Annotated in this window: 43 protein-coding genes, 2 pseudogenes and 2 riboswitches (2 of these 47 only partly in view); of the genes and pseudogenes, 32 read left to right on the top strand and 13 right to left on the bottom strand. The window is 49.9% G+C overall.

The genetic code is table 11. From position 1 onward, the window contains the following. Window positions 1-262: the 3' end of a carboxylesterase/lipase family protein gene (locus ACAN56_RS03820; protein WP_379140570.1), read on the top strand. It extends 1250 nt beyond the left edge of the window; 262 of the gene's 1512 nt are visible here — the last part of the coding sequence; the start codon falls outside the window, past its left edge; the stop codon is at window positions 260-262. Between the two features lie 132 nt (window positions 263-394). Here ACAN56_RS03820 and ACAN56_RS03815 read toward each other — a convergent pair whose 3' ends face one another. Continuing rightward, a complete protein-coding gene (locus ACAN56_RS03815) occupies window positions 395-1567 on the bottom strand; it encodes a PstS family phosphate ABC transporter substrate-binding protein (protein ID WP_379140568.1) in 1173 nt (390 codons plus the stop codon). A 206-nt stretch (window positions 1568-1773) separates the two neighbouring features. Next, a riboswitch (FMN riboswitch) is annotated at window positions 1774-1923 on the top strand. A gap of 129 nt (window positions 1924-2052) precedes the next feature. Between ACAN56_RS03815 and ACAN56_RS03810 the strand changes: the two genes are divergently transcribed. The 7 genes and pseudogenes from ACAN56_RS03810 (at window position 2053) to ACAN56_RS03780 (ending at window position 10373) form a co-directional block, all read left to right on the top strand. Continuing rightward, window positions 2053-3006, top strand: a complete 954-nt coding sequence (locus tag ACAN56_RS03810; RefSeq protein WP_038594626.1) for a DMT family transporter — start codon at window positions 2053-2055, stop codon at window positions 3004-3006. A gap of 365 nt (window positions 3007-3371) precedes the next feature. Then, a pseudogene (locus ACAN56_RS03805) lies at window positions 3372-3482 on the top strand (carbohydrate ABC transporter permease); the annotation flags it as partial. 625 nt (window positions 3483-4107) lie between these two features. Then, on the top strand, window positions 4108-4770 hold the full coding sequence (locus ACAN56_RS03800) for a stage V sporulation protein AA (RefSeq protein ID WP_342436271.1): 663 nt from the start codon (window positions 4108-4110) through the stop codon (window positions 4768-4770). Next, complete coding sequence (locus tag ACAN56_RS03795) at window positions 4767-5192, top strand: stage V sporulation protein AB (RefSeq protein ID WP_038594622.1); 426 nt, start codon at window positions 4767-4769, stop codon at window positions 5190-5192. Before ACAN56_RS03800 ends, ACAN56_RS03795 begins: the two co-directional genes overlap by 4 nt. 1388 nt (window positions 5193-6580) lie before the next feature. Then, entirely contained in the window at window positions 6581-8272 is a 1692-nt protein-coding gene (locus tag ACAN56_RS03790) for a spore germination protein (protein ID WP_379141389.1), read from the top strand. Between the two features lie 193 nt (window positions 8273-8465). Further along, a complete protein-coding gene (gene lysA, locus ACAN56_RS03785) occupies window positions 8466-9800 on the top strand; it encodes a diaminopimelate decarboxylase (protein WP_379140565.1) in 1335 nt (444 codons plus the stop codon). Window positions 9801-9941: 141 nt separating this feature from the next. Continuing rightward, window positions 9942-10373, top strand: a complete 432-nt coding sequence (locus ACAN56_RS03780; protein WP_038594618.1) for a peptidylprolyl isomerase — start codon at window positions 9942-9944, stop codon at window positions 10371-10373. A gap of 136 nt (window positions 10374-10509) precedes the next feature. Here the strand turns inward: ACAN56_RS03780 and ACAN56_RS03775 are convergent, their stop codons facing one another. After that, window positions 10510-11265 (bottom strand): YwaF family protein, encoded by a 756-nt coding sequence (locus ACAN56_RS03775; RefSeq protein ID WP_038594616.1) that lies wholly within the window; start codon window positions 11263-11265, stop codon window positions 10510-10512. Window positions 11266-11625: 360 nt separating this feature from the next. On the opposite strand from ACAN56_RS03775, the gene ACAN56_RS03770 reads away from it, so the two are divergent. Then, the gene (locus ACAN56_RS03770) at window positions 11626-15102 is read left to right on the top strand and encodes a collagen binding domain-containing protein (RefSeq protein ID WP_379140562.1); all 3477 of its coding nucleotides are present in this window, start codon (window positions 11626-11628) and stop codon (window positions 15100-15102) included. A 113-nt stretch (window positions 15103-15215) separates the two neighbouring features. On the opposite strand, the gene ACAN56_RS03765 is transcribed toward ACAN56_RS03770, so the two are convergent. Together ACAN56_RS03765 and ACAN56_RS03760 are read right to left on the bottom strand one after the other, a co-directional pair. Beyond that, window positions 15216-16706, bottom strand: coding sequence for a copper amine oxidase N-terminal domain-containing protein (locus ACAN56_RS03765; protein WP_379140560.1), 1491 nt, complete (start codon window positions 16704-16706; stop codon window positions 15216-15218). A gap of 53 nt (window positions 16707-16759) precedes the next feature. Further along, complete coding sequence (locus ACAN56_RS03760; protein WP_038594613.1) at window positions 16760-18124, bottom strand: MBOAT family O-acyltransferase; 1365 nt, start codon at window positions 18122-18124, stop codon at window positions 16760-16762. Between the two features lie 193 nt (window positions 18125-18317). On the opposite strand from ACAN56_RS03760, the gene mscL reads away from it, so the two are divergent. From mscL to ACAN56_RS03700, 12 genes are all read left to right on the top strand, one after another. Next, window positions 18318-18716 (top strand): large conductance mechanosensitive channel protein MscL, encoded by a 399-nt coding sequence (gene mscL / locus ACAN56_RS03755; protein ID WP_038594612.1) that lies wholly within the window; start codon window positions 18318-18320, stop codon window positions 18714-18716. A 101-nt stretch (window positions 18717-18817) separates the two neighbouring features. Further along, window positions 18818-18987, top strand: a riboswitch (FMN riboswitch). A gap of 223 nt (window positions 18988-19210) precedes the next feature. Beyond that, window positions 19211-20311, top strand: coding sequence for a bifunctional diaminohydroxyphosphoribosylaminopyrimidine deaminase/5-amino-6-(5-phosphoribosylamino)uracil reductase RibD (gene ribD, locus ACAN56_RS03750; RefSeq protein WP_038594611.1), 1101 nt, complete (start codon window positions 19211-19213; stop codon window positions 20309-20311). A gap of 72 nt (window positions 20312-20383) precedes the next feature. Next, a complete protein-coding gene (locus ACAN56_RS03745) occupies window positions 20384-21052 on the top strand; it encodes a riboflavin synthase (protein WP_038594610.1) in 669 nt (222 codons plus the stop codon). Window positions 21053-21114: 62 nt separating this feature from the next. Beyond that, the gene (locus ACAN56_RS03740; protein WP_052092204.1) at window positions 21115-22368 is read left to right on the top strand and encodes a bifunctional 3,4-dihydroxy-2-butanone-4-phosphate synthase/GTP cyclohydrolase II; all 1254 of its coding nucleotides are present in this window, start codon (window positions 21115-21117) and stop codon (window positions 22366-22368) included. 39 nt (window positions 22369-22407) lie between these two features. Next, a complete protein-coding gene (ribH, locus tag ACAN56_RS03735) occupies window positions 22408-22875 on the top strand; it encodes a 6,7-dimethyl-8-ribityllumazine synthase (RefSeq protein ID WP_038600255.1) in 468 nt (155 codons plus the stop codon). A gap of 141 nt (window positions 22876-23016) precedes the next feature. Next, entirely contained in the window at window positions 23017-23808 is a 792-nt protein-coding gene (locus tag ACAN56_RS03730) for a segregation and condensation protein A (protein ID WP_038594609.1), read from the top strand. Then, window positions 23777-24394, top strand: coding sequence for an SMC-Scp complex subunit ScpB (gene scpB, locus ACAN56_RS03725; protein WP_038594607.1), 618 nt, complete (start codon window positions 23777-23779; stop codon window positions 24392-24394). The genes ACAN56_RS03730 and scpB overlap by 32 nt, the downstream gene beginning before the upstream one ends. A 161-nt stretch (window positions 24395-24555) precedes the next feature. Further along, window positions 24556-25242 carry a DUF2953 domain-containing protein gene (locus ACAN56_RS03720; protein WP_038594605.1) on the top strand — a complete coding sequence of 229 codons (687 nt, stop codon included), beginning with the start codon at window positions 24556-24558 and terminating at the stop codon, window positions 25240-25242. 117 nt (window positions 25243-25359) lie between these two features. Beyond that, window positions 25360-25848, top strand: coding sequence for a GerW family sporulation protein (gene ytfJ / locus ACAN56_RS03715; protein WP_379140554.1), 489 nt, complete (start codon window positions 25360-25362; stop codon window positions 25846-25848). Window positions 25849-26043: 195 nt separating this feature from the next. Beyond that, entirely contained in the window at window positions 26044-27249 is a 1206-nt protein-coding gene (locus ACAN56_RS03710) for a D-alanyl-D-alanine carboxypeptidase family protein (protein WP_379140552.1), read from the top strand. Next, on the top strand, window positions 27242-27907 hold the full coding sequence (locus ACAN56_RS03705) for a nucleoside recognition domain-containing protein (protein WP_038594599.1): 666 nt from the start codon (window positions 27242-27244) through the stop codon (window positions 27905-27907). Before ACAN56_RS03710 ends, ACAN56_RS03705 begins: the two co-directional genes overlap by 8 nt. A 6-nt stretch (window positions 27908-27913) precedes the next feature. Continuing rightward, window positions 27914-28447: a spore maturation protein gene (locus tag ACAN56_RS03700; protein ID WP_340897403.1), complete on the top strand. Its 534-nt coding sequence runs from the start codon at window positions 27914-27916 to the stop codon at window positions 28445-28447. Between the two features lie 30 nt (window positions 28448-28477). On the opposite strand, the gene ACAN56_RS03695 is transcribed toward ACAN56_RS03700, so the two are convergent. After that, window positions 28478-29842: an erythromycin esterase family protein gene (locus ACAN56_RS03695; protein WP_379140549.1), complete on the bottom strand. Its 1365-nt coding sequence runs from the start codon at window positions 29840-29842 to the stop codon at window positions 28478-28480. A 240-nt stretch (window positions 29843-30082) separates the two neighbouring features. Between ACAN56_RS03695 and ACAN56_RS03690 the strand changes: the two genes are divergently transcribed. From ACAN56_RS03690 to glpK, 8 genes are all read left to right on the top strand, one after another. Beyond that, complete coding sequence (locus ACAN56_RS03690; RefSeq protein WP_038594593.1) at window positions 30083-30427, top strand: peptidoglycan recognition protein family protein; 345 nt, start codon at window positions 30083-30085, stop codon at window positions 30425-30427. 20 nt (window positions 30428-30447) lie between these two features. Continuing rightward, window positions 30448-31206, top strand: coding sequence for a pseudouridine synthase (locus ACAN56_RS03685; RefSeq protein WP_038594591.1), 759 nt, complete (start codon window positions 30448-30450; stop codon window positions 31204-31206). 110 nt (window positions 31207-31316) lie between these two features. Continuing rightward, the gene (gene resA / locus ACAN56_RS03680; protein ID WP_038594589.1) at window positions 31317-31841 is read left to right on the top strand and encodes a thiol-disulfide oxidoreductase ResA; all 525 of its coding nucleotides are present in this window, start codon (window positions 31317-31319) and stop codon (window positions 31839-31841) included. Continuing rightward, window positions 31838-33526 carry a cytochrome c biogenesis protein ResB gene (gene resB / locus ACAN56_RS03675; protein ID WP_379140546.1) on the top strand — a complete coding sequence of 563 codons (1689 nt, stop codon included), beginning with the start codon at window positions 31838-31840 and terminating at the stop codon, window positions 33524-33526. Before resA ends, resB begins: the two co-directional genes overlap by 4 nt. After that, window positions 33523-34785, top strand: a complete 1263-nt coding sequence (ccsA, locus tag ACAN56_RS03670) for a cytochrome c biogenesis protein CcsA (protein ID WP_379140544.1) — start codon at window positions 33523-33525, stop codon at window positions 34783-34785. The genes resB and ccsA overlap by 4 nt, the downstream gene beginning before the upstream one ends. A gap of 75 nt (window positions 34786-34860) precedes the next feature. Beyond that, complete coding sequence (locus ACAN56_RS03665) at window positions 34861-35577, top strand: response regulator transcription factor (protein ID WP_020427515.1); 717 nt, start codon at window positions 34861-34863, stop codon at window positions 35575-35577. Beyond that, window positions 35578-37017, top strand: coding sequence for an ATP-binding protein (locus ACAN56_RS03660; RefSeq protein WP_379140541.1), 1440 nt, complete (start codon window positions 35578-35580; stop codon window positions 37015-37017). Between the two features lie 114 nt (window positions 37018-37131). After that, a complete protein-coding gene (gene glpK / locus ACAN56_RS03655; RefSeq protein ID WP_379140539.1) occupies window positions 37132-38625 on the top strand; it encodes a glycerol kinase GlpK in 1494 nt (497 codons plus the stop codon). Window positions 38626-38766: 141 nt separating this feature from the next. Here the strand turns inward: glpK and ACAN56_RS03650 are convergent, their stop codons facing one another. From ACAN56_RS03650 to ACAN56_RS03640, 3 genes are all read right to left on the bottom strand, one after another. Then, complete coding sequence (locus ACAN56_RS03650; RefSeq protein WP_379140537.1) at window positions 38767-39639, bottom strand: GNAT family N-acetyltransferase; 873 nt, start codon at window positions 39637-39639, stop codon at window positions 38767-38769. Window positions 39640-39647: 8 nt separating this feature from the next. Further along, on the bottom strand, window positions 39648-39998 hold the full coding sequence (locus tag ACAN56_RS03645; protein ID WP_379140535.1) for a hypothetical protein: 351 nt from the start codon (window positions 39996-39998) through the stop codon (window positions 39648-39650). A gap of 297 nt (window positions 39999-40295) precedes the next feature. Continuing rightward, window positions 40296-41546: a methyl-accepting chemotaxis protein gene (locus ACAN56_RS03640; RefSeq protein WP_038594576.1), complete on the bottom strand. Its 1251-nt coding sequence runs from the start codon at window positions 41544-41546 to the stop codon at window positions 40296-40298. 286 nt (window positions 41547-41832) lie between these two features. Here ACAN56_RS03640 and ACAN56_RS03635 point away from each other — a divergent pair, with 286 nt between their 5' ends. After that, the gene (locus ACAN56_RS03635) at window positions 41833-48480 is read left to right on the top strand and encodes a glycoside hydrolase family 3 N-terminal domain-containing protein (RefSeq protein ID WP_379140532.1); all 6648 of its coding nucleotides are present in this window, start codon (window positions 41833-41835) and stop codon (window positions 48478-48480) included. Window positions 48481-48601: 121 nt separating this feature from the next. On the opposite strand, the pseudogene ACAN56_RS35480 reads toward ACAN56_RS03635, so the two are convergent. From ACAN56_RS35480 to ACAN56_RS03625, 3 genes and pseudogenes are all read right to left on the bottom strand, one after another. After that, window positions 48602-48786, bottom strand: a pseudogene (locus ACAN56_RS35480) (transposase); the annotation flags it as partial. A 285-nt stretch (window positions 48787-49071) separates the two neighbouring features. Then, window positions 49072-50712: a response regulator transcription factor gene (locus ACAN56_RS03630; RefSeq protein WP_379140530.1), complete on the bottom strand. Its 1641-nt coding sequence runs from the start codon at window positions 50710-50712 to the stop codon at window positions 49072-49074. A 3-nt stretch (window positions 50713-50715) separates the two neighbouring features. Then, the gene (locus ACAN56_RS03625) at window positions 50716-52344 is read right to left on the bottom strand and encodes a sensor histidine kinase (protein WP_489685689.1); all 1629 of its coding nucleotides are present in this window, start codon (window positions 52342-52344) and stop codon (window positions 50716-50718) included. Window positions 52345-52622: 278 nt separating this feature from the next. On the opposite strand from ACAN56_RS03625, the gene ACAN56_RS03620 reads away from it, so the two are divergent. Further along, the gene (locus ACAN56_RS03620; RefSeq protein ID WP_379140526.1) at window positions 52623-53963 is read left to right on the top strand and encodes an ABC transporter substrate-binding protein; all 1341 of its coding nucleotides are present in this window, start codon (window positions 52623-52625) and stop codon (window positions 53961-53963) included. On the opposite strand, the gene ACAN56_RS03615 is transcribed toward ACAN56_RS03620, so the two are convergent. After that, window positions 53947-54930: a helix-turn-helix transcriptional regulator gene (locus ACAN56_RS03615; protein ID WP_379140524.1), complete on the bottom strand. Its 984-nt coding sequence runs from the start codon at window positions 54928-54930 to the stop codon at window positions 53947-53949. The genes ACAN56_RS03620 and ACAN56_RS03615 overlap by 17 nt on opposite strands. A gap of 368 nt (window positions 54931-55298) precedes the next feature. Here ACAN56_RS03615 and ACAN56_RS03610 point away from each other — a divergent pair, with 368 nt between their 5' ends. Then, window positions 55299-56144 carry an SDR family NAD(P)-dependent oxidoreductase gene (locus ACAN56_RS03610; RefSeq protein ID WP_379140522.1) on the top strand — a complete coding sequence of 282 codons (846 nt, stop codon included), beginning with the start codon at window positions 55299-55301 and terminating at the stop codon, window positions 56142-56144. Between the two features lie 98 nt (window positions 56145-56242). On the opposite strand, the gene serA is transcribed toward ACAN56_RS03610, so the two are convergent. Next, window positions 56243-57671, bottom strand: partial view of a phosphoglycerate dehydrogenase gene (gene serA, locus ACAN56_RS03605; protein ID WP_076109875.1) — the 3' portion only. Its footprint extends 164 nt past the window's final position; the window shows 1429 of its 1593 coding nt (coding positions 165-1593); its start codon lies beyond the right edge, outside the window; the stop codon is at window positions 56243-56245.

Raw genomic sequence — 57671 nt, 5'->3', positions numbered from 1 at the left:
GCATTATGGAGTAGAGGTTACTCCTGCCATGGAGAGTTTGTCGGATGCGATGCTCTACGCCTGGACAGCCTTTGCCCACCGTGGCGATCCGTCGGTGCCGGGCCTATCTTGGCCGCAGTATACATTGGACAACCGCGCTACCCTGATCTTTGAGCAGGACATCCGCATCGTGGCTGATCCGGATCGGAAGAAGCGGACACGGCTGCTGTCAGCACAAGAGAACCCGCCTCAAGACTCATCTGCCGGGACGTTGTCAGAATAGTAGCTGAGCGAAGTTGCTTGTTGTGCAAAGAAAGAAGACCGGCATCATAGAGAAGCAGCAGGGACCCGGGTATCCGTGAACCTGCTGCTTTTTTGTGTATCTGCGTTTGGGGTAGAGGAGTAGTCCAGAAGCTTATTTTACCGGGGTATAGCCGGTTTTTACCACCAGTTCCTGACCCTCGGGGGAAACTATCCAATCCAGGAAAGGCTGGATATGCGGATTGGAGCTCCCGGCGGTCACAGCATAAAATTCGGAGGCAAAAGGATAGGCTCCGCTGCGAATGCTCTCCCTGCCGGGTTCAACCCCGTCGACGGCCAGCAGCTTGATCTCGTTATTGCTGTTCATCTCCGAGGCGTAGAACAGGAAGCTGAAGCCAAGAGCATTTTTATAATTACGGTAGCTGGCGGTCTGGCTGATAATGCCGCTCATCACATCCATAACATCTTTTTGCGGAGCTGCCATGAGCGGTGTGCCCTCCATGATTTTCTCAAGCATAGTCTGGCTGCCGCTGTTTTCTTCCCGCTGGAATGCCCGGATCGAGTCCCGTTTGCCGCCTACCTGTTTCCAATTTGTCAGCTTACCGGAATAGATATCCTTGATTTGCTGTGTGGTCAGTCCGTCCACCTTGTTCCGCTTATGAACAAAGAAGACAAATGCCTCGCGGCCAATGGGCGTAAGAACTAGCTCTTTGCCTGCTGCTTTGGCTGATTTCTGTTGGGAGAGAGAGGGGGCTGCTGCAAAAATAATATCCGTATCTCCATCGATCAGACGGTCATAAGCAGTGGAGGTCGAAGTGCAGACTACCGTACTGCTCTCAAAATCATATACGCTATAGTCGTCCTTCGGGTAGACGGCTTGAACAAATGCCGAATATAGCGGGTAGAGTGCGGTTGCACCGTCCAGCCGCGGAAGCTCGTCTATGATCTTATAAGTGGAGGTTTGGTCCAGTATGGCTATCTTGGATTCCGGCTGGAAAGGTTTATATTTCTCCAGAGAAATCTCCCGGTCATTCACTTCAGCGAGGCTGTTCACATAAGCCTGATTGATTTCATAAACGCCTGCCGCCAGTAGACATACCCCGGCGAAAGAGGCGAACACGATCCGCCGGATACGCAGATTGAACAAGTCAAAGATCGCCAGCACTGCATAAACTGCAAGGGCAAAAGCGACAACAGCGGAAAGCGGGGCATAAAATTGCATCCCTCCAAACAAGGAGATAACGAAATAGGCGATAGTTTCGGCAAATGCAATAGCGGCTACAGCGATAAATGATAACGGCAAGTTTGTTCCAAGTGGTCTTTTCATAAGAGCCTCTCTTTCAATGGATGAAGAATATGGATAATTCACATAATTCTATTATAACTTAATGGATTCAGCAGGAATTACAAAAAAATATCATTTAGAGGGCATGAAATGCGGTGATGAATGAAAAAATGTGTATATTTTCATAAAATACTGGACGAAATTCATAAACGGGAGTATCCTGAGATTGTGAAAAAAATAACGGAATACAAGATTCTCGGGGTAAGGTGAAATTCCTGACCGGCGGTGATGTTCAAAGCGAACTCAGCCCGCGACTCCTTCTCGCTGACAGCAGCGGAAAGGACTGATCTGGTGACATTCCAGAGCCGACGGTAAAGTCCGGATGGGAGAGGATCATAAGATAAAGACGACAGGTTTATTCCTGATGGTCTTTATTGATAATGACCCCCGATGGTTGCCCCTCAGAAGGCAGCGCGGGGGTTTTTGGTCTCTTATCGAGGGTTTGTATCGACAAGGAGAATGGAATTATGAGTAATGTAACTGCTTCAACTTCAGAGGTGCGCCAAGCGCCGCTACGCGGCGGGTTCTGGCTGGTTGTGCTGGGAGCGGCGCTATGGGGCGTCGATCCGCTGTTCCGCATCATCCTGCTCAAATCAATGACCTCTTCACAGATCGTTCTGCTGGAGCATGTTGTGCTCTTTCTGGCTGCCGCTCCGGTACTTTGGCGGCATCGCGCTGAACTGAAAGGAATTCGTCTGCGTCAGGCCGGAGCCCTAATGGTTGTATCTTGGGGCGGCTCCGCCGTGGCTACGATTCTCTTCACCAAAGCCTTGTCCAGCGGAGACCTCAATGCGGTGCTTCTGCTGCAGAAGCTGCAGCCGATCTTTGCCATCGGACTGGCGGCTGTCATCCTTAAAGAACGCCTGCCCCGAAATTTCGGACCGCTTATAGTGATTGCACTGGCAGGGACTTATCTGCTGACCTTTGGCTGGACCGCACCCTTCGGACATGTGAACAGCTTCATCAGTGTCGGCAGTCTGCTGGCGCTCGGTGCCGCTGCCTTGTGGGGCGGATCTACAGTAATGGGCCGCTATTTATTGGGTTCAATGAAGTATGAAACGGTGACTTCACTGCGGTTCATTCTGGCACTGCCTCTCTTGTTCGTCGTCACCGCTATGGAGGGTGCTCCCTGGCAGGTACACGGCGGACTGGGCGCTTCAACGGCGATTGCGATCAATCTGCTGCTGCAGGCACTGCTGCCCGGACTGCTTAGTATGCTGCTGTATTACAAAGGTCTTAACACCACCAAAGCTTCCGTTGCCACCTTGGCAGAGCTCAGCTTCCCGATGACGGGAATCCTGATCAACTGGATTTTCTTCGATCTGCTGGTAACCTTGCCGCAAATTATCGGCTTTGCGCTGATTTGGACCGCGCTGTTCCTTATCTCTAATCAACAGAGCCGTCAGGAATCACTCAACTAGTGCGTGGCGGCTTTCTGAGTAATATAAAGTAGGCCTGAGGGGGTGACCCTCCGGGTTTTGAGTAGAAGAGGAGGATGTTCCCTTCAGCCATACGGCTGTGGGAGACATCCTTTTTTCAAAATATAAGAATTTATATGCTGCACGCTATAAATTATCTTTCTATTTCTCGCTGAAACGGATACCGTCCTTTTGAGGACGGCGAAGCCGTTTCCACTTGTTTCAGCCCATCCGGAGAATTTCGTTCTTCCAAGTTTGCGAAACATTCATATTGGCTGCAAAAACTGCTGAAATGTTGCGTAAGTGAACTATATGGCTATTTGTGAAGCGTTTACACTTAAATGGAGACCAGCCTGAAATCCGGCAGGATTTCTGTGCAGCGTACAGTGATTGGTACTGGGCTTACGCTGCTCATTACGTTCCTTGCAGCCTATCCGCTGTCTAAGGGGAATTCGGTCTTTAAGAGCCGCACAAGGTATGTTAGAGGAAGAGCTAGAGCCTCTTACTCCGCATATGCCGAGTTGGTAAATCAAATGTATTATGTGCAGCAGATGGGTCCAGTTTTCCACTATATCAGCGTTATATTGCACTTTGTACAGCAGATTACTGCAAAGATGCCTGTTTATCGACAACATGCGGTAATCTGCTGCAGGAAATACAACAGAACGCTATTTTGAAGACGAATAGAGAGAATCTGCTGTACTTATTGCAATAGAACTAACTCATACGACAGGTGCGGCAGCATGAGGATTCGACGATTTACTGCACTCAATTTATAAGAATGAACGCAGCACCAATAAACAAAGGATAAGGCAGACAAGGGGAATCGCCCGGTCTGCTTTTTTGTGCGTCTGTCCAGCACGCTAGCCAGTCAACTGGTAGTTGATATGGTGCTTTTCCGATAGCGATAAACAATCGGAACTTATGCATTTTTTGGATACTAATCCGCAGGAACAGATCAATGGAAAGTGTTTCTGTGTGCTAAAGAGGCGATGCCTCAACTTGAATTCTGCTGGTCTGGAGTAAAAATAAGCCTTTTCTCCCATACTACCGTTATTCTTGCGTCTCATCCTGCTTTTCACGACAACAATAGGAGGTGTACGGATGAACACTTATTCGGCTCCCGCCATTTACATACAGCTTAAGAATCGGGTAACGGTGCCCAAAGGGAAAGGGGTCACGCTGCGGGATATCGCTTATTTAATCACCGAGCCGGAGTGGAGGGAGCCGCTGTATTCAATTCTGCTGCTGAAGCCGGCACAGAGTGACGGGAACCTCATTCTGATCGACCTGTTGACGGTTATCCCGCATATTCACGAATTGATACCGGGTGCTGACATCCAACCGATTGGCGAGGGGCGGACGATTGTGCAGATCGAAGGGCCGGTCGAAGCACGCAAACCTTCGGTTGCGCTGTTTGTGCTGGTGTGGCTGCTGCTTTTCTTCGGATCGGCGCTGACGATTATGAATTTTCATGCCGATGTCAGCATGCAGGAAGTTCATGTTCGCATCGTGGAGATGCTGACCGGACGGCGGGATGACCACCCCTATGTGTTCCAGATTGCCTATTCGCTGGGCATCGGGTTTGGCATGGTGATTTTTTTCAACCACCTCTTTAAGAAAAAATGGAATGAGGAGCCCACTCCGCTCGAAGTGGAAATGTTTCTTTATCAGAAAAATATCGACCATTATGTAGTCCACGAGGAGTATAGCAAAATGAATCGCAGCGGAAACGATCCATCAGGACCTAAAGAGGATGGAACATGACCGCGCCGATTACACTTGGACTGAATTTGCTGCTCGGAATCGCCGGGGGGATTGCGGTAGGCGGAGGGGTGATCGCTCTGTTTATCGTGCTTGATATGGTGCCCCGGCTGGCCCAGCTGACTTCCTCCTACGACAAGGTTCATTGGTATGAAGGGGCGATGATCGGGGGTTCTCTGCTTGGCACTATGAGTGATTTCTGGAACTGGCGGATTAGCTCAGGTCCTGTGGTCGAACTGGGAGTTGGGCTGTTTGACGGGATATTTGTCGGTATGCTGGCCGCTGCTTTGACAGAGGTTTTGAATGTGCTGCCGATCTTGGCAAAACGTCTGCAAATGACGCATTATCTGTTTGGGCTGCTGATGGCCATGGTATGCGGCAAGGTTGCAGGCTCTTTGTTCGACTTCTTTGTATATCAACAGTAGAAGGGGGTTATGGAGTGGTAAGGTATATTCACAGCGGTGATCAGGTAAATGATAAAAAAACAAAAAATCAGACAGCCGGCCCGGCTGCGCCGCAGGCCGGCAATGTTGGTGGCGGGACAACTGGAGCGGCTCCGGCAGACGGAGCTGAGAGTTATGCAATCCAGTCAGCGGATAATCTCGGGGAAGCTCATACGGGGACTGCCGCCCGGTCCGGAGAAGCCGAGGCTGCGGGCGAGTTAGGCGGATTGTTAGGCCGGGAACAAACGGTACCCGCTTCCGGTTCTGTATCGGCGGGCGCTACGGAAGCCGGAGCAACCGTTTCTGGAGATCATGGCCTGCAAGCTCCGGACAGAGCGGGTATGTCGAAACAGGAGGGGGCACCGGGAGGAAGTACAAGCGCATCCGGGGAACAAGAGGCACCACAGTCAGGCACAGACGGTAATATCGCCGCAGACGGAAGAGGTACCATTAGTGCAGCAATTGTTAGTGCAGCGGCAGCCGCACAAGCTCACAGCACGCAAGCAAATGACACAAAGGCCAGCGTAGAGGCAGATGGCGGTGCGGAAGCTGGCGGTGCGGAAGCAGGAGGGGGTACGTATGCGAATGCTGGGGGTGGCGCTGCGGACAGTAAGGGTAATGGTGAGACGGCTGGCGGCAGCAACGCGGATACTGGTGAGGCACAACCACAAGATGCGGAGAACTCCGGAAGCGGTGTGAGGGAGTTTTTTAGCACATTATTCAGTAAAGATACAGAGTTAGAAGTTACATCCGGCTCCAATGCCGGCAATCAGGACGTTGAAGCTTCAACTGAGTTCGGCACGGGGAACCAAAGCAAAGGTGATTCCGCTGCGCCTGGGGCGGGTGCCGGCAAGGGAACAAACAGCAGTGTGGACATTGGTGTGGACGCCGGAGCAACCGGGTATGGCGACCATGATCTGCAAGCCTCGGATGGAGCAGGAACACCGGATCAGGAGGGGAGCAACCCGCAACAAGTTGCCACGCCTTTGGCAGAGGGCAGTTCAGATACGGAAGCAAGCAGCGCAGCGGGAGAAAGTGCAAAGGGAGCTGGAGGACAAGTGACGGCGGCGAAGACTGGCGGCGATGCCCCTACGGCCGATACCGGCAATGCAGCAGCAGGCTCAGCCTCCACACCCGAAGCCGATAATGCAGCAGCTGAAGCGGAATCGAAAAGACCAGAGGATGACAGTGCAGTGTCCCCCGGCACAGCTGAGCCCGGGGATGAGACCGGCAGCCAGCCGCAGGATATGGAAGCATCAGATGAGCTGGGTGCAGAGGAGCCGGAGAGCGGCAAGAAGGGTTTTTTCGCCAGACTGTTTAGTGAAGAGCCGGATACTGAGGAAGATGCTGAGTCAGACGATGAATCAGGAATGGGGAGTCAGGCTGGAGCCGGAACTACGGCGGAGGCCGGGAGCGGGCAGCAGTCACAAGCGCAGACCCAGCAGCCGCAGAAGTCCAAAAAAGACAAGAAAAAAGCTAAGCAGGAGGATGCTCCACCCCAGGGGAAAATCGATCCGCTGCAATTAAAACGGGACAACGAACGCTCTGATTCGCTTGAAGAATCTATTATATACTGGCAGGGTAATGACAAAGTTTCACCGAACCTGGAGCATACCAAAAATACACTGACTGAGGTCATGGGGCTGGGTTCGTCTTTTGATATCGTGTTCAGGGAGATGTCCTTTGCCGGCCGCAAAGCAGCACTGCTTTGCATCAGCGGGTTTGCCAAGGATACGATTATTGACGAGATTCTGAAGCGGCTTACCTATCTGACACCGGAAAATGTCTCCACTGATGTGCTGGCCAGCTTCATGACTGAATACATCCCCCACGTGCAGGTGGAAAAAGGTGAGCTGCTGAGCGAAAGTATCAATAAGGTCTTGTCGGGAATGAGTGTGTTCTTCATTGAAGGCGAGACCCAGGTTATTATTATGGATACACGCTCGTATCCTTCACGGAATCCTGATGAGCCCTCTATTGAACGGGTGGTCCGCGGGTCACGGGACGGGTTCACGGAGACGCTGCTTAGCAACGTCGCACTGGTACGCAGACGAATCCGCGACCCCGGGCTGAAATACGAGATGCATCAGGTCGGCCGCCGGACGCGGACGGATGTCTGTGTAGCGTATATTGACGACATTGTCGATAAAACCCAGGTGAAGGCTGTCACCGATAAAATTAATAGTGTGGATATCGACGGAATCCCACTGGCGGATAAGCAACTGGAGGAGGCGATCGTCGGCAGAGGCTGGAATCCTTATCCGTTGGTCCGCTATTCAGAGCGCCCGGATACCGTAGCTTCTCATCTGCTGGAAGGCCGGGTCGTGATCTTTGTAGATACATCACCAAGCGTCATCGTCCTGCCGACCACGTTTTTTGATCTCTGCCAGCATGCCGAGGAGAACCGCCAGACTCCGTTTATGGGGACTTACCTGCGCTGGGTCCGGTTCATCGGAATCTTTGCTTCTATGTTCCTGTTGCCATTGTGGATGCTGATGGTCATTCATCCTGAGCTTTTGCCGAAGATGTTGGACTTTATCGGGCCGCAGAAGACAGCTAAAATCCCGCTCCTGGCCCAGTTCCTGATTGTCGAGCTTGGGGTTGACCTGCTGAGAATGGCGGCGGTGCATACACCGACACCCCTTGGCTCAGCCATGGGTCTGATTGCCGCTATTCTGGTGGGAGACATCGCCGTAAAGACCGGACTGTTCGTGAATGAAGTGGTGCTGTATATGGCGATAGCCTCCATCGGGATGTTCGCAACGCCGAGTTATGAGCTTGGACTGGCCAACCGGATTGTCAGGCTTGTGCTGCTGGTCGCCGTTGCTGCGTTCCAGGTGCAGGGCTTTATGATCGGAACCACACTGATCATCGTACTGCTGACCCTGCACCGGTCCTACAATTCATCTTATTTGTGGCCGTTTATACCATTTAATGCAAAAGCGATGGGTGAGATCATCCTGCGCCAGCCTGTGCTCAGCTCCAAAACAAGGCCTTCCTTCAACAAAACAAGGGATAATACACGAATGCCGCCTGTCCAGGAGAACGAGAAACAATCGTAGGAAAATACAAATCAACTGCAAATTAGTCCATTCTATGGTGTTCCCTCTGTCTGCTATACTGAATACACTAAACAGCCCCTTTAAAAGCGGAGTTCCTGCTCAAACAGTTATCTTTCAGGAACTCTGCGGGGCCTAATAACATACAATAGACAGGGTGGAACAAGACATTCCACAGAAATTGGAGGACTGAGTAATGTTTTTACACGGGACGAGCCGAATTAATGATGCCGGACATTTGGAGATCGGCGGATGTGATGTGACGGAATTGAAAGCGGAATATGGAACCCCGCTATATATAATGGACGAGCAACTGGTCCGGCGCCGCTGCCGCGAGTACATGGATGCGTTTACGGCCTCCGGTCTTGAGTTTCAGGTGGCCTATGCCAGCAAAGCCTTCTCCGTGATGGCGATGTGCCGGTTGGTGGATGAAGAAGGATTGTCGCTTGACGTGGTGTCGGACGGGGAGCTGTATACGGCGCTGCAAGCGGGTTTTCCAGCAGAGCGTATCCACTTCCACGGCAACAACAAAACGCCTGATGAAATTGAGATGGCGATTGATGCCGGTATCGGCTGCTTCGTAGTGGATAACCTGGTTGAACTCAGCCTGCTGCAGAGCATTGCCTCACGCAAGGAAGTAAAGGTGAACATCCTGCTCCGCGTTACGCCAGGGGTAGAAGCTCATGCCCATCATGCGTATGCTTCTACAGGCCAGACCGATTCGAAGTTCGGCTTTGACATCGGCAATGGTTCCGCTCAAGAAGCGGTAAGCCAGGCTTCAGACAAGGCCAATTTGCAGCTGCTGGGTGTGCATTCACATATCGGCTCGCAAATTTTTGAAACTGAAGGGTTCCAGCTTGCAGTGGAGCGGATTGCTGATTTCACCCGCAAGGTGAAGGAAGAGCTTGCCATTGATTTCCCTGTAGTCAATCTCGGCGGCGGCTTCGGCATCCGCTATGTGGATGGTGATACACCGTTGTTGGTATCCGAATATGTAGCGGCAATTACAGATGCGGTGAAAACGCATTTCGCAGGAATCGGCGGCAAACTGCCGCAAATCTGGGTAGAGCCGGGCCGCAGCATCGTTGGGGATGCAGGTACGACGTTGTACACGGTAGGAACCAACAAGGAAATTCCGGGAGTTCGCAAATATGTCGCCGTTGACGGCGGGATGACCGACAATCCGCGACCTGCACTGTATGAATCCAAATACGAGGCGCTGCTTGCCAACCGTGCCACGGAATCCAATGAAGAAACAGTCTCGATCGCGGGCAAATGCTGCGAGAGCGGCGATATGCTGATCTGGGATGTGGAGCTTCCGAAGGTGGAGAGCGGTGATCTGCTTGCCGTAGCCTGCACCGGTGCGTATAACTATTCCATGGCCAGCAATTATAACCGGATCCGCCGTCCGGCCGTCGTTTTTGTACAGAACGGCCAGAGCGATGTAGTGGTACGCCGCGAGAGTCATCAGGACATTACCGCCAACGATATTGTGCCGGAGCGCATCGCCAAGCAGGCTTTTGCGAAGTAGGTCTTCATCACCGCAAGGCTTAATGTGTAGAATAATTGGAGCAAGCGGGAGTGACTCCCGCTTGCTTTGCTTTGTGCGTGGTTTCATAGTAAACTAAGAAAAGTGTTCTACATCTGTTATTTCGAAAGGGGTCATTTACATATGGCAAAGCAAGCGAAAATTACACTTGAAAACGGCGGCGTAGTGCTGCTGGACTTGTTCGATCAGGATGCTCCAAACACCGTAGCCAACTTTGAGAAGCTGGCAAAAGACGGTTTCTACAACGGTCTGGTCTTCCACCGCGTTATCCCTGGTTTCGTAGCACAAGGCGGCTGTCCTAACGGTTCAGGCTCCGGTGGTCCAGGCTATACGATCAACTGCGAAATCAACCCGAACAAGCATGAGCGCGGAACGCTGGCTATGGCGCATGCCGGCAAGAACACTGGCGGAAGCCAGTTCTACATCTGCTATGCACCGCAGCCTCACCTCGACGGAGTACACACTGTATTCGGTAAAGTCGTAGAAGGCATGGACTATGTTGACTCTTTCCAGGGCCGCGACAAAATGACTTCGGTGGAAATTATCGAAGCTTAATTCAAATGAACTAAGGCGCGTCATACGCCCTTTACTGCTATTCATAAAGCACCCGGCTGGGATCCCAGCCGGGTGCTTTTGTGCGAATTTATATGCTTCACGCTATAAATTATCCGTTTCCACTTGGTGCACCGCTTCAAAGGATCCGGCTTCTACGCCGGTCCCGGAGAGCGGAACGCTGCGGCAGCCTGAAAAAGATCAGATACATCAGCAGAAAAAGAATAAAGGCAAACCCCTCTTCGACCAGCAGGTAATAAGGGTAAGGGCCGAAATAATCCAGTACGGAAAAGGTGCCGGGTTTATGCGCCAGGAACATGTAATTCGATCCCAGCAATGAATTTGCGGCATAGACACAGGCAGCGACCAAATTCAGGCAGAGCATGGTGAAGAAAAGCGAGCGCCAGGTTGGCCTATACCCTTCGACCCAGGTCATGTAGAGAGAGGCCAGAATAATCGCGCCATGGGCCGTAAAAAACAGCAGAAAGCGGAAATGGGGATAAGGATATACCAGGTTAGGCGTCAGCAGGGCGATAAAAGCTCCGCCAATGCCGGCAAAGTAGAGAAAGGAGTAGAGCCTCCGGCTGCGGGTAAGCAGCATAATGACGGACAAGAGCAATGTAATCCCGCATAACTCCAGCGGCAGCGAGGACTCCTTCTTCCAGATCCCCTGCGAAAAGTACCATACATGCAGTCCGGCTTCTGAAAAAAGCAGGACGAATACCAGCAGCAGTTTCACAAACCGGCGGATTGATGGACGGGAACGAAGTGCAAAACGCGACCAGAACAGCACCAGGCAAACCAAAGCCACAACAGCCAGAGCAGCCCAGTGTGACGGCGAAAACATACTGAAATCAGTCTCATGCCGCCGTGCGAAAAATGAGTCGAAGTTCACAGAATTCTCTCCTTAGGACCCGTGGGTTATTTTAACAAAAATAAATATTCGGAATTTTAACATTTTCTGATTCTAGAGATCTATACTTAGGTGATATAAGTATATAACGCTCAAGCCGACCAGAAAAGGAAGAGATTTCTGCAATGTCACATAAGATGGACGCAGGAAAACCGGAATACATAACTGGCTTGAGGCTTTTGAGTGTCATGACGAGGGGTACGGCTGCCATTTTATTTTGCATCATTGTTGACCGGGTTTTAGAGGCTGTTCCTGAAATCAAGCATGAATAGACAGAGAAGGAATATGCTGCAAGAGGGATAATTATCTCAAAATCAAATCAGAAACGGGGGCTTCCAGGGAATGTTGAAGAAGAAATTTAGTTTGTCCATTATGATCATTATGCTTTTTGTGCAGTATGCCTATGGTATTGGATTCACCTCGCAGGCTACGGCAGCTGGGATTGAGACTGAAAGAGATCTTATTACCAGCGTCTCCATGGCTGTGTATGGACCTGACGGCCAGACCGTTACGGACAGTGTGTATGATGTCAATTCCACGGTCAGTCTGGATTACACCTGGTCGCTTCCAAATGGACATGGTTACGTAGCAGGTGACACCTTTACGTTCCTGCTTCCTGAGCAGTTCCAGCTGTTTAATGACATCGGCGGCGCATTGGTCTCCGATGACGGGGAAGTTGGCAGCTTCACGGTCAGTCAATCCACGCATCAGGTAGTGATGACCTTTAACAGCTATATTGAGAGTCATGACAATGTGCAGGGAACACTCCGGGTCAATACGAAGTTTGACAAACAGAAAATTCCCGGCAGCGGGGTAGAGGAAATCCTCTTCCCTGTGAATGGCGGGACGCAGAAGGTTATCGTACACTTCAAGCCTGAGATCGGCTCGACCATCGACAAGCACGGCAGCTCCAGCGGCTACAATGCGACCAGCATTCAGTGGACGGTTGATGTGAACAAGAAGCTGGAGCATGTAGCCAACGCTACGGTCACCGACCCTATTCCGGCAGGGTTGTCCTTAGACAGCACGGCCACGCTTGCGGTTTACGAGCTGGCAGTCCAGCTTGACGGTACAGTGTCACCGGGTGCGCTGCTTGACAGCAGCAAATATTCTGCGGAAATCCTGGACAGCAAGCTTATCCTTCACTTCACAGATCCTGTAATCAGCCGTGCTTACCGCATTGCATACACCACGCCCATAGCTGTGGAGAATAAAAGGATTTTCACCAATACAGCGACGTTTACAGGAGATGGGCGCGATCCGGTCAGCTCCTCGGCAACGGTAACTGTTGAGCGCGGCGGAACACTTAAAAAATTCTCAACCGGATATGAATGGGGAAATCAGGTGATTTCCTGGGCAATAGAATATAACTACAACGGCAAGAACATCCCGCAGGCCAATGCTGTCTTATCGGATTTATTCGATGCTTCGCATGAGCTTGTAGCCGGTTCGGTTAAGGTTTATCCGGTAACCCTGGATTCAGCGGCTGTAGCCACAAAAGGCCCTGCCCTGATTGAGAATGTGGACTTTACTGTTTCTCCTATTACCGCTACCGGTAAAAAAGGCTTTAAGCTGCAGTTCACAAACGATGTATCCGCACCGCACCGTATTGAATATAAAATCAAGGCCAAAGACCGCGTGATCAAAGAAACGACGGTTATCAATTCGGTTACGGACAGCACGTATACTTATGATGCCAAACAGCTTGTCCGGCCTGCAGTCATCTATAAGACGTTATCGGGTGTAGACTACAAGAATAAAACGACAGATTGGAAAATTACGCTTAACGGTGATAATTACCCGATGAGCCATGTTGTTGTGAAAGACAGCTTCCCGGATGGCGGTCAGAAATTTGTTCCCGGTTCGCTGCTTGTAAGGGATGAAAACTGGCTGGTAGTGAGCCCTTCCAAGTATACGGTGACCTATGATTCACCTGTACAGCCGAACGCCGGATTTACAGTGAAGTTTCATTCACCGATATCCGGGTTTCATACCATCAATTACACCACCTTTTTCAGCAATGACTGGCTGACTGGAAGCACTGATGATTTTATTAATAAAGCACAGATTGATTGGATGGACAGTGCTGAAAATATCCAGTCAACTGTAGCGTTTGGAAAGTTCATTCCGCGTCCAGAGGTAAAGAGCAACGGGTTCAAGTCGGGTGTTTACAATGCAGCTGCCAAAGAAATTACCTGGACTGTGGGTGCGAACTACAACGGCAAGGCGATTACTGATCCTGTGGTAACCGATGTGCTGACTGCGGGCCAAACATTAGTTCCAGGTTCGCTTAAGGTTTACAGCATGAACATCGACACAAAAGGTGACTTTACAAAAGGTTCAGAACTTAGCACATCGGCGTATACTTACGCTGTCAGCAGCAGCAATGAGCTGAAAGTAGAATTTGCCGGCAACATCGGCGAGCCGTATATCATCGAATTCAAGACAACTCTTGAAGGCCAGCTTATCGACGCTACTGTAGTCAATACGGCTAAACTTCTGGATGGAACTAAGCAGGTATCGAAAGACTTGACTGCTTCCCTGAAGATCCCGCACGGTGGTGAATATATCTACAAAGATGGACTGCAAAGCGGCGATAAAGTAGATTGGAGCATCGCGGTCAACCGGACACAGTCGTTCGTGAAGAATGCAAAAATCATTGACGAACCAAGCTCTAATCAAATACTGCTCCAGGATTCCTTCCATTTGTATCCAACCGTTGTATCTGTAAACGGAGAAGTGACCAAAGGCGGACCGGAACTGGTGAAGGATCTTGATTATTCACTTAACATTAATCAGAATGCCAGTGGAAAGCAGAGCTTTGAGCTCAGCTTCTTAAAGGATATCAAGACAGCTTATGTGCTGGAATACAAGTCGCTGATCGTAGCGAATACAGGCGATAAGCTGCTTAATACCGTAAAATTCAACGGCAACAATGTTGTATTGGTCGAGAAGGATACATCCAAAGAGGTCATCGTGGGAGTATCCAGCGGTTCGGGCACAGGAAGTGGTGTCAGAGGTGCATTGATCGTCAATAAGCTGGATGCCGTAAACAAGGAGAAACCGCTGGAAGGGGCAACTTTTGAGCTATACCGGCTGAACGGAACAGAACGAGTGCTGATCAATACCCTGACTACCGACACTGCAGGCAAAGCGGCATTCAACAATATTTGGCTGGGCAGCTATGTATTGATTGAGACGGCGGCTCCAAAAGGATATGTGCTGGATTCCAAAGAGTATCCGGTCACAATCGGTTCGTCGGTGAGCGTGGGGCTGACTGTATACAATACAGAGGAGGTGCCGGTACCAACGCCGACGCCGACAACAGTGCCAACAACAGTACCAACAACAGAACCAACAACAGGTCCAACGACAGAACCAACAACTGGCCCGACGACAGAACCAACACCAGTACCGACAGTAGCGCCTGGCGGCAGTCCAACACCAGTACCACCGACACCAGTACCGACACCAGCACCGACACCGACAGTAGCACCTGGCGGAAGTCCAACTCCTCTTGTCATTATCGAAGAACCACAGATTCCTGCGGGACCGGGGGCGACGGCACAGGTTACACCTGCTCCGTCAGCTACACCTTCACCGACTCCGGGACAAGTGACAACGACTGATGATGACATCCCGCTTGGCGAAGTGGAGGTTGAGGATGATGAAATTCCGGCGGGTACAGTGACCGGTTCGGGCGGCCAACTGCCACAGACGGGTGAGAACAGTCCATTGCCAATCTATTTGGCAGGATTAGGATTGATTCTTGCAGGGTTCATTCTGAGCCGGGTATTCAGACGCAGAAAGCAGGAATAGCACCAGAGGCAGCTGAAAATTCAATTTTTCTGCCATAGCGCACGAAAAAAGAGCACACGGCGATCATCTGCCGTGTGCTCTTTTTCTTATTGGAATTACACAATCCACTGTAGTTATGGAGTAAGGATGTAGCGGATCCAGTTCCCCTTCTTATCGGTAGTGACATCCCAGCCCAATTGTTCGGCGGTAAAGGCGAGCGGGATCAAGACTTTGCCTCCGACGAGCAGCAGAGCGGCTTCCAGGTCTGTGCTAGTGCCGTCCACAAGCGCTTTACTGCTGCCGACAGTCATTGCAATACTGTGCCCGCCGGACCTGTGCCCACCGGACGTTAGCGTTACTGTTTTGCTGGTTCCATCCCATTCGACTTTAGCCCCCAGGGCAGGCCCCAGGTCTTTGGCAGTCAGCCACAGCTCCTTGTCCCCCTGGATCAGCCGGGTGGTATATCCCAGCTGCACTCCACCGAACTGAACGCTGCTCTGATAGAGGTTCCCGCTGAGGTCGGTAACGGCACTTTCCGCCTGGGACTGCAGCTTATTGTTAAACTCGTCGATGTTTTCATCTGTTACAAGATAATCCGGATTCTTCTCTCCGATGGCCTCTGCAATCCAGCTGTTAACTTCTTCGCTGTGATGGCTAAGATCCTTGTACAGATCAAGGTTGAACGTCCACTTCGATTCTGCCTGAAAATCATATAGCGACACATTATCGAACTGCCGGAATTGCTCGTACATCCATTTGCGCATCACCAGTTGATTGCCAAAGCGGATAGGATTATCAGAATTCCAGGCAACCTGCCTCATCACGCTGTAGGGAGGATAATAGAAGTAGAACTGCACGTCAGGATATTCCTTCAGCAGCGGCAGAATATAGGTATTGAAATGTGCCTGCAGCTGATCGGTGTTTTCCTCGTTAAGCCCGAAGTATAACTCGTTGCCACTGGCTTTCAGGTAGGCTTTGGTTACATATTGTTGGCCGAACTTAACTACACCGTTCCAATTGTTCAGATATTCCAGCTTTTTTCCGGGCTCACCGGTGAGTGTGCTTTTGAGGCTGCGCCAGAATAACTGCGTATACACCGAGGAATTGAACCAATACTTGTAATCGGTCCATAGCTTGCCGTCGTACAGATAATCGGGGAATTCTTTTGCCGCCTTTGTGGTTTCCAGCTTCAGGGAGAAATAATCCAGCCCCCAGAGGACCTGCTTTACTTTGCCGGTTCCCAGAGCAAGCTTGGCGATTTTATAGTGCTCATCGACAGTTGATCCCTCCATAGACAGCTTCATTGTGGTTCCGCCTAAGGTTTTGTCTACTTGAGAAGGCAGAAAGTTCTCGGTCATGGAAGTCCCGATAATAATATTGTTGTAATCATAGTTTTTGGCCAGCCCGGGATTCTGGTAACGTTCCTCCTGTGAGAAAACCGGGGTATACCATGAGGATTTATGATAGAACTGCAGCGGATCCAGGAATATGGTAAGAAGAGCGGCGAGAGCTGCGAACGAGAACAGAAACAGCAGGAATAAAGTCATCATTTTTTTGGAACGGGCATGCAATCCGCGTGGCTGTGCCGGGGTTTTAGCGATTTGAATATGGGGTACTGACATCATTCGAACCTCCTAAGCAAATAGTGTGAGCGAGTTTGACGGGATCGTTTACTGGATTAGAAGTTAAAATACAGGAACGGAGTGATACGGTTGAAGAAGAACAAGGAAATGACGAAGATCAGAGCCATGGCCATAACCGTCTTCCAGCTTCGCACCTGAATTTCTGTCTTGTGCCGCAGCAGGATCACGCCGAGCAGGATAACAATTAGGACGATAGCCCACTTTAAGCCGCTGACTGCAGAAGTTCCCAAACCGTTTATTCCGCTCATTCCTTTTAATAGTCTAAAGGCTATCGTAAGATTCTCCGCGCGGAAGAATACCCAGGTTACATTTATAAAGGCGAAGGTGAGTAGCCATGCGATACCCTTGGGCAATGGCGTACCCCGGCGTGCCCACAGCTTCTCTACCGCTTGCCCGACTCCGTGCAGCAGCCCCCAGAGTACGAACATCCAGCCTGCCCCATGCCATATGCCGCCAAGCAGAAAGGTAATGATCACATTACGGATGGAGATCCAGAAGCCCTTGCGGTTGCCCCCAAACGGAATATAGATATAATCCCTAAGGAAGCGGCTGAGCGTCATATGCCAGCGTCTCCAGAAGTCACGGATACTCAGGGCGCGATATGGAGCATTGAAATTTTGCGGCAGTACAATATTGAAGAGCAGGGCAATGCCGATCGCCATATCCGTGTACCCGCTGAAATCAAAGTAAAGCTGGAGGGTATAGGACAGCACAGCCACCCAGGAGTCCACGAAATGAGCAGCGGAGGTAAAGCCGTTATTGGCAAAGCCGGCCAGGGTATCCGCGATGATCACTTTCTTACCGAGGCCGATACTGAACAGCAGGGTACCCTTGAGGACATTGTTCCAGTTCCAGAGCTTGCCCCGCAGTCTGTCGAACTGAGGCATCATCTCCTTGTGGTGAAGGATCGGACCGGCAATCAGATGGGGGAAGAAGGTAACGAATAGTATGTAATTGACGAGACCGTATTCACGTGCCTGATGCCGGTAGGTGTCGACGAGATAGGCAATTTGGGTAAAGGTGAAAAAGCTGATCCCAAGCGGCAGCAGTAGGTGAAGGGGAGCCGCATTCCAACCCGTCAGCCCATTCCAGTTCGTGATGAAAAAATCGGCATATTTGTAGTAGCCCAGCAGCAGGAGATTGGCGCTTAAGCCGAAGATTAGCAGTGTGCGGGGGCGGGATTTTCCGCTGTGTATATACCAGCCAAGCGTGTAGTTGAACAGAATGGACAAGAGGATCAGCGGGATGTAGCGGATATTCCACCAGCCATAGAAGACCAGAGAGGACAGCGCAAGCCACAACTTGGCGTACTTAAACAGGCGGATGCGGTTTAGTGCAAAGTAGCCGGCCAGCACAACAGGCAGGAAGCCGAACATAAAGATGTACGAATTAAATAACATTTTGACCCCTCGTTTACAACAGATTTGGTATAACAATCACTTTAAGACTCAGTTCTAAAGACTTACCGGCACTAAATCTAATGATTTTCTTAAGAAAATTCTCCTTTCCGGGAGAACAAGGCCGGAGATTTATTGTCATCCGCAGGGGAAATGCTATAATAGTTTAAATTCGAAGTTTTGGAGGGAATCTGCAATGTGGAAGGAATTCAAAAGTTTTGCCATGAAAGGAAATGTGCTTGATCTCGCCGTTGCTGTCATCATCGGGGCAGCTTTCGGTAAAATCGTTACCTCCCTGGTCGCCGACATTATTATGCCACTGGTGGGGATGCTTAGCGGAGGGATTGACCCTTTGAAGAAGCTTAGCTTCACTTTCCGAGAGGCAACGGTGAACTACGGCTTGTTCCTGCAGGCAGTGGTAGATTTCTTTATTATTTCTTTTTCCATCTTTTTGGTGATTAAGCTGGTAGGCAAATTTAAACGCAAGGAAGTCGTAAAAGTCGAAGTGGTCGAAACCCCGGCACCAGATCCGGAAATTGCCCTGCTGACAGAAATCCGCGATTTGCTGCGGGCGGAAAAACAGAGTGAAATCTAGAAGTAGGTTACATAAATAAAGTAAATATATTAAATGCACTTGCTTTTCCTGCCGCTAAGTGATAATTTTGTTGTAGGCAAAACTTAATTCAATTGAATATATCAATCCTTCAGGGCAGGGTGTAATTCCCTACCGGCGGTGATGCTGCTGTATATGGCCGAAATGCCAGTATCAGCGCTTAGTCCGCTACCCGCTTCGTATGTTGCATACGGACGGTGGACCCGGTGTAATTCCGGGACCGACAGTATAGTCTGGATGGAAGAAGGAGAGATTGACGTTCTGTGCTTTGTATAGGCAGGCGTACTGCAGTGTTTTCGAATATTATGTGCGAACTTTCACAATGCCATGTTTGTGGCGTTTATTTACGCACCATTTTATTGGACTGCCGGTAAACTCTCGTATAACCTGTCTTGAACTCCACCTGGAGATTGAGACGGGTTTTTCTGTTTTGGACTGGAAGCATGAATACAAGGCAACGGGATTGGAGGCAAGGCATGGATACAATGAACGACCAGTTTTATATGGCGCTGGCACTGGATATGGCGGAAAGAGCACAGGGACAGACAGGCATCAACCCGGTGGTGGGCTGTGTTGTAGTGAAGGACGGCGCGGTGATCGGCCTCGGTACTCATTTGCAGCGCGGAACAGGGCATGCCGAGGTGCATGCGCTGAATATGGCGGCCGGCAAGGCGCAGGGAAGTACAGCATATGTGACCCTTGAGCCGTGCAGCCATTACGGCAAGACGCCGCCCTGCAGCCAAAGGCTGATTGATGAAGGTGTAGCTCGTGTAGTGGTAGCGTGTGAAGATCCCAATCCGCAGGTAGCAGGCCGGGGCATAGCCATGCTGCGGGATCAAGGGATCGAAGTTGAAGTGGGGCTGCTGCGCAGCCGTGCCCTGCGGCTGAACGAGAAGTTCATCAAGTACATTCTGACGAAGCAACCTTTTGTCACACTGAAGAGCGCCAGTACACTTGATGGCAAAATCTCTACCCGGACCGGGGACAGCAAGTGGATATCTAACGGGCAGGCACGGGAGATAGTACATACCCTGCGGCACCGTCATCAGGGAATTATGGTCGGCGTCAATACGGTTATTGCCGATAATCCTTCCCTGACCACAAGAATGGTGGTACCCGGACTCAACCCTGTCCGGATTGTGATCGATTCTTCGCTGCGTATCCCGCTGGACTCCGCCGTTGTTACCGACGGGCAGGCACCTACAGTTGTGGTGACTACAGAAGCAGCCGATCCGGTCAAGCATGAGGCGCTTGTGGCGGCAGGGGTTCAAGTCATCATCTGCGGCACGGGGCCGCGCGTGGATCTGCAAAGTGCCATGACTAAGCTGGGCGAGATGGAGATCGGCTCCATACTGCTGGAAGGCGGAGGCACACTGAACGGCTCCATGCTGGAGGGCGGACTGGTTGACCGCGTGGTGCTGTTCTTCGCTCCCAAGATCGTCGGCGGCGGGGCCGGAGCGGCCGGAACCTTCGAATTCCCGGGTGTCGGGCTGATGAAGGACGCCATCACGCTTGAGGGATTGGAAGTGGAAGTGCTCGGGGATAATGTGTGTATCAGCGGCACTCCAATCCGCTAAGTAACAGCAGATGCTAACAAAGCTTAAGCATATGCTTGCAGTGATCCTAACCAAACTTGTAGGAGGGGTTCTATGTTCACCGGCTTAATTGAGGAGATCGGTGTGCTGCGCAGTGTCTCCAGCGGAGGCGAGATGATGGTGCTGAATATCGGCGCTTCCCTCATTATGGATGACCTGAAGATTGGCGACAGTGTATCCGTCAACGGGGTCTGCCTGACCGCAACGTCTTTAGGCGACCATTATTTTACCGTCGATGTGATGCCCCAGACCTACCGCAACAGCAACCTGAAGGAGCTGCGGACCGGCGGCAAAATGAATCTGGAACGGGCAATGGCCGCCGGCGGGCGTTTCGGCGGGCATATCGTTCAGGGGCATGTCGACGGCACCGGCGAAATCCGGAGCGTGAAGCGTGACCAGAATGCGGTTGTGTTCGAAATTGCACCGGACCGCAAATCGCTGTTCAAATACATTATTCCTAAAGGCTCCATCACGATTGACGGCATCAGCCTGACGGTCGTAAATACGACGGCTGCAGCGTTTACCGTGTCGATTATTCCGCACACGCTTGGAGAAACTGTACTTACGCACAAACGCTCAGGCGACAGCATCAACATTGAGTGTGACGTGCTTGGCAAGTATGTGGATCATCTCCTGCATTACAGTGCGGGCGCAGGACATGAGGAAGATGAGAACAGTTCCCGGATCAGCCGCGATTTCCTGGCGGCCAACGGGTTTGTATAAATAAGACTAGGCTTACGGATAGCCTGTGAGGGCAACGTAAAGTGATATAGGAGGACAGAAACATGAGCCAAGAGCCCAAGCAAGACAGCGTCCTGGACCCGATTGAAGACGCTATTTATGATTTGATGCGCGGCAAGGTGATCATCGTAGTTGATGATGAGGACCGCGAGAATGAAGGAGACTTCATTGCTCTTGCCGAACGCGCTACACCGGAAGTAATTAATTTCATGATTAAGGAAGGCCGGGGGCTGGTCTGCCTGCCGATTACGGCGGAACGTGCGGAGGAGCTGGATCTGCAGCCGATGGTCAGCCAGAATACTGACAATCATGGCACTGCTTTTACCGTGTCCATCGACCATAAAGATACCACAACCGGTATTTCCGCAGGTGAAAGATCCATGACCATCAAAGCGATTATGGACCCCAACGCCAAACCGTCCGATTTCCGCAGACCGGGGCATATGTTCCCGCTGATTGCCAAGAAAGGCGGCGTACTGCGCCGTTCCGGCCACACTGAGGCTGCTGTTGACCTAGCCCGCATGTGCGGCGCATATCCGGCAAGCGTCATCTGTGAAGTGGTCAAAGAAGACGGAGAGATGGCCCGGCTGCCGGATCTGATCGAGATCGCCAAGAAACATGATCTGAAGCTGATCAGCATCAAGGACCTGATCCATTACCGCAACGAGAAGGAGCATTTAGTCACCCGTGAAGTTTCAGTGAATCTGCCTACGGATTTCGGTCTTTTCCAGACGATTGCCTACACGAACGAAGTGGATGACAAAGAGCATGTCGCGCTGGTCAAAGGCGACATTTCCGGCGAGGAGCCGGTGCTGGTCCGTGTGCATTCCGAATGTCTGACCGGTGACGTGTTCCACTCGCACCGCTGCGACTGCGGGCCGCAATTTGAAGCAGCGCTGCGCCAGATTGAAGCGGCTGGCAGAGGAGTACTGCTCTACATGCGCCAGGAAGGCAGAGGCATCGGCCTCATTAATAAGCTGCGTGCCTACAAGCTGCAGGAGGAAGGTCTGGATACGGTGGATGCCAACCTGAAGCTCGGCTTCCCGGCAGACCTGCGAGACTACGGTATCGGGGCACAGATTCTTAAGGATCTTGGCGTACGCCAGATCAAACTGCTGACCAACAACCCGCGCAAGATCAAGGGACTGGAAGGCTACGGCCTTGAGGTTGTGGAGCGTGTGCCGATTCAAATGCCGGAGAACAAGGACAACACGAATTATCTTCATACGAAGCAGGCCAAGCTGGGACATTTACTGACTTTTGACAATATTGAACAAAATGAAGATTCCAAAATTTAACCATAAAACTAACTTACCAATGAAGGGTTGATGAGCACAATGCCGAATTATTTTGAAGGACATTTAGTATCCGAGGGTTTAAAATACGGGGTAGTCGTAGGACGTTTCAATGAGTTCATTACAAGCAAGCTGCTGTCCGGTGCACTGGATGCGTTCAAACGCCACGGTGTTGCCGATGAAGAGGTGGATGTGGCATGGGTTCCGGGCGTTTTCGAAATTCCGCTGATTTGCCAAAAGATGGCCGAAAGCGGCAAATATGATGCCGTCATCGCGCTGGGCACCGTCATCCGCGGTTCCACTACGCATTATGATTATGTATGCAACGAAGTGGCTAAAGGGGTGGCAGCCATTAATCTTAAAACGGGTATTCCTACTATTTTCGGTGTTGTTACGACCGAGAATATTGAGCAGGCCATCGAGCGTTCCGGAACCAAAGCAGGCAACAAAGGCTGGGATGCTGCGACGTCGGCTATCGAAATGGCAAACCTTAACAAGCTCTTTAAGTAAGACAGCCTCTTGACGAAACAACTATAATCGTGCTTATTTATAAGTATAAGAAGAAAGCATGGACTATAAAAACCCTTTCTACTTGTGTAGCGTCCCTATAGCGGCGCTGCACTTTACTTTTTTTTGGCGGGAGGAAACCGCGTGACTGTATTGTACAAGCTGGAGACGTTCGAAGGTCCGCTCGATCTGCTCTTGCATCTAATTGACAAAGCGGAAATCGACATCCAGGACATTCCGGTCAGCGTGATTACCGAACAGTACATGGATTACCTGCAAACGATGCAGGAGCTTGAACTGGATATCACCAGCGAATTTCTCGTTATGGCTGCAACCCTGTTGTCCATCAAGAGCAAGCTGCTGCTGCCGAAGCCGCCGGTCATTGAGATCGAGGATTTCGACTATTACGAGGATGATGGCTATGATCCGCGTGCAGAACTGGTTCAGCGGCTGATTGAATACCGTAAATTCAAGAACATTGCTGTGCAGCTGCTGGATATGGAGAGCGAACGCAGTCTGATCTTTACGAAGGAGCCGGAGGATCTGGGTCCTTTCGTGCCGACGCAGATTGATAACACACTGAAAGGGTTACATACGTCTGACCTCATCGCCGCATTCCGCAAGGCGCTTAGCAAGGCGGCTCGAAGATCCTCTTATCAGCGGATTACCCGCGATGAAATTTCAGTCAAGGACCGGATTCGTGATGTTTCAGAGGCGCTGCAGCGCAAAGGGGTGGGCGGCAGGCTGCGCTTCTCGGCGCTGCTGCATGATGAGATGGCCAGACATGAGATCGTGACTACCTTTCTGGCGATCCTGGAGCTGATGAAGATGAAGGCCATTTACTGTTATCAGGAGAAATTGTTTGAGGATATTGTGATGGAGTGGAGAGGAGGAGAGGAATTCAGTGGATTACAAAACGCTGAAATCGATTATTGAAGGATTGCTGTTTCTGTCTGGCGACGAAGGGTTGTCGGCGCGTCAAATCGCCGAAATCACCGAGCAGCGTCCAGATCTGGCGACAAGTGCACTGGAAGAGCTGAAGGACGACTACATCAACCAGGGCCGCGGTCTGCAGGTCGTGCAGATCGCCGGGAATTACCGGCTGGCTACGCTGCCGGAGCATGCGGCTTATTTTGAACGGCTGGCCTATTCGCCTTCAAGATCTTCTTTATCCCAGGCGGCGCTGGAGACGTTGGCCATTGTGGCCTACCGCCAGCCGATTACCCGGGTGGAGATTGAGGAGATCCGCGGGGTAAAGTCTGAACGGGCGATTCATACGCTGAACAATAAGGATCTCATTCATGAGGTCGGGCGTGCCGAGGCTGTAGGCCGTCCAATCCTTTACGGAACGACCAAATCGTTCCTTGACAGCTTTGGACTGGCCAGCCTGAAGGAGCTGCCGGAGCCGTCTAACTTCGATAACTCCGACGGGCTGGAAGAGGAGACACAGCTTCTTTTCAGCAAGCTGGACAGCCAAATGACGTTCGATGATGTTGAGCAGCCGCAGGGTATTGAGGAGTAAAGCATCCTCATACGGATCAACTGTGAGCTGTAAATTTATGTTGAAATGCCGTTGTCTCCTAGGAGAACAACGGTTTTTTTGCGTCCATCCGAATTTTTTCCAGCCAAGTTTGCCATACTAAACCAAAGGTTCCTATTATAAGGATGCTTGGAGGGTAATCCGTGACGTTATGGCTTGTTATACCTTTGGCTCTTCTGCTGGTTGTCATTGTACTGGTCCTGTCTTCTTCCATTCATTTTCACTTCCGATTGTGCAGACTTGGCAAGGATGACCGGGTGGAATTTGATATTAAGGCTTTATTTGGGTTAGTTAAGTTTCATTATGAACTGCCAGCACTCGTATATGAGGGTATGGAGCGGGGAGTGAGGGTGAAGCTGGAAGAAAGCGGGATCGCACCCGTGAAGAAGGATGCCGATAAAGAGGAGCAAATTGACAAGGAGGCTGTGTCAGGCTGGATCGATAATCTAAAGGCAGCGCTGCGGGCGACCCGGGGGTTGAACAAGTGGCTGAAAGGGCTGATGGCCCATGTCAAAATATCAAAGCTCGACTGGTCGACGGATTTTTCGCTTGGCGATGCAGCCTATACAGCAACAGCAGCGGGGGCTCTGTGGGGAATGAAATGGAGCCTTATTGGCTGGGTTTCGCAATTCGTCCGGCTGCAGCACGCTCCGCGTCTGTTTGTCGCACCGGTGTTCCGCGATGAGCTGTGCTACTCCACAGAGGCAGTATGTGCCGGCAAACTGTCCTTAGCCTACACCCTTTACGCGGGAATACTGCTGCTGCGCCGGATCACTAAAGTGAAGGGGGGACTGGCCCGGTGGAAACAGCTATTGAGCCACAAACAGTAAGGGAAGCTCCAACTGCCCGGAAGATAGAAACGACTTACATACAAATGTAGTGATATGGGAATGATATACGCTGTGGAAGAAAGAGTATTTCCCTAGAAGTTAAAGGAGGATAATAATATGAGTGACCATCCGATTCAAGGTCTGATGCAGACCGCGATGGAAAATATCAAAGGCATGGTGGATGTTAATACAATTGTCGGAGATCCTGTAGAGACACCGGATGGCAGCGTCATTCTGCCGATCAGCAAAGTGGCATTTGGTTTTGCCGCAGGGGGCAGCGACTTCCGGGTGGAGGATGATGCGCCGGGTGTGAACGGCAGCGGCTCCAGCGTTAAAATGCTTCCATTCGGAGGCGGTAGCGGGGGCGGTGTATCCATTCGTCCGATCGCTTTTCTCGTAGTGGGCAGGGAAGGCGTGCATATTGTGCCGCTTGATAATCAAACCCATCTGTTCGAGAAAATCATCGACGCCACACCAGCGCTGATCGACAAAATCCAGAATATGTTCCAAAATGGTGCTCCTGTCGGGGCGGAAGTTGTAGGTGCCCCTGCTGCAAAGCCAGCAGTTAAAACAGATCCTGCAGCCAGCAACTCATCGACACACTAGCGGAGAAATCAGGGATATCGCCTTACCGGGGCGGTATCCCTTTTTTTGAGATTTACGTAGCCGGTGTCCGATCCTCATACATAGAGAGGACTTAAGAGAGGGACATACCTGTCCGTCATGCTGCATACACTTGTACAACATAGCGTGATCCGAACCTTAACCTGACTTAAGAACTGAGAAGAAAGAAGCCGGAGGATGAACATGAAGAGATTAACTTTTAAATCGACTTTGATCCTGATATTGTGCCTGCTGCTAGTTGGGTTGCGTCCGCTGCCTGTACTCCGGGCCGAAAACAGCTCCATCTCCACTCATGCCAGGGCTGCGGCGCTGATTGACGTGGAATCCGGAAGGCTTCTGTACAGCAGCAGGGGAGATGAGCCTATGCTGATCGCCAGTCTGACCAAAATTATGACTGCCATAGTGGCTATAGAAAATGGGGATTTGACCTCCAAGGTCAAAGTAGGCAAAAACGCTTTTGCGAAGGAAGGATCTTCACTATTTTTGAAGCAAGGGGAAGAAATGAAATTGGAGGATATGCTGTACGGGATGATGCTGCGTTCGGGAAATGATGCGGCAACAGCAATAGCCGAGCATGTCGGCGGTTCTGAACAGGGTTTTGTCTATCTGATGAATCAGAAGGCGGAGGCGCTTGGTTTAACCCACAGTCATTTTGCCAATCCGCATGGTCTGGATGCCGAAGGCCATTATTCCAGTGCCAATGATCTGGCAGTGTTGACCGCCTATGCGCTCCACAATCCTGTATTCAAGGAAATCGTGAAGACGCAGGAGAAGACGGCGGACAATCCTTATGAGAAATGGGACTACAAATGGAGCAACAAAAATAAAATGCTGCGGCTCTATGAAGGAGCAGACGGCGTAAAGACAGGCTATACCAAAAAAGCGCTGCGCTGCCTTGTCAGCTCTGCCACAAGAAACGGACAGCAGCTGGTTGCGGTCACAATCAACGATGGAAACGACTGGAATGACCATGCATCCCTGCTGAATTTCGGTTTCAATCATTATCCCCTCAAAACGTTAATCGAACGCGGCGAAGGGATCAGCGGTTACAGCTACGTGACCAGTAAATCCTTTGCCTACCCTCTTGGCCAGGGAGAAGAGGCGAGGCTGTTTACCAAGCTTGAGCTGAAACGGGAAGCAGCTGTGCCGAAACAGGCGCGCAGCAGTGATTTTGGCTTAAAAGGCGTGCTAGTCCTGCAGCTGGGCGGCCAGGAAATCGGCCGGGTACCTGTTTATGAGCCGGAGCAGCTTCCCCCGGAACAGTCGGCTTATACCAAGAAGTACAGCGCGGCCCTAGCCCCTGCTTATCCGGCGGGGAACTGGCTGCAGGCGCTTGGCAGTGCGCTGCGGGCACTTTTTCAGCGGGGGGATAATCATGATTAATGGAATCTGGCTCGGAATGATTCTGATCGGCTTCGTATTTGCCGCTGTGAACGGGCGGATGGACGAGTTTACAGCAGCCGTGTTTGACGGCGCCAAAAGCGGGGTTACGGTAAGCTTCGGCCTAATCAGCGTGCTGGTTTTCTGGCTCGGAATTATGCGGGTGGCCGAGGATGCCGGATTGCTCAGGAAAATCGCCAAGGTACTCGGACCCGTAGTCTCCTTTCTATTTCCCGATGTTCCGAAAGGCCATCCTGCGATCGGCTATATCCTTTCCAATATGAGCGCCAATCTGCTTGGCCTTGGCAATGCCGCAACCCCTATGGGCATCAAGGCGATGCAGGAGCTGCAAACGCTGAATCCGGACAAGGAGACCGCCACCCCGGCGATGTGCACCCTGCTGGCGCTGAATACGGCAAGTATTACCCTGATCCCGGCTACGCTGATAGCGATCCGGCTCAACTACGGCTCAGCCGATCCTGCCGGCATCGTCGGTACGACGCTGGCGGCGACTGCGGTGGCGACGATAGCTGCCATCGCCGCCGACAGGCTGTTCCGCCGGCTGACTCTAATGCGCAGGCCGCCGAAACCGCCGGCGGTAAAGTCCGGCGATTCAGCCAGAGGCAGCACAGCGCTTCCGCATTCTTCACTGAAAGGGTGAGCTTCCGTGTTCCAGCTAATCAGCCTCATCTCGGCCTGGGCGATTCCGGTCCTGATAACCTTTATCCCGCTATACGCCTATTCGCGCAAGATTCCAGTCTATGAGTCCTTTGTGGAAGGGGCCAAAGACGGCTTCGGCACGGCGATTGCCATAATCCCGCATCTCGTCGGCATGCTTGTCGCCATCAGCGTGTTCCGCGCCTCCGGTGCGCTGGATTTCTTCATGGGCTTCATCGCCCCAGCCCTCAAAGGCTTGGGCGTGCCGCCGGAAGTGCTGCCGCTCGGCCTGCTGCGTCCGCTGACCGGGACAGGCTCCCTCGCTTACACCACCGACCTGATCCGTGTCCATGGCCCGGACTCCCTGATCGGGATGATCGCCTCCACGATCCAGGGCAGTACAGATACGACACTGTATGTTCTGACCGTCTACTTCGGCGCTGTGGGTGTCCGCAACGGCCGCTATGCCCTTAAAGTCGGTTTGTTCTCAGACGTCATTGGTTTTATCGCTGCCATCGCCGTATGCCTGCTGGTGTTTGGGTAGCAGGCAACCGGGTGCCGCCGGATCGTCTGCTTAATAGGCACGTGTTGGCGGAGATACTTTATCAATGAGAATCAGGCCGTCGAACTGTTCCTTCGGAACGAATTTCATCACCATCGGAGCAATGACCACTCTGGTGAGCCCGTCCTCTGCAGCATATAGAGATTGAAACATCCATTTGTTTCCTGCGTCTGCTTGGGTATGCTTCGTGAGGTCAACGAAAGTACGGGAGTATCCGCTTTGCATGATTCTTCCTTCCAAGGTTCCCTTTGGCATCGGCCCGATAGAGAATTCCTTCAATGTTGTAAGATTAGCTGCTTTGCCCCTATTCATATAAAAACCGACTACATACATCTTATCCTTCAACTTCTGATGCAGCAGTTCGCCCATGCTGGTAAAGCTGTTCTGCCATTTCCCTTGCTCGAAGATGCGCATGTCCGAGGTGTTTTTAGCCAAATGGTCGTTGTGGGCCCACAGAATGATCTTTTTGCCGGGGTATCTGACCTTCATCAGCCATTCCACATGCTCAGCCATTATTCTGTCCCGGGCCTCATAAACTTCCCGCACATTGGCTACCTGCCCTTGCGTGAAAAATTGCACCCGGTCCTGCAGTCCTTTCAGAATCGTATCTGTCGTGTGTGGGGCACTGGGATATAAGGCGTCGAACTGTTGCCGGCGTTCCTGGATGTACCTGATGTATTCTTTATATTTAGGAACATACTTTTGTATGATTTTTCCTATTTGCTGCTGGTAAACTGGATTGCTCTTGTTCTCCAGAGCGTATTGTTCAGTCAGCCCAAAATAGGTTTTAATGGCTTCATTATCAAAGTCCATAAAGGCTTTGCCATAGTCCTTATTCACCTTGGAAATGAAACTGCGCGTAGCCACTGCAAACAATGGGGAGGTATACTGCATATCATATCCGGCCAGCTGTAAAGGCTTGTCCGTCTGGCGCGATTGTTTCATGTAGTTGAACAGCTCCAGGGTTTCTGCGGATTTCCAGACGTCAAATATTGAATTATCCATCATCTCTGCTGCGGTTAATTCATCAGCAACATCGTTAACGACGGAAGCTTCAGCCAGACCTGATTCAAAAGCGATGACCTCAAATCCCAGTTCCTCATGCAAATATTTTACCAGCCTCGTCTTCATGCTGGCGTATTCGCCTACCCGGTGAAAGTTCTCGCCAAGGCTAACGACCGTCTTGTCCTTCAGCAGCGGCTTCAGGAAAGAAAGATCGCTGTAATCCCCGCTTGTCAGTGATTTAATCTCATGCGCGTATGGCAGCGGATTCGCCGCCGGCTGTGCGGCAGACACTGGAAGGGACCCTCCAAGCAGCAGCCCAAGTACAGATGCAACCGTGAGCGTTCGGATTTTCCATGATCTTTTAATCAACATACGTATTCCTCCATTGCTAGATATAGTGTTATTGCTGTCCTTTTAAGCCTAAGGTGGCCACGCCTTCGTAACAATCGATTTACATGACTAATTCCTTACATGCAAATCATGTTATGTTCGCATGCACTGTTCGCTATGAACGGACGATTTCTCTGCGGCGCGAAAATTAGCACCAATTTCTCACCCTGCTCTCCTCCACTTCATATGCTATTGCAGCAATACGGAGGGAGGCCACATGGGATGGAATATAAAGGTTTTATTCTGCATCATTCCCGCTGTCCGTCCATTAACGGCAAGGGCTTTGACTTTTGGGTCGGGGCAGACGGGGGGATTTATGCCGCCCCGCTGCTGACAGATCCGGATTATATCCACGTCTGTCTCGAAGGGGATTTCGGGGCGGAAGACAGTGTTCCGCCGCTTCCGGGGCGCAAAGAGCAGTTGTTTGCAGCAGGTAAATTGATTCTGGAGCTGGCTGCCCGTTACCACATTTCCCCTTTGCTGGTGGAACCACACAGCAATTCTTGTCCCGGAGCATTTTTTCCATGGAATGAACTTGTGATTTATGCCTCTGATGGTTATCATTAACCTGAGGTGAGTAGTCGAAAATGGAAAGATTACAGAAAATATTGGCGCAAGCAGGTGTTGCGTCCAGACGCAAGTGTGAAGAAATGATTTTGGCCGGTAAAGTGGAAGTCAACGGGGAACTCGTAACTACGCTTGGCACGAAGGTGGACCCCGAACAAGATATTATTAAAGTTTCCGGGCGTTTGATCCGGGGAGAGAACAAGATTTACATTATGTTTAACAAGCCCAAAGGTGTCATTACAAGCGCATCTGATCCCAAGGGCCGCAAGGTGGTAACGGATTACCTGAAGGGCATTAATGAGCGCGTATACCCTGTAGGCCGCTTGGACTATGATACGGAAGGATTACTGCTGCTGACAAATGACGGCGAGTTTGCCAACTTGCTCACGCATCCGAAGCACCATGTACCGAAGACGTATTTGGCCACGGTCAAGGGTGTGCCGCATGGTACTGCACTGGACAAGCTGAAGGCAGGCATTAAGCTGGAGGACGGTATGACCGCTCCGGCGGAAGTCGAATACAAAGATGTGGATGAAGTCAACAAAGAAACCGTAATCAGCATTACGATTCATGAAGGGCGCAATCGTCAGGTACGGCGGATGTTTGAAGCAATTTCTCATCCTGTAATCCGTCTGAAGCGGATTTCCTTCGGGGATATTTTGCTGCAAAATCTCAAACGCGGCTCTTATCGCCACCTGACCAAAGATGAAATCAATCATTTGCAGCAAATGGCCAAGGCTGGAGCGCTAAAAGCAAATACGACACGCAAGGACACATAAAGTTCACATTTCCCCCTCCTAAAACTGTGACAATATTCGGTATAATGTTCATAGGATGTTCACACCTAACAACTAAAGTATGAGTTGCGTCACAGAAGGGGGCTTCGCGTGTGGGCAAAGCGAGAAAGCCGATTCAAATCGTAATTCTGTTTTTGATACTTTTGCTTGGAGGTTATGCAATCGGTTCCTCCGTATTCGGAGGAGACGGAAAACCCCGGGAGGGCGGAAGGGCGCCGTCCTTTGAACTGTTGGGACTAGACGGTTTGACCCATACGCTCGAAGAGTACAAGGGCAAATCGGTTGTGCTTAATTTTTGGGGCTCGTGGTGCGGCCCTTGTGTGAAGGAAATGCCTGCTCTGCAGGCACAGTGGGAGAAATGGAAAGATCAAGGTGTAGTGGTCGTGGGGGTTAACGTCGGCGAGGATCAGATGACAGTGGAGAATTTTGTTAAGCTTGTCGAAATTGATTTCCCGATTGTCATGGACACCGGACGGGATGCCGTCCGCAGCTATGGCGTATCCCCCTTGCCCACCACCTTCTTTATTGATAAGAAGGGCAAAGTGGACAGCATTCATATCGGACAGCTGGATCTGAACTCGCTGGAGTCCCAGATCGGAAAGCTGGTGAACGAATGAAGAAACGGACGCCGCTGATCAGCAATACCAAATGCGAATGCGGGCATCAGAATCCGGTAGGTACCGTTCTGTGCGAAGCCTGTGGCAAGCCGCTGGAGGAGAAGGGAAGTTCCTCGGTAGAGAATCTTGAAATGCGCTACGATGGAGTTGCCCGCCGTTCACAGCGTGTGAATCCCGGAGTGATCGACCGTGTGTGGAACTTTTTTTCCTCTGTCAAAATAGCGATTTACCTGATTGTGCTGACGCTGCTGGGCTCCATGCTGGGTACGATTTTCCCGCAGGAGAGCACTTTTCTGAACATTGATGCCTCAACGTATTACAAAGAAACGTACGGAACAGCCGGGAATATTTATTATAGACTCGGCCTTTCGCACACCTATGAATCCTGGTGGTTCGTAACCCTGCTGGTAATGATCGGAGCTTCACTGGTGATCTGCAGCCTGGACCGTGTACTTCCGCTGTACAAGGCGCTGACCCGCCAGAAGATCCGCAAGCACCGGCAGTTTCTGACCCGCCAAAAGGCTGTTCTGGTCACTGGTGTACAGGAAGACCCGGAGACTTGGGTGGCCGGAATTGTAGAGCCGCTTAAGAAAAAAGGCTACCGTGTAAGGACAGAGGGTGGCGCTCTGCTGGCAGAGAAGCACCGTTTCAGCCGCTGGGGACCCTATGTTATACATATCGGCCTGATTATTTTTTTGCTTGCCGTACTGGCGAGAGGACTGCCGGGGCTGAATATGGATCAGCATCTCGCTTTTCCGCAAGGGGAAATGACTAGGATTCCGGATACCACTTATTATTTACTCAATGAGAAGTTTACAGTGGAATTTTACTCGGAAGCAGAAATGCCTGAGGAATTCCGCGGTAGGAAAGTGCTGCCGAAGCTGTATGAGACAAAGGCTAAGCTTTATGAATGCACCGCCGATTGTGTCGATCCTTCGAAGGAGCCGCAGCTCGCAGAGGTGACCTCCCATGATATCCGTGTGAATTCACCGCTCAGCTACAAAGGTTTGAAAGCGTATCAGTTTGATTATGACCTGACCCCTGTACTGCGCTCTGTACAGCCTGAGCTGGTGAATTCAGCTACGGGTGAGGCATTCGGCAAGTTCAAGCTGGAGATGAAGAACTCTCAGCGCACCTTTCAGGTCGGTCCCTACACCCTGGAGCTGAAAGAGAAATATATGGATTTCGGTCTGAACGAGGAGGGGCAGCCGGTATCCAAATCGCCAAATCCGAATGCGCCTGCATTCCTTTTTCTGATTACGGGGCCGGACCTGCCGGCGGAAGGGCAGCAATATTTCTATTTTCCGAAGGCGATTGACAAGGATCAGTTCCAGCAGCAGACGATCAACGATAAGCTGGGAGGCGGCAGCCGGTTTCTGGAGCTTGAAGTGAAGAGCATGAGCGATGTTGATTTTGCAGAGTCCACCTCCTTCCTCAATGTGCGTGTGGACCGTGCAATGCCCTTTGTCTGGATCGGTGCCGGGATCGTAATGCTTGGGCTCGTGCTTGGCTTCTACTGGCAGCATAGACGCATCTGGCTGGCGCTGGAGAACGGAGAACTTGTACTGGGTGGCCATACGAACAAGAATTGGTTCGGCTTCCGCCGTGAGATCGTTTCTATTCTGAAGAAGATAGACATGACAGTCGATGAAAAATCATTGGACAACGGAGGAGGCATGGCATGAGCTTGCTCGATTTCAGCAGTGATGTCTTTATCATCGCATTTTTCTTATACAGCGGTGCGTTTATGTTGTTCACAATCGCTATTATGGGGCGCAGGTGGTCCGGCAGAAAACCGGAAGAGCATACCGCGCGCTGGGGCAGAATTGCGTTTATAATTTCCTCTTTGGGCCTCATTTGCCACATGGCTTATTTCATCACCCGCTGGATGGGATCGGGTCATATTCCGGTCAGCAATATGTATGAGTTCATGACCTTTTTATCCATGATGGTGATGGTTGCCTTCACAGTAATCTTCGCCATCTACCGCAAGATCATTCTCGGCGTCTTTGCGGTACCGATCTCCATCATCGTTATGGCTTATGCGGCAGTATTTCCGCAGGAGGTTCAGCCGCTGATACCTTCATTGAAATCCATCTACCTGAACATTCATGTTACCCTGGCTGCCTTGGGCGAATCATTCTTCGCAGTCGGCTTCGCAGCCGGTCTGATGTATCTGCTGCGCACAGTGAATTTCGACAGCGCGGAGCGGAGCGACCGCAAGCAGCAGCGGCTGGTCGAATTTACTCTCTTTTCGATCATTGTTATAATAGGGTTTCTCGGGAGCGTCTTTGCTTTTCGCGGCGCCGGATACGAAACTGTTTTCGTTCGTTCCAACGTTACGATTGACAGCCCCGGGCAGGAAGATAGTACAATAGAAAGAGTGAGCTATAAAATGCCGCCGATTGTGGCGCCGTATCATAGCGAAATTGAGCAATTCCAGTCGTTTCTTGGCATGAAGGAGCCTCTCTTCGAAGCGCCTTCATGGATGAATGGTGTCAATGCGGGACGGAAATTCAACACGGTTATCTGGTCGCTGATCTCAGGCGCGCTTATCTATGGACTCCTGCGCCTCATTGTCCGCAAGCCGCTAGGCAAGGCCATACACCCGGTACTGGACGGAATCGCTGAGAATGATCTCGACGAAATTACGTACAGGGCTATAGCCATTGGATTCCCGATTTTTACACTGGGTGCGCTGATATTTGCCATGATCTGGGCTCAAGTAGCCTGGGGCAGATTCTGGGGCTGGGATCCCAAAGAAGTGTGGGCTCTCGTCACCTGGCTGTTCTACAGCGCCTATCTCCATTTGCGGCTGGCCCGCGGATGGCAAGGGCGCAAATCCGCGTGGCTCGCCGTACTCGGCTTTCTGGTCGTAATGTTCACCTTGGTGGGCGTTAATCTGGTCATCGCCGGGCTTCATTCTTATGCGGGGACGGACTGAGCAACTTTGTTTACTAACGCAGCACTTGGTTTTAAGATAACGTTCTACTGTATTTGATGAAGGGGTTGTTGTGAAATGGCAGAGCATTTGAATAGAATTCTGGTGGTGGATGACGAAGAGCGCATTCGCCGCCTGCTAAAGATGTACCTTGAAAAAGAAGGCTACGAAATCGACGAAGCGGAAGACGGCGAAATTGCTCTGCGCAAAGCAACGGCCAATGATTACGGCCTTATTTTGCTGGATGTCATGCTGCCGGGCATCGATGGGATTGAAGTGCTGACGAGACTCCGAGGGGTCAAATCTACTCCTGTTCTGATGCTGACCGCCAAGGGCGAGGAAATCAACCGGGTTCAGGGCTTTGAAATGGGTGCAGACGATTATGTGGTTAAACCGTTCAGCCCGCGAGAAGTGATCTATCGGGTCAAGGCCATTATGCGCCGTTCTTCGGCAACGGCCTTTTTATCCAAAGAGAGCAATTCCAGCAACAATATCGTTTTCCCGCATCTTATTATTGAGCATGATGCACACCGGGTAACTGCAGGCGGCCAGGAAGTAAGCCTGACCCCGAAGGAATACGAGCTGCTGCATTATTTGGCTATCTCGCCGGACAAGGTATTCTCGCGCGAAGAGCTGCTTAAGGATGTGTGGAATTACGAGTTTTTCGGAGATTTACGTACAGTGGATACCCATGTCAAACGGCTTCGCGAGAAACTGAATAAAGTTTCACCGGAATCAGCAGCGATGATCACCACAGTATGGGGCGTAGGCTACAAGCTCGAGGTACCTAAATAAGTGAATTTCTGGAGAAGTCTTGTCGGCAAGCTGTGGATCACGATCATCTGTCTGGTTGCTGTCGTGCTCATTACGGTGGGGCTGTCTCTGCTGCCTTATATCGACAGCAACTTCGCCAATTCCGGGGCGATTAAACGTTTGTTCATGTATGCCTGTATGATCGGGTTCTCGTTGACGACATTTTTTGCCTTGTTTTTATTTACTAAGATTACCCAGCCGATGCAGCAGGTCATTGAAGCGGCCAACAATATCCGCAAGGGTGAATACGGGACAAGGCTGACACTTGTGACGAGCGACGAAATTGGTCAATTGGCCACTTCATTCAACCATATGGCTGAAGAGCTGGAGGAGAATATCCGCAGTTTGAACCACGAGAAGGGCCATCTGTCGAGTGTTCTGCGCAGTATGAGTGATGCCGTCATCACGTTTGACATCGAAGGCCGGATTATATTGACCAACCCGCACGGCCAAAAACTGCTTCAGGCCTGGAAGGATTTAGACCACGAGCAGGAAAGCGATTCTGAGCTTGATCCTGATGCGGTTGCTTCAGGCGATGTACCGCCGCCGCTACGCCCGCTGTTCTTTAGCACGCTGAGACAGGGAAGCGACGAGCGTTCTAATGTGCATGTCCGCCAGGGAGTCTGGTCGGTTCATATGGCTCCGCTCTATTCAGAAGGGAATATCCGCGGCGCTGTAGCGGTTCTGCGTGATGTGACTGAAGAGGTGCGCCTGGAGAAAATGCGCACGGACTTTGTGGCCAACGTATCGCATGAAATCCGCACACCGCTCTCGATGATGCAGGGCTACAGCGAGGCGCTGCTGGATGGCATGGCCTCCTCGCCGGAGGAGAGCAGCGAGCTGGTGCAGGTTATCCATGACGAATCGCTGCGTATGGGACGGCTGGTTAAGGATTTGCTGGATCTTGCCCGCATGGAGGCAGGACATACGGATATGGCCAAGGCGCAGGTGGATATGGATGAGCTGCTGGAACGCATATACCGCAAGTTTTCCGTACGGGCCAAGGAACGGGAGATTCATCTGGAGCTGACCAAGTCTGGCGATATACCGCTCCTTAAGGCTGCTGACGAAGATAAGCTGGAGCAGGTTCTGACAAATCTGCTGGACAATGCATTCCGCCATACACCCGCAGGGAAGCACATTACCATTGTTACCAGCACAGTGATTCTGGAGGGCCGCCGTTACCTGGGGATTGAAGTCCGGGATGAAGGAGTCGGCATTGCGCCGGAGGATCTTCCTTATATTTTCGAACGTTTCTACAAGGCAGATAAAGCGCGTGTCCGGGGGGAATCCGGGGGAACGGGATTGGGACTGGCGATCGTTAAAAATATCGTCGAGTCGCATCAAGGGCAAATTACCGCGTACAGCAAGCTTGGCGAGGGGACAACCTTTACGCTGCGGCTTCCTGTCGAAAAACAGTAAACGCTTGACCCAGCATGACAGCGCCTCTGACAGCAGAGGTGCTTTTTGTTGAAACTAGCACTTTAATCTTGTTCATCGTGGAACATCTTGCAGCAAATCAAGGAGGCATCTATCATGATTTTATCGTTGGACCAAGGCACGACCAGCTCACGGGCGATTATGTTTGATCTGGAAGCGGGCATGCTCTCCCAGGGTCAGTATGATATTAAACAATCTTTCCCCCGTCCAGGCTGGGTTGAGCATGACCCGGAGCAAATCTGGGAAAGCCAGCTTGCCGCAGCCAGAGATGCTATCAGCGGAAGCCGGGTCCCGGCTGCGGAGATTTTGGCCATCGGCATCACTAATCAGCGGGAAACTGCGCTCATTTGGGACAGGGTTACAGGTGTGCCTATTTATCCGGCCATTGTCTGGCAGGACCGGCGCACGGCGGAGCAGTGTGAGGACATTAAGCGGCAAGGTCTTGCCGCTGAAATTGCCGAGAAGACTGGACTTGTCGTCGATGCCTATTTCTCGGCAACAAAGCTGGCCTGGATTCTGGACCATGTACCGGGTTCAAGGGAACGTGCCGAGCGGGGAGAACTGCTTGCCGGAACCATTGACAGCTGGCTGATCTGGAAGCTCACCGGAGGTGCTGTGCACGCCACGGACGTGACCAATGCTTCACGTACGATGCTGTTTAATCTGCATGAGCGCAGATGGGATGAGCGGCTTATCAAAGTTCTGCGCATCCCCCGCGCCATTCTCCCGGAGGTGCGGATGTCCGGTGGAGAATTCGGCGTAGCTCAGGCACAGTGGTTCGGTGCGGAAATTCCTATCCGCTCTGTCCTTGGCGATCAGCAGGCCGCATTGTTCGGCCATACCTGTCTGGATGCCGGCAGCGCCAAAAATACATACGGCACAGGCTGCTTTATTCTGATGAATACAGGTACGGAAGCAGTCGTCTCCACTCATGGGCTGCTGACCACAGTAGCCTGGGGTATGGGCGATGAATTGTATTATGCGCTCGAAGGCAGTGTCTTTGTGGCCGGTGCAGCCGTCCAGTGGCTGGAGGAAGGACTGGGGCTGATTACCGGCCCCTCAGACTCGGAGGACAAAGCAAGGGAAGTGGAGGACAGCGAGGGTGTCGTGGTCGTACCGGCCTTCACCGGCCTGGGGGCGCCTTATTGGGATATGTACGCCCGCGGCGCGGTGTTCGGACTGACCCGGGGGACTAGGGCAGGTCACCTGGTGCGGGCCACGCTGGAGTCGCTGGCTTTCCAGTCCCGGGATGTGATTGGGGCGATGGAAAAAGACGCCGGCATGCCGCTAACCGGACTGCGCGTGGATGGCGGCGCTGTCCGCAATGATCTGCTGATGCAGTTTCAATCAGATATTCTAGGCAGTGAGGTGACCCGCACTACCTATGCGGAGACGACGGCTCTGGGTGCAGCGCTGCTGGCCGGACTCACCTCAGGGATTTGGTCAAGAGAAGAGCTGGAGAGCTTCAACAAGGCCGAGAAGGTGTTCTCGCCGCTGATGGAGCAGGAGGAACGGGAACGCCGCTATGGCGCCTGGAAAGATGCTGTAGCGCGTACCATGGGCTGGGAGAAGCATGAGGGGCGTCAGTAAGCAGGAATGTATTCATGTACCGATTTGGAAACGAGGTTCACGATCACCCTATCACGCAAACGGCGCTCAAGAAGAGTAGATTCTTCTTGAGCGCCGTATTTGTTCTGGCGGGCTTTAGCATTCCTATTTATAACTTTTGATTTACCGGCAAGACACAGGACCTGTGAAATATTGAAACTCGCCCATAATGGCAAAGCCGACGCTCAGGTAGAGGTCCAGAGCATAGGCATTCTCAGTGACGACGCCCAGCCGTATATGCGTATCGGGTTCCTGCAGCAGCAGGTCTTCCACTGCTGCTGCAAGGATATCGCGGCCCAGGCCTTTTCCCTGGCAAGACGGAAGGACGCAGAAATCGTGGATAACCGCTGTCCGGGAGTCAACTTTATTAACTCTTATCAGTCCAACCGGCATCTGATTATTCTTGGCAATATAGGTGATGCGCCCAGGCTGACGGGTATGGGCCCAATAATCCCTTGTCCATGATTCTGAATCACCGAAAGCCTGCGATGAACAGATCACCGAAAATTCATAATCATCCGGCTGCTCTACTTGTAACATTAGTTCCGGGTAACGGGGCTCACGGGCGTGGTACTGCTTGAGACTCAGAGAATACTCGGAGCTGGTCAAGTTTGCTGCGAACTGTGCCGCGCAACCAGCTCCTGAAAGAGAGCCCGAAGGGATGCGGTAACGGAGTGTTTGGATACCTTGAACTTCCATCTCTTGCCTCGCGAGATCCAGCAGTCTGCGGAACACCTGCTGCCGCCGGTATTCGGGATGCACCATCCCATTGATGTTGGCTTGTGTTCCGTCCGACGTATACCAGCTCAGAAAACCGATTAACTGTTCCCCGGCATGGCAGAGGAAAGCAGCATCACCGTTCTCAGGTCCCAGACTCTCAACGCCAACTCTCAGATTGCTCCCATCGGAATTTTTGCAGAGCAGCTCCAGCGACTTCACAGCCGCAATAGATCTCTCCGAGAAATCAGTCATTTTCTTAATTACATGTTCTCCCATAACTGTTGCTACACTTCAACCGCGGAAATGATCTCTAAATTCTCAAGACCAGCCTTGCGGCCCAGCCGGGCCAGCTGCATTTTAAGGATCGGATTGTTTTCCAGCGTCAGCTTGACCTTCACAAATCCGTCGCTCTTGAACATCACGAAGCAGCTTTCCAGCAGAGGCACCACATCTGGAGCGGTTACATTCAACTTTATACAATCAATTTTTAGTTCATAGTCGGCTGGGTTAATAGGATTCATCGTTTGCTGATAAGCTTGGATGGACCGGAGACCGTCCTCTTCAGAGAAGGTGCCTTCCAATTCGATTTCGATTACTTTCTGTTCCACATCTGTCTTTAAAATAAATTTCCCCATCTGTACATCTCTCCCGTTAGTGGATTGCTGAACATGAGGGGGCAGCTAAGCTTGCCTCTGTGGTCCTCATGTATATCTGTTCATATAGATAACCATGAATATCATGTATATGCAATAATAAAGTCGAAATATGTATTAATTTGTCGCAAAAGATCAAATGAAACCCGGTGACAAAAGCGGTTGCTAGCGCACTATATAGTGATTTTTAACCATATTTCAATCAAAAAAACCTCTTCAGGATTCAGCTGATAATCAGCCATAATCCATAAAGAGGTCTCGGAGCAGGATACGCTTAATCTAGAACTTGAAGATGTGAATGGTCTTTTGCAGCTGGAATACGGATTGCGTCATTTTATCTGTCTCTTCGGCTACGGATTGCAGGGCATTAATTTGCTCATTCATGGCTGCGGATACCTCTTCGGTTCCGGCTGCCGTCTGCTGGGTAATCGCGGAAATATTCTCAATGGCGCTGGAGATTTTGAGTGCACTTTCCAGCATGAGATCACTTTCAGCAGAGAAGGAGGCGATTTGCTCGGTTATGTACTGAACACTTTGCACAATTTGCGCGAAAATATGAGCGGTCTCGGTGATCATCTCATTCTGAACCTGCACGACCTCTTCGTTGATGGCAATATTGTCGATTGCCTGCTTGATGTCGGCTTCGATACTGCGTACCAGCCCGAATACTTCCTTAGTAGAAGCGGTGGATTCCTCGGCAAGCTTGCGGACTTCCTGGGCTACCACGGCGAACCCCCGGCCATGCTCGCCTGCGCGCGCGGCTTCAATGGATGCGTTCAGCGACAGCAGGTTGGTCTGCTCGGCAATTTCGGTGATGGTCTTCGTAATCATGGTAATGCCCCGGGCATTTTGTGAAAGGGCATCAATCGTATCGGCCACCTTTTGCGTAGCCTGAATATTCTTGCGCATACCTTCTGCCTGAGTGTCAACGGACACACGTCCTTTTTCGACGAGCTCCAGCGTATGTATAGAACGTTTATTCATTTCTTTAGTTGAGCTTGTGTAGTTAGAAACTTTGGTTTCTATATCTTTGATGGATTCCGTCATATCTGCAATATCCACGGATATCTCATTGGCGCCGAGGGCCAGCTCGTTGGAAGAAGAGGCAACCTGAGCCATGACAATCTTGAGATTCTGGTTCTTGTCTTCAATACCCCGGCTCGCGTCCATTACCTGGCGGGTAATTCCCGAAGCTTCCGTCAGAATCTTCTTCAGCTTCTCGATCATCGTGTTGAACGAGCGGCTGATGTCGCCCATGGCCCCGCTTTCGTCCGCACGGCTTGTGAAATCTCCTTTGGCGATCGTGTGCGTCACATTGGAAATGTCGTCAAATGAAGATGTAAGCGTTCTCTCAATAAATCGTGAAAGAGGATAAGTCAGCGCTGACAGCACCACAACAAGAATAATTCCGATCAAGATCTTGCCCATGATCAATAAAGTAATCAGAACAGGAACTGCGAATAATGCGGCAATCAGATAACAACCGGCAACTATTCTCTGTTTTAACGGAAGCTTGTTCATCCAGTCCATAATAACTAATTCCCCCTAATAAATATGTTGTGTATTGTAATATTATAGGTGATTATAGGAGGTTTGGTCTATTGTAAGAACTGACATAAATTTAAGACAGGAATAATCTAAAAAATGCTGCAGGTTATCTAAAAAATGACTCCTATATTTTTGTGGATGCTGAAATTATGATTATAAATGATTACGCTTTCAATCGCTATATAACAATTGCCTAAGGAGGTTCTGTTCGAAAGGGAAATTTGTATTCGATTTCAGTGCTCACTACTTTTGAAGGAGGCAATATGAAATGTTGAAACGCGCAATTTCCTCGGCCACCGCTATACTTCTTTTGTGGTCAACATTTGCAGGAGCAGCACCTGCAACTTCCTATGCAGCAGCGTCAACTACGGAAGCCCTGGTTCCCTATTATAAAGCCTCACTGCCTGTGGATACCCGAGTGGCAGACTTGCTGGGACGGATGTCTCTGGATGAGAAAATCGGGCAAATGGTGCAGGCGGAGCGTGCATCCGTCACGCCGGAAGATGTCAAGAAGTATCACTTAGGTTCGGTTCTCAGTGGCGGGGGTTCTTTCCCGAACGGTAAGCAATTAGACAGTACTCGTGAGAAGTGGGAGGCACTGGTGGATTCCTATCAAGCAGGTGCCTTATCAACACCACTGGGTATCCCGCTTCTCTATGGGGTTGATGCGGTACATGGTCAGAACAATATCATGGGTGCGACCTTATTCCCACATAATATAGGTTTAGGAGCCACAAGAAATACAGAACTTGTCGAACAAATTGGGATCGCAACCGCACAGGAGGCTAAAGCGTCTGGAACGAATTGGATCTTTGGTCCTACCATCGCTGATCCGCAACATATAAATTGGGGCCGGACGTATGAAGGCTTCAGTGACAACCAGTCCCTTGTAGCTGAAATGGCCTCTGCGTACATAAAGGGACTGCAGGGAAAAACCATTGGCGAGTTGAAGAATAGTGATCGGGTGATCGCCTCCGCAAAACATTTTCTTGGAGAAGGGTTAACGGATAATGGAGTGAATCAGGGCGATATCACCGGGATGACTGAGCAGGAAGTGCTCGACCTGAATCTGCCTATGTACAAAAAGGCTATAGAAGCTGGGGCAAGGACGGTAATGGCTTCCTATAACAGTATCCAAGGATTGAAGATGCACGCGAACAAACGTATTCTCACCGATGCGCTGAAGGGTACAGGCGAGGGCCAGCTTGGCTTCACGGGCTTTGTTATTACGGACTATAATGCCGTGCAGCAAATCAACAAGGATTGGGATGGAAATGCTGTCAGTGGATTGAAGAACCAGATTAAAGTAGCTGTGAATGCCGGCGTTGACATGTTGATGATGCCAGCCGATTGGAAAGTAACCATCACTCACCTGAAGGCACTTGTAGAGGATGGATCAATTAGTCAAAGCCGTATAGATGACGCAGTAACGCGTATTTTGCGCGTTAAGTTCGAGTCAGGTGCATTTGAGCATCCGATGACGGATCAGAGTCTTGAGACTACCTTCGGCTCTAAATCACACCGTGCGCTTGCCCAGAAGGCAGTGCGCGAATCCCTCGTTCTCCTGAAGAACGATAAGGTAAATGGTCAGCCGATCCTTTCCCGGCTTAAGAATATGAACAAGATTTTTGTCGCAGGAAAAAGTGCGGATGATATCGGCATACAGTCGGGTGGCTGGTCCATCAGCTGGCAGGGTCTATCCGGAAAAATTACGGAAGGAACCACGATCCTTCAGGGGATTAAGAACACAGCTGGTGAATCAAAGAAGGTAACCTATAACAAACATGGCCGTGGCGCAGCGGGCAATGATGTCGCGATTGCTGTTATCGGTGAAAAGCCGTACGCCGAATCAAATGGTGATGGCCTGAACAGTCTCAAATTGGATAAGGAAGATATTGCTACGTTAAATAATATCCGCAAATCTGGGGTTCCGACGATTGTTGTCCTCGTATCCGGAAGACCTTTGATCATAAATGATCAATTGGAGGATATTGCAGGGCTGGTTGAAGCTTGGCTGCCGGGAACGGAGGGGCAGGGAGTAGCTGATGTCCTTTTCGGTGATTACGAATTCACAGGTAAACTACCGATTCGTTGGCCTTTCTACACAGAGGCATACTCGGCTTTGAAGGCAGGCACCTCGAATTTAGAACAGCAATATATTCTGTTTGATTATGGGTATGGATTGACTAAAAACGAACCAACACCTGTTTTACCCGCTCTTCCGCAAAAACCGGGCAACGCTCTCTACGCGAAAGTAGAGGCGGAGAGCTTCATACAACAGCAAGGGATACAGTTAGAGGGCACTGCTGATGTGGGTGGAGGCCAAAATATTAGCTACGCAGATGCAGGGGACTGGATGGAATATCTGATCGACGTCCCAACAGATGGAGTGTTTGATATAGATTTCCGCCATGCCGGTGAAGGTGATAATACCGGATTTAACATTCTAAATGAGTCAGGCGTGAAACTCGGTGAGTTATCCGTAAACCGCACAGGAGCCTGGCAGAACTGGAAGACGACTACAGTTCATGACATTGCCCTTACAGCAGGTGTTCAGAAGATTAAGTTAGTGCTTAAGGCGGGCGGACTAAACTTAAACTGGTTTGGTTCCAAAGGCTTCTCACCCGCAGCGCCAGAAATTGATAGTGGGGGAATTGTAACCCCGGCACCGGTCATACAGGCGAACGCAGTAGAGAACTGGGTGACCACTGAACGGGATTCCGGGGATATGGGATGGTATTACGATCCTCGTTGGCAGGATGGCGACAAGAAGCTTGAACAGCAAGCTAATATCGACTTAACTGAGGTTGGAACGGCTGTTGACCCTAAAGTTACAACGATTACTATTGATCCAAACAAAGAATATCAGTCGATGATGGGGATTGGAACATCGATGGAAGAATCGACTGTTTACAATCTGCTCAAGATGTCACCAGCGAAACAGGACGAATTACTGAAGAAGCTAGTTAGCAAGACTGAAGGTATTGGCATGAGTATGATGCGCGTTACGATTGGTTCGGCTGACTTTACAGCACAGAAGTTTTATTCCTATGATGATATGCCAAAGGGTGAAACGGACACAAGCTTAAGTCATTTCTCAATTCAGAAGGATATTGACTTCGGTATTATTCCGGCATTGCAAAAAATGGTGGCGATCAATCCGGAACTCAAATTTTTTGCTTCACCATGGAGTCCTCCAGGCTGGATGAAGACCACTGACAGCATGGTTAAAGGGCAGGTTAAGGATGAATATCTGCCTGTACTCGCGGACTATTATGTCAAATTCATTCAAGAGTATAAGAAACAAGGGATTGTTATCGAAGCGATGACCTTACAGAACGAGCCGCTTCTTGAAATCGAATATCCCAGTACGAAAATGCCTTGGCAACAAGAAGCGGAGCTTGCCAAGCTGCTGAAGCAGAAGCTTACAGCAGCAGGACTGGACGTGAAGTTATGGATATTCGACCACAACCCGGGCGACACGATGTCTTATCCGGCTCCAATGCTGGCTGATTCTGAGAACTACGCAGCGATTGACGGAACTGCTTTCCATGATTACGGCGGCGATCTTGGGCTTATGTCTCAGCTGCATGATATGTACCCCGAGAAGAACGTTTACTTAACGGAACGTGCAGTATGGGGAACATTAGGTACGGATCGGATTGCACAGTATTTCAGAAATTGGGCAAGAAGCTATAATTCATGGGTCCTTATGCTTGATAGCGATGTCAACACCCACCAATGGGTTGGAACACCGGATCCGACGATGTTAATTCAGGATTCGTCGAACACCGATAATTATTGGCTGACGCCGGAGTATTACTTCGTGGGCCACTTCACGAAGTTTGTGAAACCAGGCTACACTCGAATCGACAGCAATTACGGTAATAAGGATAGTGTAACGAATGTATCCTTCATGAGTCCGGACAAGAAAACGATCGTTACGGTCGTTATTAACCAGACGGCATCAACACAAACGTTTAAGCTGGTGAGTGACGGAACACAAATTGCGGCAACACTAGCCCCCAAGTCAGTAGCCACTTACCGTTGGAACCGTGACGTTCAAACGGTACCTGGGGAGGAGAAAGTGCTAAGTCTTACTCCGGATGTTTTGGATTATGACGTGAGCGGCAAAGAAGTAACGTTGAATCTTAGCGGAGGCACCTTTAATAGCTTCAATGTAAATGACATTTCATTATCTGGTGAGGCAACGGATAAGGGTGTGACAGTAACCTCTGTTACCTACGCTACTTACAACCCGGATAAGGTTAAAGTAAAACTCGCATGGGATGGAACGCCTTATTATAATGATGTGAACCTGACCCTAAATGTACCGGCTACCGCCTATTCTGATTCTACTGATGGTAAGCCGCTTTCAGCGCATGTGAAGCTGAAAGGGACTGCAAGGCAGACACCGGCTACACCAATACCAGGGACCGTCAGCGCGGATGTTTACTATCAGTTCTCAGGAGTGAATTTTACGGAGGGATGGAAATTTACAGACATAGGAGCTGGGGACTGGGTAGACTTTAAGATTAATGTTCCGAGAGCCGGCAAATATGCATTTACGTTAAATGCTGTAGTTCCAAGTGGTGGAGGCAGTGCTTTCCAGATGAAATCTGATCATACAACGCTCGCCACATTTAACATTCCTTCCGGACCTAATAATTGGAATCTCATACGTACTTCGGCGGATTTGGAAGCAGGGGAGCAGATCATTAGAATTCTCGGCAGTGTGGGCACCTTTGAAATGCAGCATATTATCGTCGAAGAAGTCAGCCCTCATTCCGTGGACGGGGACGGTATCTTGAAAGTGGAAGCGGAGAGTTTCGTAAAAGCAGGTCAGAACGTGATCCAAGTAGGAGATCCAATTACAAACCTCGGTTATACAACTGCGGGAACCTATATGGATTACTTAGTTACAGTACCGAAGTCCAGCAACTACAAAATTAAATATAATTATGCGACTCCACAAGGCGGAGTTTCCGTATCGCTGCAGACGAATGGTCAAACAACCGGTACCACAAGCTTGCCAAGTACTGGTGGCTGGGTTGTCTATTCTGAAGCGGCTTCGATCCTTCCTTTAACAGCAGGCACGCAGACCATTCGGCTTGTCATTAATGGCGACGGAGTAAATTTGGACCGGTTCCAGCTTGAGCCAACGGATTCCGCTCCGGCGCCAGTTTTTAAAATGGCTGCAGCGCCTCATGTCTTGTATGAAGATAGTCAAAGGGATGACGAGCAAATCGTAAAGCTCAATACGAATATCGTTGACGGGAAAATCCACTACACAACAGACGGTACACTTCCAACAAAGGACAGCACATTATATACGGGTCCTGTCTCTGTAACACCGGCGAAAGTCCTTCGGGCTATTGTCGTAAAAGCGGGGATGGATGACAGTTATGTCTCCTTCTATGCAGCAGCAGCGGCATCACCGCAAGCAAGTCCAGGTGCGGGAAGCTATAACAACCTGGTCAATGTGAATCTAACAAGTAGAACCAAAGGAGCAACTATTTATTATACTACCGATGGTACCGTACCGACGACTACAAGCCTCTTATATCAGGGACCGCTTACGGTTACTTCCGATACGACGATCAAAGCAGTTTCTATTAAAGACAGCTTGAATCATAGCGCTGTCGGTGAATTCACTTTCAATATTACTAATAATCCAAATCCGAATCCAGGGACGAACCCAGTAACAAATCCCGTAACAACCCCAGGGACTACCCCGGTTGATAATGGGCAAAAGGCGATGATCAAAGCTCCGAAGCCTGTAGTAAATCCTAACACAGGCCGCGCAACAACAACGATAGCAAGTGCAGATTTGAAAGCAGCGCTACAAGCTGCGAAGCCAGTCAAAGGAGTCCCAACGGTCTTTATAGAAGTTGAGGAATTAGCAGGACAAAAGGGATACGAAATACTTCTTCCTGTTGAGAATCTGACGACGGGGACTTTAACCTCGAAGCTGGAAATTGTTACGGCCATTGGGAAGATAGTCGTGCCAAGTAACATGCTAAGCAGAACCGTTGCGAGTGGTGTAGACAACATTGGATTAACGATTGCAGTAGCGGATATTACTGAGGATGGGGTAAAAGCAAAAATTGGGCAACATCCCGTAATCGGGCTGACCTTACGAGCCGGTAATCAGGTCATTGAATGGAATAATCCGAAAGCACCGGTAACGGTGTCTATTCCTTACACGCCTTCGGCAACGGAATTGGCCCATAAGGAGCAAATCACTGTCTGGTATATCGATGGACAAGGAAATCTAATATCGGTTCCAAGCGGTCGTTACGATGAAAAAACCGGAATGGTTAGTTTCACCACGACACATTTCGGCACATATGCTGTAGCGTATGTTAATAAATCTTTTACAGATATCAGTAAGCACGGGTGGGCAAAGCAGGCAATCGAGGTTCTGGCGTCCAAGGGAGTGATACAGGGCACATCAGATACGACATTTGCCCCTAATGCAAAGATTAAAAGAGCCGACTTTATCGTATTATTAGTCAAAGCACTTGGACTTACAGAAGTAGCAGGTGATAACTTTGCCGATGTTAAATCCACGGCTTATTATGCAGAGGCTATTGGCATAGCTAAGAAGCTCGGGATTGTCCAAGGAAAAGGCGGCAATGTCTTCGAACCGGAAGCAAACATCACGAGACAAGAAATGATGGCATTGGCCACCCGGGCATTGGGTGCTGCACAGATTCATTTGGAACAGGGATCAGCAGCGGACTTAACGCGATTTGATGATATTACGAAGATCGCCCCCTTTGCGGTTGAAGACATAGCAACGCTGGTCAAGAATGGAATCGTGTCTGGTAACGGGACCCTTGTGAATCCGCTTGGGACTGCAACCCGTGCTGAAGCATCAGTTATGATTTATAAGATGTATAATTTGCAATAACTAAGTGCTGTTGTAGTTGAATGAAGAGAAGGAGCTGGCCCAAAAGTAGATTTTCTACGAGCGGAGAGAGACCACTTTCATTCTCAAAACCGTAAAAGTCAACAGAGCAGCGATTCCCGTGTTATTGGAGGATCGCTGCTCTGCGTTTTTGGTCCTTTGCGGCTTGCTTCAGTAGATTGTGGCCAAGCAAAAGCCACCGACCTCAAACGTTACTTTTTCCGTGCCACGAAGCAGAAAGTACCGGAAGCCCCGGTTATTTTTTAGTTGGTCAAATACACTTTCGAGTTCCGTCATCGGGCTCACAGCCTAGCTCCATCACTTGTTTGAGTTTTTTAATGTTTATCTCAGAAGACTTGCTATAAAGATTGTAAGTGTGTTTCCCGCTTAAACAGCGGAGAGGACGGACTGATTGTGGAAAAGCGGCAGCGGTCGCCTTGGTCTCCGGATTTTCACCGCTAAGGGAAATGGAAAAAATCTGGAGAGCACAGCGATTGGAACAACGGTCCGTTCGCGGAGCGTCCACCCAAGTGCTGACGTTGATCCTGCTCAAAAAACGAGGTGTCCCAATCAGCCACTTCATGGCTTTGAGCTTCAGTTTGTAGGTTCAAGGTAACCGATCATTTTCTGGTACTGTGTTGGGGTCAGACCCGTCCATTTTTTGAAAGTAGTTCTGAAATGCCGCTCCTCCTGATACCCGACTTGCTTGGCAACTGTATATATTTTGTAGTTTTGCTTCAATAGCTCCTTCGCTTTTTCTACACGGAATTGATGCAAATAATCCAAAAAGTTAATCCCTAGTTCTTGCTTGAATAAAGAGCTTAAGTAGGTATTGGATACATAAGTTTCCTTAGCGACAGATTCCAGCGAGATACTGGTGTTGTACTTCTGAATAATCCAATCAAGTGCAGCTTGAACCGTTCGGTGAAGAGGCTTCTGCCGGGAGTCAATTTCAACGATGCTTTGAATAATTTTTTGCATAATGGTAGCCAGCTCTTCTAATGTCTCGATCGAGGGGACTTTCTCCACCCAGTTAATGAGGTCATCCTTCCATTCGAAGGCGGCATGATTACGTTCCTGTGAGAATTTTTGCAGCTCTAGAATGAAGATCGTGGCCCGCAGATTGACTTCCGTTTTATCATATTGAGAGGTGTTGCGGATATAATTCAGCCAATGGTCCAGATGATCTAACGCTTGTTCATAATTGTGATTTTCCAAGTTGAGCTTTATTTCTTTCTCCAGTTGCTGTAATTCTTCATTCTCCAAGATGGAGGTGTGAATCAGACCGCGCTGATTATATTCGGAAAAAAGAAATACCCCGCCTTTTCCTTTGTAAAACCGGCCTGCCATGGCTTCCATGGCTTCCGCGTACGCGCTATGTACTTCATCCAGAGATGGTTTTACGGAAGAGATGGCTATACTGATGGAAATTTTCAAGAAGGTCTCCATATTCTTTTGGAGTTCTTCCATCTTTTTCTTCAAAGAGGTATCAGTCTCATGATCAGGGATGTTGGCCAGCCATAATATTTCCTCTCCGTAGCTAATCGGTTCTATAAATCCATGGAATAGAGGCAGCAATGTCTCGGTCAGAATATTACTGGCTGCGTATCGAATCAATGCCATATCCCGTTTATATAGTTTGGAGTCATTCCGGTGGTCCGGGGTGTCAATCCGCAGCAATCCAATATGAATCTTTAAAGGTTTAAGTGAGATTCCCATCTCTTCTATGATTTTCTGCCTGTCTCCGAGAAGGAGCGGGGGATTCGCAAGCCACTGATTTAAAATTTGATTTTTAAGCAGCGGAATATTTTTTGTCCAATTCTGATTGAGCTGCTGCAGCGAGGAGCCTTCCCTTTGTTCCTTATCGATCTTTTCCTTCACACTAAGTATGGCTTGGAGAATATCTTCAGGTAAGCAGGGCTTTAACAAATACTCGCTTGCCCCATATCGGACAGCATCCCTCGCGTAATTAAAATCACTGTACCCCGTAAGCAGGATGGAATAGAAGGACAGCCCCTCCTCCTGCGCAGTCTGGATCAGTTCCAGTCCATTTATGTAAGGCATGCGAATATCTGTTAATAGTACATCCGGCTTCCTTTCTCTCATTAATGTCATAGCTTCTCGTCCATCCCTCGCTGCGCCCACAATCTCAATATCGTAAAAGGACCAATCGATCATCTGAATAATTCCTTGTCGGAATGATAATTCATCTTCGGCAATCAGCAACCTGAGCATCGTTTAGTTACCCCCTCTATGGATTCGGATTTGGATACGCGTACCTAGACCTAAGGTGCTTTCAATGTGAAATTCCGTAAGCTCAAAGGACAGATTCAACCTTTCGCGAATATTACTTAAGGCGAGGCCCGAGTGTCCAATGGAAGGAGTAACCGGTTTAGGATGACATAAAATTTGCTTTACCCGTTCTGGGGTCATGCCCTTCCCATTATCAACAACCTCCAGTACGATCCACGATTCCTCAGCATAACAGGCTACCGCAATCATTCCGCTTCCTTCTAAAGGTTCTATGGCATGAATGATGGCGTTTTCAACAAGGGGCTGCAATAATAATTTGGGGACTTGGAAATGACTGATCTCTTCATCCAGGGTGACGGAGAAATGAAATCTGGTAGTAAAGCGTTTCTTTTGCAAAAATAAATAATTCTCGATGAATTCAACCTCCTGATGAAGGGTGGTATTGTCTTGGCCGTTATTCAGACTTAACCTAAACACCTGGGACAAAGATTGAACCATTTCTGCAATATCCCGCTCATTCTTCTGCATCGCCGTCCAGCTTATCATATTTAAAGTGTTGTACAGGAAGTGAGGATTAATTTGCGATTGCAGCGTTTTAAGCTCTGCTTCTTTCTGTTTTAAGTGTGAAGTATATACATCATCGATTAGGGTTTTCACACGCTTAACCATCGTATCATACCAGTAACCCAGTTGGCCGATCTCATCATTCCCCGAAAAATTCACCCGCTGACTGAAGTCTCCAAGCTGCAGCTGCTTCATCGAGAGAATTAATGTTTTGACAGGGTTCGTAATGATTTTGGCGATTAACCAAGTACACAGTATCATTACCAGCGTAAACACTGCCATAATAAGAACAGTTATAGATTTGATATAATCGAGCTCTTTCAATAAATCCTTTTTATTCTGTATCACCAAAGAGTGCCAGCCTGTCAGCGGGGAAGTGGTCTGAGAGACAACCAAGTCATCTCTATCCAGCAGGTAGCTGAGCGCATCATCTTTTGAGAGTGCAGGTTCAGCAGATTGGAAATAGGGCAGATCACCAATATGTTCGCCCAAATTATCCAGCTCCGTAGAAGCCAGAATCACACCATCGTCATTGATAACCAGCTGATAGGCATTATTTTCTTTGCGGAAAAGATTATTGCTGAGTTGATCGGCATCGATCCCAATCATTAGCACACCGATTCGTTTATAGGTATTGAAATCCTTAAAGGGCTTGATCATCACGAGTTTATAATGTCTGTCTCCATGCAGCAGGTGATCCTCAGGGGACAACATATCCCATATAGGCTCACCGGCAGATTTCATAATGTTCTTGAAAAACCGGGTTTCTTGAAACTCGGCGAAGGAGGCAGCACTGGCAATGCCGGTTTGTGTAATGGCGAACGGCCCATTATCTTCTTGACCCGTAGACAAGCGATAAACAAGCAAGGATTGAAAGGATTCGCTTGAGACCATCAATGGGAGGAGGGATTTGTAGATTTGCTCTCTTACTTCGAGTGTATCACTGGTGGTCACCAAATGTTGTAAGGATGGATTAAGAAACAGGAAGTTACCTGTGCTAATAGTACCGCTGGTGATAAAATCAAGCTGGTTCGTAGTTTTGGCAGCCATGTGGCTTTGCGCTTGACGGATTTTATCGACGATTTCATTGGCGGCAATATAGTAGGAATAAAGGCCAGTTAAACCTACAGTAAGGATCAGTAGAGGGATAACCCAGATCAGTAGTTTATACTGCAGTGAAATGTCTCGATAACGCGTCACGATAGGTTTAATATTATCTCACCCTACTTTACATAGAATATCATCAGTATAACTACAAATAAGGTAATAATATATGTGCTGTTCCCTAAATTTTAGAAATAATAACTTCTCAAGAGGTGGGGAAGAGGATGAGGATGAAAAAGAAATACCGCGTACTATCCATACTGATCATAACCGGTTTGACAGCTGGCGCAATATTTAGTATTACGAATATGAATTCCAAGACACCTGTAATAAAAGTTGAGAATAATACAGAGACACCGGGGATTGTCACGTTGAAATTATTCACAGCCCTTGCTGACCGCGAGAATGGACAGGGGAAAATCGAACAGCAAATCATAGACGCTTATATGAAAGAACATAGAAATGTAAAAATAGAAGTCGAGGCATTGCAGGATGAGCCTTATAAATCAAAAGTTAAAATATACGCTACATCGAATGCTCTTCCGGATATTATTCAATCCTGGGGGCAGACCTCTTTTATCAAACCCTTAATTGATGCAGGTTTGTTGGCTAAGCTGAACGAGTCGGATTATACCTCCTACCATTTCGTCTCCGGCTCACTCGATGGATTTAAGCAGCACGGTGAATTATACGGGTTACCTAGAAATACCGACTTCTTTGTGATGTATTACAATCAAAAAATATTGGCCGACACCGGTATCTCGGTTCCTGGAACTACACAAGAATGGTTTAAGGTAAGCAAGATGCTAAGAGAGAAAGGCATTAATCCCATCACAACCAATGCCGTTGAAGGCTGGTCACTACCGATCTGGTTCGAGTACATCGCTCAGCGGCATACGGGTGATTTCAGCAAAATGGACGAGGTTCTCGCGGGCAAAGCAACCTTTACAGGCAATGAACAATTTCTTGCAGCGGCTAAAGAATTACAGCGGTTCCAGAAAGAGAAGACACTTGCGGACGGCTTCCTGACTGCGGATTACGGCGCAGCCCGCAACTTGTTTGGACAAGGTAAAGCGGCTTTCTTTTTGATGGGGAGCTGGGAATCCAGTCTTGCTACGGATGAGAATTTCTCGGAAGAATTCCGGAATAATGTTGCAGCTGCACCGTATCCCGCTTCTGACAGGGGCAAGCTGACGGATGTCGCAGCCTGGTTCGGCGGGGGATATTCGATCTCTGCCCATTCTAAGAATAAAGAGGAGGCTGTACAATTTTTGAAATACTTCTACGATCCAGAGAATTGGGCGAAGCTTATTTGGCAAAGTGGAGCAGGGATACCCGCTCAAAAATTCGAGCAATACCTGACTGGGGCAGAAAATAAGCTGCAAAAAGGACTGGTAGACATCTTTAGCTCCATTTCAACTTCCAGCGGGACCCCCCTCCAGGATCAAGGGAGTAATGAATTTAAAAATAAAGTAATGGAGGCCCATCAATCCTTAATGGATGGAAGATGCACTCCGGCAGAGTTTTTAAAGAAACTTGATGAAGCCGCTAAATTGAATCAGTAGCTGGAAGACGACTCACCCGACGACCCAATAGGACGGTTTCCAGTGCAGCCTTATATACTTTTATACGCAGTTCCTCTGGTGACCTGACGATCACATGGGGACCCAAGGACAACATGATTCGGCAAGCTGCTTCTATGACGTTAAACTCAGCTTCGACCTCCAGCCATGCAGAATCAGGAGATTCATCTATGGACAGCAATGTAACAAAGCGTTCCTGCCTTAAGGCTTGAAGGGAGGAAGATTTTAGCGTGAATTTGGCTTGATAACTGGGAAGAGCGGATTTGAACGATACTTTAGACAACTCCCAGTAACTCGTCAGCTCAAAATCGTCAGGTCGTGAATAAGCTTCCTCTAATATTTGGGCGGCAACGATTCTCGAAACCCGGTAGGTTCTGAACTGCTCCTCATGCTGCCCGATAACATACCATACCCCCCGTTTCGCCACCAAGCCCAGCAGTCCAATGATTCTGTTCTTTATTTCTCCATTGCGCAGATAAGAAATACTTACTTTCCGGTCTTCCCAAAGAGCTGCCTGTAAGGTTGAAAGAAAAGGGAAGCTTTCCTCGGATGAAAGCCATCCTTCACTGTCTATATGAATACGCTGGTTAAAATAGTTGGCGGAAGGGGATTTATTCCCTGAGGCAGCAGCCTCCAGCTTGCGCGATGCAATCGTGAAATCCTCATGAATACCAAGATCCTTCAAGATTGTCGAATCGGCAGAGAGCAGGAGAGCGCCTATTTCGTTGGGCTTCATTCCAGTTAGGGATGTGCGGTAGCCTTCGGTGAGCATCCAGCCCCCCTCCCGGCCTCGTTCTGCCAGCACGGGTATTCCGGAGGCACTAAGCGCCTCCATATCACGAAATATTGTCCGCTCGGACACCTCCAGGGTGCTGGCCAGCTCACGGGAGGTGACTTTGCCGCGGTTCTGCAGCAGAAGCAATATGGATAATAAACGGTCTGCTCTCATACGTCCTCCTCATAGGGAGTATCCCCCTATATAGATTGAACTTATAATTCTTCTATTTTGGGATTGGCCGTGACTACAGAGAATGTTTGGACTTCCGGCCGCTGTTAGGTTTGGATTTCCTGAATTTAACCGCGAATTGCGGTAGAAATCCAAACCTAAAGGCGGACGCTGTCGCTCCTGCAGTTCCAAAATTCCCCTCCGCCACTTTTCCCTACATGTAATTCTCATGTTCAATCTATATAATTTCAATCTTTTTTCATTTTATCATATATATATGTCAGTTGATGTCATATATAGAGTTTATGATGAGTATAGCAAGCAGAAGAACCAATGATACTAAGATCAACAAAGAAGAGAGGAGCGGTAGTATGACAAATCTGCAAGGGAAAGTGGCACTGGTTACCGGAGGAAGCAGGGGAGCTGGCAGGGGGATAGCTTTGGAGCTGGCAAAGGCAGGTGCGTATGTGTATATCACAGGCAGATGCACGGGGCTTTCCCAAGAAGGAAGGCGTAAAGGGACGATAGACAGTGTTCTTGATGAAATCAAGGCGGTTGGAGGGCAGGGTGAAGCGATCCGCTGCGACCATACCCGGGATAGCGAAACGGAAGAAGTCATCCGGCGGATAGCGTCGGAGCAGGGCAGGCTGGATATCCTGGTCAACAATGTATGGGGCGGTAATGAGCTGTCCATCGAGAGCAAACCCTTCTGGGAGCTGCCTCTGGAACATTGGAGCCATATGTTCGATGCGGGAGTCAGAGCGCAGCTGATGACCAACTATTACGCGATTCCGCTAATGCGCAGCAACCGGCAGAGCGGTGGTATTATTATTCATACAACATATTGGGACCACTACAAATACATTGACAATTTCTATTATGATCTGGCTAAAAATGCGCTGGTGCGCATGGCTTATGGATTGTCGGTAGAACTTGCGGCAGACGGTATAGCCGTGATCCCGCTGTCGCCCGGCTGGATGCGGACTGAACTGGTGCTGGAGAGCCTCAATACAGATGAAGAGCATTGGCAGGAGGTGCCTGAGCTGCAAACCAGTGAGTCCACAGCCTATATCGGGCGGGCCGTGGTTCAGCTGGCTGCAGATCCAGAGGTAATGTCCATAACGGGAATCCCGCAGCAGGTAGGCAGCCTTGCGGTACAATACGGATTCACTGATGCTGACGGGCGGGTCGTCCCGGTATTCAAAGTTCCGGAATAAACAAAAATCGCTCTTTTGAAATGGCTGCAGATGCCTCCATTTTCGAAAGAGCGATTTTTTTGCTAATACCCAGAACTATAGATGATACGAAATGGCTTCTATAGCAGAACGACCTCTTCGGCAGTGTTGATTTCCGGCAAGCCAGCCAGCTTCACAAGCACATGCTGCGGCACCTCTTTATCTACGGTCAGAAGCATGATAGCTGCACCACCGACAATTTTACGTCCCACCTGCATCGAAGCGATGTTGACATCGTTTTGTCCAAGCAGAGTGCCGACGAGACCGATAATCCCCGGCTTGTCGTTGTGGGAGATTACAATTTGATGGCCTTCCGGAGCGATATCAACCGGGAATTTATTGACCTGGACAATGCGTTCGCCGTAGCCCTGGAGCAATGTTCCGGCTACCAGGCGTTCTTCATCCGGTTCGGCCTTCAGCGTAACGGTGATTAGATTAGTGAAGCCCTTGGTCTTGGAAGCCTTTGTCACGACAACATTCACATCACGCGTTTTGGCCAGATGCATGGAGTTGACGATGTTGACATCGCTGCCGAAGTGGCGGGTGAACACGCCTTTTACAATATAGCGGGTCAGCGGCTGTGTATCCACATCCGAGAGATCCCCGGCATATTCAACATGAATTTCACGAATAGCGCCGTCCGTCAGCTGTGTTGCAAAGCTGCCAAGCTTCTCACCCAGTGTGAAGTAAGGCTGAAGCTTGTTCATTACGCTTGGCGCAACCGGAGGAATGTTTACAGCGTTAATGAACGGCTCGTTGCGCAGAATATGCAGCACCTGCTCCGATACATCGATGGCTACATTCTCCTGGGCTTCTACGGTCGAAGCACCCAGATGCGGAGTCACGATGATTTTTGGATGGGAGAGGAACGGGTGATCCGCTTGTGGCGGCTCTTGCTCGAATACGTCAAATGCTGCTCCAGCGACGATGCCGCTGTCGATGGCTTCAACCAATGCCATTTCGTCGATTACGCCGCCGCGGGCACAGTTGATGATGCGCATGCCTTTTTTCATCACTTCGAACTGCGGGCGGGAAATCATATGGCGGGTTTCAGGTGTCAACGGTGTGTGCACGGTCATGAAATCAGCGCCGCGGACAATGTCATCAACGGAGGCCAGCTTCACTTCGAGCTTCTCCGCACGGTCTGGAGTCAGGAACGGGTCATAAGCGAGAATGTTCATGCCGAAGGCTTTGGCCCGTTTGGCCACCTCGCTGCCGATCCGTCCCATGCCGAGAACACCCAGTGTTTTGCCGCGTAGTTCTACGCCGAGGAATGTCTTTCTATCCCATACGCCGGAAATCGTTTTGGCATAGGCTTGGGGAATGTGCCGGGCGAGTGCCATCATCATGGCAAAAGCATGCTCACAGGTCGTAATCGTATTTCCGTCCGGCGCATTGATGACCACAACGCCATGCTGCGTTGCCGCCTCCAGTTTAATATTGTCGACACCGACGCCGGCGCGGCCAATGACCTTCAGGTTTGTGCCCGCGGCAATAATTTTCTCGGTA

The organism is Paenibacillus paludis (assembly GCF_042610515.1).
In the GTDB taxonomy this organism is placed as follows: Bacteria; Bacillota; Bacilli; order Paenibacillales; family Paenibacillaceae; genus Paenibacillus_AQ.
This window is presented reverse-complemented; position numbering and strand designations above follow the sequence as displayed.

Excerpts from the sequence above, each read along its gene's own strand:
- ACAN56_RS03810 (WP_038594626.1), top strand. The coding sequence starts at position 2,053 with ATGAGTAATGTAACTGCTTCAACTTCAGAGGTGCGCCAAGCGCCGCTA.
- ACAN56_RS03780 (WP_038594618.1), top strand. The coding sequence starts at position 9,942 with ATGGCAAAGCAAGCGAAAATTACACTTGAAAACGGCGGCGTAGTGCTG.
- ACAN56_RS03745 (WP_038594610.1), top strand. The coding sequence starts at position 20,384 with ATGTTCACCGGCTTAATTGAGGAGATCGGTGTGCTGCGCAGTGTCTCC.
- ACAN56_RS03645 (WP_379140535.1), bottom strand. The coding sequence starts at position 39,998 with ATGGGGAAATTTATTTTAAAGACAGATGTGGAACAGAAAGTAATCGAA.
- ACAN56_RS03815 (WP_379140568.1), bottom strand. The coding sequence starts at position 1,567 with ATGAAAAGACCACTTGGAACAAACTTGCCGTTATCATTTATCGCTGTA.
- ACAN56_RS03760 (WP_038594613.1), bottom strand. The coding sequence starts at position 18,124 with ATGTTATTTAATTCGTACATCTTTATGTTCGGCTTCCTGCCTGTTGTG.
- ACAN56_RS03800 (WP_342436271.1), top strand. The coding sequence starts at position 4,108 with ATGAACACTTATTCGGCTCCCGCCATTTACATACAGCTTAAGAATCGG.
- glpK (WP_379140539.1), top strand. The coding sequence starts at position 37,132 with ATGATTTTATCGTTGGACCAAGGCACGACCAGCTCACGGGCGATTATG.
- ACAN56_RS03610 (WP_379140522.1), top strand. The coding sequence starts at position 55,299 with ATGACAAATCTGCAAGGGAAAGTGGCACTGGTTACCGGAGGAAGCAGG.
- ACAN56_RS03625 (WP_489685689.1), bottom strand. The coding sequence starts at position 52,344 with ATGGCTGCCAAAACTACGAACCAGCTTGATTTTATCACCAGCGGTACT.
- ACAN56_RS03695 (WP_379140549.1), bottom strand. The coding sequence starts at position 29,842 with ATGTTGATTAAAAGATCATGGAAAATCCGAACGCTCACGGTTGCATCT.
- ACAN56_RS03665 (WP_020427515.1), top strand. The coding sequence starts at position 34,861 with ATGGCAGAGCATTTGAATAGAATTCTGGTGGTGGATGACGAAGAGCGC.
- lysA (WP_379140565.1), top strand. The coding sequence starts at position 8,466 with ATGTTTTTACACGGGACGAGCCGAATTAATGATGCCGGACATTTGGAG.
- ACAN56_RS03615 (WP_379140524.1), bottom strand. The coding sequence starts at position 54,930 with ATGAGAGCAGACCGTTTATTATCCATATTGCTTCTGCTGCAGAACCGC.
- ACAN56_RS03710 (WP_379140552.1), top strand. The coding sequence starts at position 26,044 with ATGAACATGAAGAGATTAACTTTTAAATCGACTTTGATCCTGATATTG.
- ACAN56_RS03740 (WP_052092204.1), top strand. The coding sequence starts at position 21,115 with ATGAGCCAAGAGCCCAAGCAAGACAGCGTCCTGGACCCGATTGAAGAC.
- ACAN56_RS03640 (WP_038594576.1), bottom strand. The coding sequence starts at position 41,546 with ATGGACTGGATGAACAAGCTTCCGTTAAAACAGAGAATAGTTGCCGGT.
- ACAN56_RS03620 (WP_379140526.1), top strand. The coding sequence starts at position 52,623 with ATGAGGATGAAAAAGAAATACCGCGTACTATCCATACTGATCATAACC.
- ACAN56_RS03705 (WP_038594599.1), top strand. The coding sequence starts at position 27,242 with ATGATTAATGGAATCTGGCTCGGAATGATTCTGATCGGCTTCGTATTT.
- ACAN56_RS03635 (WP_379140532.1), top strand. The coding sequence starts at position 41,833 with ATGTTGAAACGCGCAATTTCCTCGGCCACCGCTATACTTCTTTTGTGG.
- ACAN56_RS03650 (WP_379140537.1), bottom strand. The coding sequence starts at position 39,639 with ATGGGAGAACATGTAATTAAGAAAATGACTGATTTCTCGGAGAGATCT.
- ACAN56_RS03765 (WP_379140560.1), bottom strand. The coding sequence starts at position 16,706 with ATGATGTCAGTACCCCATATTCAAATCGCTAAAACCCCGGCACAGCCA.
- ACAN56_RS03690 (WP_038594593.1), top strand. The coding sequence starts at position 30,083 with ATGGAATATAAAGGTTTTATTCTGCATCATTCCCGCTGTCCGTCCATT.
- ccsA (WP_379140544.1), top strand. The coding sequence starts at position 33,523 with ATGAGCTTGCTCGATTTCAGCAGTGATGTCTTTATCATCGCATTTTTC.
- ribD (WP_038594611.1), top strand. The coding sequence starts at position 19,211 with ATGGATACAATGAACGACCAGTTTTATATGGCGCTGGCACTGGATATG.
- resB (WP_379140546.1), top strand. The coding sequence starts at position 31,838 with ATGAAGAAACGGACGCCGCTGATCAGCAATACCAAATGCGAATGCGGG.
- ACAN56_RS03790 (WP_379141389.1), top strand. The coding sequence starts at position 6,581 with ATGGGGAGTCAGGCTGGAGCCGGAACTACGGCGGAGGCCGGGAGCGGG.
- ribH (WP_038600255.1), top strand. The coding sequence starts at position 22,408 with ATGCCGAATTATTTTGAAGGACATTTAGTATCCGAGGGTTTAAAATAC.
- ACAN56_RS03630 (WP_379140530.1), bottom strand. The coding sequence starts at position 50,712 with ATGCTCAGGTTGCTGATTGCCGAAGATGAATTATCATTCCGACAAGGA.
- mscL (WP_038594612.1), top strand. The coding sequence starts at position 18,318 with ATGTGGAAGGAATTCAAAAGTTTTGCCATGAAAGGAAATGTGCTTGAT.
- ACAN56_RS03770 (WP_379140562.1), top strand. The coding sequence starts at position 11,626 with ATGTTGAAGAAGAAATTTAGTTTGTCCATTATGATCATTATGCTTTTT.
- ytfJ (WP_379140554.1), top strand. The coding sequence starts at position 25,360 with ATGAGTGACCATCCGATTCAAGGTCTGATGCAGACCGCGATGGAAAAT.
- ACAN56_RS03795 (WP_038594622.1), top strand. The coding sequence starts at position 4,767 with ATGACCGCGCCGATTACACTTGGACTGAATTTGCTGCTCGGAATCGCC.
- ACAN56_RS03685 (WP_038594591.1), top strand. The coding sequence starts at position 30,448 with ATGGAAAGATTACAGAAAATATTGGCGCAAGCAGGTGTTGCGTCCAGA.